We start from the raw sequence: 56,119 nt of genomic DNA, 5'->3' as shown, positions 1-56,119 counted from the left end.
CGCGGCGAGCGAACAGTCAGCCGTCGAGCACATGAATGCGGACCATCTCGACGCGATCGCCAACTACGCCCATCATTTTGCCAAGGCGCCAGGTGCTGGCTGGAGCATCGCCGGGCTGGACGCCGATGGCATGGATCTGGTGTCCGGGGACGATGTTTGCCGGGTATTCTTCCCACAACCACTGGCGACTGCGCAGGAATTGCGTCCCGTTCTGGTTGAAATGGCGAGGGCCGCCAAGGCGGCATCCTAGGCGCAAAGCGAGATTAAATTGCATTTGATCAAAAGCAACGCTTGAGATTTGAAAGAAATGTTCTAGGCTTTAGGTGTGGTGCTGACTCGTCGGCACCTTCACACGTGAATTTATGGATTCAGGCGCCATTGCCCCCATGGCGCCTCGATGAGCAAACAGCATGGGGCATCAATGGTCTCGACAAAGCTAATCGCCAACGCCGAATCAGCTGCCGAATTTCTGATGCTGATGGGCAACGAAAAACGGCTGTTGATCATGAGCTATCTGATCGACGGCGAAATGTCGGTCGGCGCCATCGCCGAAAAGGTGATGCTTAGCCAATCCGCCCTCTCGCAGCATTTGGCCAAGTTGCGGGCGCTGGACCTCGTGGACACCCGCCGCGATCGCCAGATGATCTACTATTCCTGCAAATCCGATGCCGTGCGCGAACTGCTCGCCATGCTGGAAGGCATTTTCGGCGGCGGCAAGGAGGATCTGTCCCAAATGGCGCAGAGGTTGCGCCGCGCCGGGACTTGACCGGACGCTGCCGCGGTCGTTTACCTCGCTGACGATTTCCGGAGCGTGGTTGGTGTGTCTTTCCCGGCGCACGGACCGCGCTTTCGATTGTTGAGCGGGACATGGACCCAATTCGCATCGACGATCCACGCGATCCGCGCGTCGCAGCCTATCTCGATATTCGCGAGCGCGATCTGGCGGGCCGGCAAGGCCGCTTCGTCGCCGAGGGCAAAGTGGTGCTCGACCTGCTTTTGTCGTCGAGGCGCTTCACCGCCGAATCCATCCTGATCCTGGAAAACCGGCTTGGCGGCCTGGAGGAGGTGCTGCGCAAGGCGCAAGCGGACCTGCCGGTCTACGTCGTCGCCGGCGGGGTGATGGACGCGATTGCCGGATTCCACATGCACCGCGGCATCCTGGCCATCGGCCGCAAGGAGACGCCGCATCCGGCCGGGTCATTGCTGGATGCCTTGCCCGCTCAAGCCCTGATCGTCGTGCCTGTCGGCATCGCCAACCACGACAATATGGGTTCGATCTTCCGCAACGCCGCCGCTTTCGGCGCCGATGCGGTGCTGATGGACGGGACATGCTGTGATCCGCTGTACCGCAAGGCGATCCGGGTTTCGGTCGGCGCCGCGCTCAAGCTCCCTTTTGCGTCCTTCACCGACACCGCGGGCTTCACCGCGGAGCTCGACCGCCGGGGCTATGACCAGTTCGCATTGTCACCGCGCGGCCGGATCGACATACGCGATGCACGGCGCGGCGAGCGGCTGGCACTCTATCTCGGCACCGAGGGCGAAGGCCTGCCCGAAAGCCTGCTTGCCCGCCTGCAAACCGTGCGGATCACCATGTCGAAGGGCTTCGACAGCTTGAACGTCGCTGCCGCCTCGGCCATTGCCCTGCATCATTTCTCGCGCTGACGATCATGTGAGCCAGGACACGGCGAAAGCGTCAGCCTGCACGGCGTCAGTTGGCTTCTGCTTTCTGCAAGGCGCGCACGCGATCGGCGAGGCTGCGGTCGTTGCCGGCAGAGCGATTGTCCTGCGGCGCGGCGAGCGCCTTGGCGATTGGTGAATCGGGGCCTTCGAGCTTGGCCGTCAGGTGGACCACCTCCGCCGCCAGCTCATTCATCTGCTCGCGCAGCGCGGCACCATTGCCGTTCGTCAAACCCGACGATGCCGCGGCGCCGAGATCCGCCTTGAGGCGCTTGTTCTCGCGCGCCAGCGCCGTCAGCCTGGCCTCCAGCCGTTCGCGGTCGCCGTCAAGCTTGGCAATCGCCCGGTCCAAATCGTCGCGCTTGCCGGCCTCCTCGTGCCGGGCCGGCTCATCTGGCTTGCCGACCAGCCGCAGGGCCGGTGCGCCGTCCTCGGTTTTCGATTTTTCCCGCAACCGCGCCAATTCCTTTTCCCGCCGATCAAGCTTGTCCTCACGGTCGGCGAGCGTTGCGAGCAGCCGCTGGACCTTCTTGTCGAGTTCAGCGGCCCTTTTCTTCTCGGCCTTCAGGGCATCGCGCGCGGCCTTGCTTTCGGCCATGATCTCCTGGCTGCGCCGATCCGCTTCCTTGCGCTGGCCGCGCAGCAGCAAGATATCGCTGGCAAGCTTCTGCAATTCGGATTCGCGGGCCACGAGTTCGATCTGGCGGCTGCTGGAGGCAAAACTGGCGTCGTCATACATGTGCTCCAGCTTCTCGAGATCGAGCGCCCGCCTTTCCAGCTTTCGTTCGGTTTCCTTGAGCCGCTCCGAAAGCTGATGTAGTTCCTCTTCGCGCTGTCGAAGCGCTTCGTTCTTGGCGCCGAGTTCGGCGAGCGCGTGGTCCTTGTCCGTGCGCTCGACCGCCAGCGCCTTCAGCGCCTCGTGGCCGCGATTGATCTCGACGAGTTGTTCGGCCGCCTTCTCGCGCAGCGTCTTGACGTTGATTTCGAGGCGCCGCGTCGTCATGGCGTATTCGGCCCGGATCCGGTCCTTGTCGGCCTGGATCTCGGCTTGCGTCAGCGGAATGGAGGCCTCGATGCGCCTGCGGGTCAGTGCGACGGCACGCCGCCAGACGGCGGGAGCCACCATCAGCGCCAGAAAGCCGGCACAGAGAAAGCCGAGGGCAAAGAACAGGACCGACTGAACCAAAGGACTACCCGTTATCGACGACAACTTGGAAGGCTGGACCGTGCCATCTTGGCATGGCGGAAATCCGGCACCGCGGCAAGGGCTTGCCGCGGCCCATTCGGGTCGTCAGTTGAGGAATCCGGTCGAACCGTCCGTGATTCGCTCATATCGGCCGGATCAGAACGGATTCCAGGTCGCCCGCTCGGTCAGTTTCAGGTAGCCCAGATTGACGCCGAGCCGGGCGCCGACGCCGGTACGGATCGGCACCAGCAGCACATTGTTGTTCTTCAGCACGTTGAAGCCGACACCCGCCACCACATAGGCCGAACCGGCGACGCCGCCATAGCGATTGTAGAGGTTGCCGACATCGTCGAGATTGTAGACCAGCATCATCACGCGTGACCCCTCGCCGCCGAAATCCCAGCCCAGCGACGGGCCTTGCCAGAACACTTTGTGATCGCCGGCATTCTTGGTGTAGAGCGTGCCTTCGCCATAGGTCAGGCCGCCGATCAGCGCACCGGATCCCTCCTCCCCAAGCAGGTAGCCATTGGGCAGGCCGTAGGAGGCGAAAATCTTCTCCACGACGGTGGCCAACCCGCCCGACGTCGCGCCGAAGAACTTGTGGCCGGAATCGACAATCTCCTGAGCGGTGTACTCCTGCGCCCGCAGGGGCGATGTCGAGAAGACGAGAACGCCCATGAGCGCGATCGCCATTGAGAGGACACGGAGAAAACTCCGGTCATAGATTCGGGAAAACATGCTTCCAATCTCCGTCATGAAGCACTTTCGCCGACGCCTCGCATCCGTACGGCTCTTTAGGCGGCCGTTAAGGATGACTGTTAGGGGCAAACTATGCCGTAATCCTTTTTCAACCATTAAACTCCCACATGAAGATGGCGGTTCGAAGGCTCTTGGCCGCTCGAGCGGACACGCAGCCTGCGTGAACGCGCCATATGCCATGACGGCAATTTTGGATTTGTTGCTGCACGCACGGGCGCTGTGTATTCAGAAAGCCTTGGGTTGAAGCGTGATTCGTGTGGGCAGGCGCGAAGATCGATCGCTCGGCCGTCAAATGGAAGATTTTGCAGGGATTTCGCCGATGGCCGATCTGTTCACCCTTACCGCTCCCGACCTGGCGGCACTTTTATGCAGCCGCGTCTGCCACGACATCATCTCGCCGGTCGGCGCGATCAACAACGGGCTTGAACTGCTCGACGAGGGCGGCGCCGACGAAGACGCCATGCGGCTCATCCGTCAGAGTGCAAAAAACGCTTCGGCGCGTTTGCAGTTCGCCCGCATCGCCTTTGGCGCGGCCGGCTCGGCGGGCATGATGATCGACACCGGAGATGCCGAGGCCGTCGCCATCGCCTTCCTCAAGAACGAAAAGCCGGAATTGGTCTGGAATGGAACCCGTGCGCTGCTGCCCAAGAACAAGGTCAAGCTGCTGCTCAACCTGCTGCTGGTCGCCAACGCCGCCATTCCGCGCGGCGGCAAGCTGGTCGTGACGCTCGAGAATCTCGAAACCGAGCCGCGTTTTTCGCTTTCGGCAAGCGGGCCGATGCTGCGTGTGCCGCCGAAATTCCTCGAACTGCACTCCGGCCACAAGCCGGAAGAGCCGATCGACGCGCATTCGGTGCAACCTTATTACACGCTGCTGTTGGCCCGCGAGGCCAACATGACGATTTCGATTCACGCGACGCCTGAAGAAATCGTCCTCTCAGTGGCCTGAAAGTCGGCGCCGGCAGCGCGACCAAACGAAGTATTTCAGTCTGAAATATTTCATTGACGCCACAATCGCGGCGCGATGATCTTTGCCCGCTCGTCGACACCGAAGCATCCGCAAGGAAAAACCCGCCGAACGGTTTCTTTGCAAAAATTTTACCTAACGGCTTTTCGGCTTCTTTACCAGATCGGTCTAGGCTGCGCCGTAGATGCCCCGCACGACCGGATCGCCCAAGGGCAAAGAGGACGCGGAAATGAAACGCTGCATGTTCGTCGACGATTCAAGCGTCATCAGGAAGGTTGCAAAACGCATCCTGGGCGGTTCCGACATGATGGTCATCGAGGCGGCCAGCGGGCTTGACGCACTGGAGATGTGCGCCGCCGACATGCCCGACATCATCGTCATCGACGGCGCCTTGCCGGATATGCAGGCGGTCGACCTCATCCGGCGCGTGCGCGCCATGGAAAGCCCGATCCGGCCGCAGATCCTGATCTCGCTGGTCGAACTCGATATCGCGTCGATCATGCGAGCCAAGCGCGCCGGCGCCCAGGGCTATCTGTTGAAGCCCTTCAATCGCCCGCAACTGCTCGAACGTTTTCGCGCCTTGAAAATCGCTGCCTGAACGGAAGCTGTTCCAGGCAAACCGCGCGGTGGTCTGTCGTGTCGCACAAAAACAAATAATTGCTCCACAATGCAAAAAAACCCGGCCAAGCCGGGTTTTTTAGAAGTGCGTTGCCGACTGCGCTCAGGCGCTGACGCGGATATCTTCCGGTTCGCGCAGCACATAGCCGCGGCCCCAGACAGTCTCGATGTAGTTCTGGCCCCCGGACGCGGCGTCGAGCTTCTTGCGCAGCTTGCAGATGAAGACGTCGATGATCTTCAATTCCGGCTCGTCCATGCCGCCATAGAGGTGGTTGAGGAACATTTCCTTGGTGAGCGTGGTGCCCTTGCGCAGCGAGAGCAGCTCCAGCATCTGGTATTCCTTGCCGGTGAGGTGCACGCGCTGGCCGCCGACTTCGACGGTCTTGGCGTCGAGGTTGACCACCAGGTCACCGGTGGTGATGACCGACTGGGCGTGTCCCTTCGAGCGGCGCACGATGGCGTGGATGCGCGCCACCAGCTCGTCCTTGTGGAACGGCTTGGTCATGTAGTCGTCGGCGCCGAAGCCGAGGCCGCGTACCTTGTCCTCGATGCCGGCCATGCCGGAGAGGATGAGGATGGGCGTCTTTACCTTGGAGAGGCGAAGCGTTCTCAAGACCTCGTAGCCGGACATGTCCGGCAGGTTGAGATCGAGAAGGATGATGTCGTAGTCGTAGAGCTTGCCCAGATCGACACCCTCTTCGCCGAGGTCTGTCGTATAGACGTTGAAACTTTCCGATTTCAGCATCAGCTCGATGCTTTGTGCGGTTGCACTGTCATCTTCTATCAGCAGAACACGCATTTCATTCCCCTTTTCTGCCGCCGGACCATTTCACGACCCGTCCTGTCCCGGAGCAGTGGTTGCCTTGTGCAGAGGCTGCCATCGAATGGTTAACAAAACCTAATTTCCCGTCCAATACGGTATCAGATTTTTTAACCCCTTTCTACACCCTCTTGAATCTAATAACGAATCACAGACCAAAATTCCTAATGCAGCACATTAATAACCCGGACTAAGTGACTCCAGGGACTCATCGACGCGGCTTCGCTTCGGCGGCCGGAATTTTTACCCGGCCTTAAGCCCTGACCCGTATGATTAACAATGCCCGTAAACGAATGGTTACCGTCAGCAAAAAACTTTAGGGTTTTGTTTCCCATAGTGCGGGGAAAGCCGGTGGATACGGGCAGCGCTTGGACCTTTCCAGGTGGTTTGGACGATATGTGCGGGTGTGCGTTTCCGGGAGTACCGAATCATGAAGTCACGTGAAAACCTCGTTCGGCTGAAGCAATTTCAGGTGAATGAGAAGCGGCGCCAGCTGCTGCAGCTCGACACGATGATCGCCGAGTTCGAGCGCATGGCCGTCGAATTGGAGCTTCAGATCACCGCCGAGGAAAAGAAAGCCGGCATCACAGATATCAATCATTTCGCCTATCCGACCTTCGCCAAGGCGGCGCGCCTGCGCCGCGACAATCTCAGGAACTCACAAGGCGACCTCGCCCAGCAGCGAAGCGCCGCCGAATCATTACTCGGCGAAGCTGAAGCGGAGCTTTCCAAGGCTGAGATGCTGGAATCGCGCGATACCAAGGTTCGCGAGACCGAAACTGGCGGCCGCAGCGCCATGATCGGCTGAGTCGGCCGACATCGGCGCTATTTGGTGCACAAGCGCGCGCCCTGTCAGGCGACAGCTCGAACCGGCAACAGCAAGCCGCCGCGGAAGCGCTGCTGGCACGCAAGACCTACGCCGCCCAATCCTCCTTTCTGGCGCTGGCCCTCGCCCGGGCATCCCTAATATCAGGCCAGGTCGTGGGCGAGTTCGGTCAGTTCATATTCGACGCGTGGCAAGCGCGCCATTGTGCAGCCGGCCTTTGCGCAGCGCGCAGACCACCAGACCGAGCCATTTGCTGGCCAATAGACCGTTACTCTCCAAGCAGGAGAGATTTAATGGGTGCCATTACCCAGAATTCAGTTGGCGGACCCGACGTTCTTGTCACCGCTGAATTGCCCGATCCCACGCCGCAGGCCGGCGGCGTGCTGGCGTCACTGCTGAACGTCAACGACGCCGCGCGCGCCGACGCCAGGTCGCGCGATATCAGGGTCGAGCGCATGTCGGTGGTGCCCGACCGCGAGGGCTTGCCGGGTTGATCGACGCGCAAAAGCCTGCCGTCCATGTCGCCAGGGCTTTTCCACTCGACCAGGCGGGAGCCGCCGACGCCTTTCTCGCAACCAAGCCGATCGGCAAGGTAGCGCTGACCGTCTGAGCGGCGACACTGAAAGCAAAGGGCGCGGCATGCCGCGCCCTTGCTTGTGGTGAGACCGGCCTAGTGCCGGTATTGCTGGATACGCGTGGTGCGCAGCCCGGCAAGGCCATATTCGTCGATCGACGCTTGCCAGGACAGGAATTCCTCCGTGGTCAGCTTGTAGCGCTGGCATGCCTCTTCAAGGCTCAAAAGCCCGCCGCGCACTGCTGCAACCACCTCCGCCTTGCGCCGGATAACCCAGCGACGCGTGTTCGTCGGCGGCAGATCGGCAATCGTGAGAGGGCTGCCGTCAGGCCCGATAACATATTTGACTCTAGGTCTAACCAGATCGGTCATCGTACTCTCTACAAAAAACTCAAAGACCCAATCCCCGCCACGTTACCGCCACAGCTTTAAAAATTGCCTAAGCAGACCCTAATGACTAGGTAAGGATCGTGAACGCCGCGTTAGTCTTTTAGCGGGCATTTGAAATATACGGCCGGAAGGCCCGTTTTAGCCGGGAGAAATGTGCCCGTTCGCAGTGTCCGCCACGCCGGGGTCGTCCTGCAAGCTGGCGCCGCATGAAAGCTTGACCTATATTCTCGACATTGGCATTGAGCTGCCGCGAAATGAAAGCACCATGAACAGTCTCGACCTCCCCAGACGCCCCGAAGAGACCCGCGTCGTCGTCGCCATGTCGGGCGGCGTCGATTCATCAGTGGTCGCCGGCTTGTTGAAGCGCGAGGGCTACGATGTCGTCGGCGTCACCTTGCAGCTCTATGATCATGGTGCGGCAACGCATCGGGCCGGCTCATGCTGCGCCGGCCAGGACATCGACGATGCCCGTCGCGTTTCCGAGACGCTGGGTATTCCCCATTATGTGCTCGATTACGAGGAGCGGTTCCGCAAGGCGGTCATCGATCCGTTCGCCGAGAGCTACGTCGCCGGCGAAACCCCCATTCCTTGCGTTTCCTGCAACCAGACGGTCAAGTTCGCCGATCTCCTGGCCACGGCCAAGGATCTCGGCGCCGACGCGCTGGCCACCGGCCACTACATCCGCTCCGGCGCCAATGGCGCCCACCGGGCGCTTTACCGGCCGGTCGATGCCGACCGCGACCAGAGCTATTTCCTGTTCGCCACCACGCAGGCGCAGATCGACTACCTGCGCTTTCCGCTCGGCGGCCTGTCGAAGCCCCAGGTTCGCGCCATCGCCGAGGAGATGGGGCTGACGGTGGCCGCCAAGCAGGACAGCCAGGACATCTGCTTCGTGCCGCAAGGCAAATATTCCGACATCATCGCCAAGCTGAAGCCGACTGCCGCCAACCCGGGCGACATCGTTCATATCGACGGCCGCGTGCTCGGTCGCCACGAGGGCATTCTGCGCTACACGATCGGCCAGCGCCGTGGCATCGGCATCGCGTCCGGCGAGCCGCTCTATGTCGTCCATCTCGACGCCGAGCGCGCCCGTGTCGTGGTCGGCCCGCGCGAGGCGTTGGAGACGCACAAGATCTATCTGCGCAACATGAACTGGCTGGGAGACGGAGGCCTCGCCGATGTGCCCGCCGGCGGCATCGAGCTGTTCGCCAAGGTGCGCTCGACTAGGCCGCCACGGCCGGCCGTGCTGCGTCACGAGGCAGGTGTAGCCTCGGTCGAACTGGCCGACGGTGAATCCGGCATCGCGCCTGGACAGGCCTGCGTGCTCTATTCCGACGACGGCAACGAGGCCCGTGTCTTCGGCGGCGGCTTCATCGTGCGCTCCGAGCGCGGCGCCGAAGCCGAAGCGATGCTGAGCCGGCTGGCCGCGAAGCCGGCGCAAGTTCCCGCCGAGTAGCTCTCCCCTGGCCATCGTACCAGCAGTGCGACGTACCAGTACGACGTAGCCTTCCTTCAGGCCGTGGATTTGGTGTGGGTGACGGTGCCGGCCGTCAGGATGCGCAGCACCCTGATCGCTTCCTCGCCGCTGGTGCGTGGTTCGGCGCGCGTTTCGATGCAGTGGATGAAGTGCTCCAGTTCGCGCGTCAGCGGCATGCCCTGGGCAACCGCGACATAGGACGGCTCATTGGTGGTGAATGCCCACTGGCCGCTGTCCTGCCACACGGCGTGGCGGTAGACCGCAAGCTTGCGCTCCCATGGCTCGACATCGTCGAACACCGCCATCGCCTTGGTTCCGACCACGGTCAGCCGCCGCTCGCGATAGGGGTTGAGCCGCGATGTGAAAAGATGGCTGCGCAGTCCGTTGGGAAAGCGCATGTGCAGATGCGCGAAATCGCTGAGATTGTCGAGGAGTGCCGCTCCCTCGCCGCGCACCTCGATCGGCTCGGTGCCGGTGATGGCCAGGATCATCGACAGATCGTGCGGCGCCAGGTCCCATAGCGCATCGTTCTCGGTATGGAACTTGCCGAGCCCCAGCCGGTGCGAATGGATGTAGCGGACCTCGCCGAGCTCGCCCTTGTCGATCAGCCCTTTCAACGTCTCGAAGGCGGGATGGAAACGCAGGACATGGCCGACCATGAACACGCGGCTATTGTCCTTGGCCGCCTGCACCGAGCGCTCGGCATCGGCCACCGTCAGCGCGATCGGCTTTTCCACCAGCACGTCCTTGCCGTTCTCGACGGCGCGCACGGCAAGATCGGCATGGAACTGCGGCGGCAAGGCCATGATGATGGCGTCGATGTCATCGCGGACGAACAGTTGGTCCGGCTCGATCGCCAGGCAGTCCTGTTCGCTGGCGAAACCTTCGGCGCGAGCCCGATTGGTGTCGGAAACCGCGTGCAATGCGCCGAGCGCCTTGAGGGTGCGGATGTGGTTGGAGCCCCAGTATCCGCAACCGAGGACTGCAATGCGCGGCTTCATCTGTTTCAAACTCTAAAAACTCGTGGCCGAGACATAGCGACGTGCCCCGTCGAACTCAACCCCGGCGGCACCAACCAGCTGTTCGTGCGGCAAAGCTTTTCCCCATCGAGAATAGCCCTGATATCGAATGCATCGAAGCTTGACAGGCTCGCCCTCCCAACCTTATATCCGCGCGACCTTGGCGAACGCCTCGAAATGCCTTTCGATTTAAGGTGGATTTCGGGCCTGTCGCCGCCCTGGCGGGGTAGCTCAGTTGGTTAGAGCACGGGAATCATAATCCTGGGGTCGGGGGTTCAAGTCCCTCTCCCGCTACCAATTTCTAGAATAATTTCAGATACCAATGGGCTCCGGCGCCCGAGAACCTTGGCTCGGTTTGCTATCCACGCAGCCATACCCGTTTGAGCGCGTAACGATCGAGTTCGCGGCCGATTTCCGCGCCGCCGCGTCAGCATCAGCGTGCTCAGGCTCTTGCCCTGCGGATCCTGCGCCAGCGACCGCATCACCTCGCCGCTCAGCGGCAGATATCCGAACAGTTCGGCATGTCGCCACGCGGCGTGCGCGCTAACAAAGGCTGCAGGCTGGCCAGCGACATAGCCGAAGGCGCGGCCGACACCGCCTATGGGATGGCCTTGCCGAACTCGAACTCGATCCTGACGGAGTGAGTGGCCCCTGGCGTGCTCCTACTTGGCCAGGCGCGCGGCGTGCCACTTCAAATGGTCGTCCATGAAGGTCGAGATGAAATTATAGGAATGATCGTAGCCTTCCTGCATGCGCAAGGTGAGCGCGATGCCGGACTTCTTGCAGGCATCTTCGAGAAGCCATGGCCGCAGGCCGTCCTTGAGGAAGCCATCGGCGGTGCCCTGATCGACCAGGAATTCGCCGAAGCGGTGCCCGTCTTCGATCAGCGCTGTTGCGTCGTAGGCGCGCCAGGATTTCTCGTCCTTGCCGAGATATTTTTCCAGAGCCGGCCGCGACCAGTCTGCCGTCATCGGCTGAACGATCGGTGCGAACGCCGAGCAACTTCTGAAGTGCTCGGAGTTCTTCAGCGCGATGGTCAGCGCGCCATGCCCGCCCATGGAGTGGCCAAAAATCGACTGGCGCTCCATATCGGCGGGGAACTGGCTGGCGATCAGGGCCGGCAGCTCGTCGACGATATAGGAGTGCATCCGGTAGTTCCTGGCGAAGGGCTGCTGCGTCGCGTCGAGATAGAAGCCGGCGCCCGAGCCGAACTGCCAATTATCCTTTTCGTCGGCCACACCCTCGCCGCGTGGGCTTGTGTCGGGGCAGACCACGATCAGGCCGAGCTCGGCCGCCAGACGCCGGTATTCGCCCTTGTCCATGACATTGGCATGAGTGCAGGTGAGGCCCGACAGATACCAGAGCACCGGCAGTGGCCCATCCTTGGCCTGCGGCGGCACGAAGACGGCAAAGGTCATGTCGCAGGCGCAGGCTTCGGAAGCGTGTGAATAAACACCTTGCACGCCGCCATGCGACTTGGACGTGGAAACGACTTTCATCAGCTCTGCCTTCTCGTCAAGAAATCCCGGCCCGGCATAGCGGCCGGCTGCATCGCTCGCAACCGCGAGCCGCTAATAAGTCCCGGCGGCGTTATCGAGGTGCACCCCGATAATGCCGCCGGTAGACGCCAGGCTTTGCGAACACGCTGACCTGGCCGGGAGGCTGGAGGCCAGCAAAAAGCCAGACGTTTCGATGGCCGGCGATCGGGCCGGCAGGGCGCCGGACTTGACGATTGCCCTTAGTGCCTGATCATTCCGGCGTCGACATTCAGCGTCTGGCCGGTGATCCAGCGGGCGTCGTCGCTGGCCAGGAACGACACGACATCGGCGATATGTTCGGGCTGGCCCTTGCCCTTCATCGCCTGCAGCATCTCGACGAAGCCGAACGCCTCGTTGTGCGGGCTCGCCTTGACGCCATCGCTCTCGATCAGGCCGGGCGTCACCGCATTGGCCGTGATGTTGTACTTGCCAAGCTCGGTGGCCAGCGCCCGGGTGAAGCCAATGACGCCGCCCTTGGCCGCGACATAGGCCGCCATGTTCGGCGTGCCGGCGAAGAAGGTGTTGGAGGCGATGCTGATCACGCGTCCGGCCTTGCCCGCCGCCCGCATCTGGTCGGTCGCCGCGCGGGTGACGATGAAGGTCCCCGTCAGGTTGACGTCGATGATCTTGCGCCAATGGTCGAGGTCGACGTCGTCCCAGGCGACGAACGGGACGATGCTGGCATTGTTGACCAGGATGTCGACGCCGCCGGTGAGTGCCTGTATCTCGCCAAACAGCGCTTTCACCGAAGCCGGATCGGCGATATCGGCTGCGATCGCCTTCGCCTTTCCGCCGATTTCGGCGGCCGTGGCCTTGGCGCCCTCGGCATTGATGTCGCTGACGATGACGGTCGCGCCGTCGGCCGCCAGCCGCGCCGCGATCGCCTTGCCGATGCCCTGTGCCGCTCCCGTCACCAGCGCCGTCTTTCCCGCAAGCCGTTCAGTCATGAAATTTCTCCCTCGATGCGCAGTCTGTTGATGTCTGTTCAGGCGTCGGCGTCGATCACCGCCAGCGCCGCGTCGATGCCCTTGCCGACCGCAAGCTTCTGGCCAGCCGCGTTCATGGCGCCGCCAAGCGCCGTCAGCGCCGCGATCGCATAGATCGGCTGTGCCGTCGGGCCCATATGGCCGATGCGTGTAAGCTTCCCCAAAGTTTCGCCGCGACCCGACGAAAACACCACGCCGTAGCGGGCGCGTGCTGCCTGGCGAAGTGCTTTCTCGTCGACACCGTCGGGTGTGCGAACGGCCGTGGTGCTCGGCGAGGCGATTGCATCGCTGGCGGCCCAGATCGACAGGCCCATGGCGACGACGCCGGCCCGCATGGCCTTGGCCGTCAGTGCATGGCGCGCCCAAACCGCTTCCGGTCCCTCGTTGAGATAGAGGTCGAGCGCCAAGTCGAGGCCGTTCACTTCGGCCACCGAGGGCGTGAAGGGGAATGGCTTGTCGCGCGACCAGGCGTTCTCCCAGTCGACGATGCTCAGCATCGAGGCCCGGGGCGCCGCCTTGTTGGCCTTCATCTTGGCCCAGGCGCGGTCGCTGACCCCCATGATCGTAAGCGCTGGCGGCGCGCCAAGACATTTGCCCGGGCCGGTCACATAGATGTCGGCCTTGCAGTCCTCCGGATGCGTCTTCATGCCACCGAAAGACGAGACGGCATCGACGATCAGGTAGCCGCCATGCGCCGACACCAGCGCGCCGATGGCATCGATCGGGTTGATCGTGCCCGACGGCGTGTCGTGATGGCAGACGGAGACGACAGTGATTTCCGGATGCGCCTTCAGCATGGCGGCAACCGCCTGCGGGTCGATCGCCTCATTGTAGGGCACTTCGATTTCGAGGAGATGCGGTGTATAGCGCTTCGCCCAATAGCCGAACCCCTTGCCGTAGACGCCCGAGGCAAGGTTGAGCACGACGTCGTCCGATGTGATCAACGACGCCGCTGCCGCCTCGAGACCCAGCACCGGCTCTCCGTGCAGGATGACTGGCTTGTTGGAAAGCCGCATCGCTTTTTGAGCCTTGTCGACGACCTTCTCGTAGAAGAGCTGGAAGGCCGGGTCATAGTCGTAGAGCACCGTGCGGCCGAGGCCTCGCAGCACCTCGGCATAGGCATTGACTGGCCCCGCCGTCAGCGTGAGGACCGGATCCGCGTGATCGGGATAGCGCATGGTCTTGGTCTCCGGATTGGCGGCGATCAGCCGTAGAACTGTGTGCCGGTTTTGTAGGTCTTGAAGTTGTCCATGTCGTGCGAGTACATCAGCTCGGCGCCGTGATCCTCGGCAAGTTTCTTCACCCTGCGCATCGAGTTGACGCCCGCGACCGGGTCGATATGGAAGGCGGCCTGGCAAAGCGTTTCCAGGCTCTTCTGCGTGTAGGCGGCGTCGATCGTGAACATGATCGGCTTGCGCTTGGGAAACTCGACCAGAAGGCTGTAATGGCCGATCGAGTGGCCGGGGGTGGAGATCAGTTTCACGCCTTTTGCCAGTTCGATGTCACCTTCGATGCCCTCGAAAGTCGAGTTGGCCCGTGTCGTGCCTGCCAGCAGTTGCGCGGTCGCGCCACGTGCCTCCGCCGCTTCCGCCGAGAAGCTCAGGTCCGAATAACCGAGATGTTCGAAGGGCTGCGGATTGCAGGCTTGCGGCACCTCCGAACGGTGGCAGATCTTCTTGGCATGCGGAAAATACTTGTTGCCGCCGCAATGGTCGAAATGGAAGTGCGAGTTGACGACGACGTCGATGTCCTTCGGCTCCAGCCCGAGCAGCGCCAGCGCGCCGGGAATGGTCTGGTGCTTTTCCTGGATCGGCTTCTCGAAGGGCAGCACCTTCATGACGTGGTCGTAGTCATAGCCGGTATCGATGAGGAAGCGGCCCTCGGCATGCTCGATCAGGATCGAATAGACGGGGAAGCGCACTTCGCCGCCTGGGCCACGGTTCCAGAACACATGATAGCCGTCGAGGACAAGTGAGCCGCCGTCGAGCAGGTAGACCTTGGTATCCGACATTGTTGCCTCCTTTTCCGGCGCGGGTTCCATCCGCGCGTCTGGTTTTTCTCAGCGCGCCCCGCGCTCGTATGGAATGCCCAGTGCCGCCGGCAGGCTGGCCCGCCGCCCGAACAGCACCAGCATGATCATCACCGCCAGGAACGGCAGCATCTGGATGACATCGGTCGGTATGTTGATGCCCGCCACCTGCATGGCCGTCGTCAGCGACAGGCACACGCCGAACAGAAGAGCGCCGAACAGCACCCAGATCGGCCGTCCCCGCGCCAGCATGGCCAGCACGATGCCGAGAAAGCCGGCGCCATTGGTGATGAACGGAATGAACAGGCCCGCTCCGACATTGGCGAGATAGGCACCCCCAAGCCCAGCCAGCGCGCCGGTCGTCAGCACCGCGATGGTACGGGTCCTGATGACGTCGATGCCGGCGACATCGAGCGCGGCCGGCTTGTCGCCCGCTGCCTGCAGGTTGAGGCCGAGCTGCGTGCGGCGGTAGAGGTGGCTCATGGCGAACACCAGGGCGACCGCCAGATAGACGATCAAGTGATGCCTGAAGAAGGCCGGGCCGATCACCGGAATGTCCGACAGCAGCGGAATGACGGTTGCGTCCGCCGCCGGCAGGCGGGGATAGCTGCGCGAGAACTGGAAATGATGGAGCAGCGCCGTCAGGCCTTCGAGACCAAGCGTCAGCGCGATGCCGATGACGATCTGGTTCAGCCCGATGCGCACGCAAAGCAGCGCCATGATCAGCGCTACCGCGACGCCGCCCGCAGCGCCGGTGAGGAAGCCTAGCCACAGCGATCCCGAATAGAATGCGCCGACGAAGCCGAGATAAGCGCCGGCCAGCATCATGCCCTCGATGCCGATGTTGAGCACGCCGGCCTTTTCCGACATCTGCTCGCCGAGCCCGGCAAGCAGCAGCGGAATGGCGGCGGTGACGGCGCCAAACAGCAATGCGCTGAGAAAGACTTCGCTGAAGAGCCCGGTCATGCCCTACGCCTTTCTCGACTGATGATAGCGGTGGTCGACATATTCGGCCAAGGCGAGCACGATCAGCACGATGGAGACCAGCACCAGCGTGAAGTGATTGGGCACGCCAAGCCGCCGCGCCGCGCTCTCGCCGCCGATCGACAATACGGAGAGCAGGAACACGAAGCCGATCGCGGCAAAGCCGTTCATGCGGGCGAGAAACACGGCCGGAATGACCGCCAGCCCATAGGCTGGATTCCAGTCGGCGCGAACATTGCCTTGCACGCCGATGATGTCGACAGCGCCGGCAAGGCCGGCGAGCCCGGCGGAAATGGCAAAGACGGCAATCGTCAGGCCGGGCACGCCCAGCCCCGCATGAACCGCGGCGCGCGGATTGGCGCCGACGATCCTCAGTTTCAGCCCGAATGCCGTACGCGTCATCACCAGATGCACGATGATGATTACCGCCAGGCCGAGCAGCAGGCCACTGGTGATGGTGGTTTCGAACAGGCGCGGCAGCCGGTCTTCCACCGGCAGCGTGCGGGTCTGCGGCACGGTCGTGCCGGGATCGCGAAACACCAGCTTGACCAGCACGTTGGCGAGCGACGTGCCGAGGAACGTCATCATCAGCGTGGTGATGATCTCGTTGACACCCTGATAGGCGCGCAGCAGCGCCGGCACCAGCGACCAGATCATGGCCACCAGCATGGCAATCAGGAACGCGCAGAACAACGCCAGCCAGGCTGGCATGACCTGCACCAGCACGGGAGCGCTGGCCGCCGCCGTGACGGCGCCGAGCAGGAACTGGCCGTCGCCGCCGAGATTCCACATGCCGGCGCGAAAGGCAACGATCAGGCCGGCGGCGAGAAACAGCAGTGGCGCCATGCGCGTCAGCGTCTGCTGGATGCCCAGCGGCGAGAAGAGGCCCTTCTCCAGCACGTAGCCATAGTAAGCGAGCGGGTCGACGCCGACGGCAAGCAGGATGCAGCCGGCGATGACGAGAGCAGCAAGGATCGGCCCAAGCGTCATCAGCAGCCGGTGCACTATGTCGCGCCGCGTGGCGGCGGCGCTCGTGGCATCGAGTGCGGTGGCGCCAGCGGCGGGTGCGGTGTCGATGCTCATGCGGCAAGTCCGATCATCAGGCGACCAACCCTGGTACGGGCGTCGTCGACATTGGCGACGGTGCCGACCAGCGCACCATTGGCAATGACGGCGATACGGTCGCACATGCTGAGCAGTTCCTCGAGGTCGGTGGAGATCAGGAGCACGGCGAGGCCGCGTGCCGCCGTGTCGCGGATGCGCTGGCGCGAGGCCAGCGTGTTGGCGAGATCGAGCCCATAGGTCGGCTTGTTGAAGATCACCACCTTGGCGCCTTCGGCCAATTCCCGCGCCAGCAGCACCTTCTGGATGTTGCCGCCGGAGAGCCGGGCAACGGGCGTCTTCAAGCTTGGCGTACGCACATCGTATTCGCGCACCAGCTCGGCGGCACGCCTGTCGATCTCGGCGCGCTGCTCGACGCCGCTGCGCCAGAAGGGCGCCGCCCCGACTTGCTTGAGGAAGAAGTTGATGGAGACCGGGAACGTGCCGACGGTGCCCTCGCCCAGCCGGTCGTCGGTCAGGTAGCGAAGACCGCGGTAGCGGCGTTCGCCGACGCTCAGCGCCTCGATGGCGGTGCCCTCCAGCCGAACCGAGCCGCTGGTCGCCACCCGTTGACCGGCCAAGGCCTCCGCCAGCTGTTTCTGGCCGTTGCCATCAATTCCCGCGATGCCGAGTATCTCGCCCGGACGGATGTCGAAGGAGACCGACGACAGGCCGGGTGCATTGTCGGTCGGCGCGACCGTGAGATCCGCGACCTGAAGCAGGGGCGCGGCTTGCGCATCGACCGCGCGGGCCGGGCGTTCGAACGCTTCGGGATCGTCCTTCTGCTTGCCGAACATCAACTCGACGATCTCGGAAATAATCTCCTGTTCGCCGAGCGTGCGAAACCGCTCGGGCGGGATCTCGCCCACCTTGCGGCCGAGCTTGAGAACAGAGATGCGGTCGCCGAAGGCGGCCGCCTCCTTGAGCTTGTGGGTGATGAAGACGATCGCCAATCCCTGTTCGACGAGGCGCCGCATCAGCGCGCCAAGTTCCTCGATGCCCTTCGGCGTGAGCATCGAGGTGGATTCGTCGAGGATCAGCAGCCGGCTGTTGCGCACCATGGCGCGTAGGATTTCGACTTGCTGCTGCTCACCGAGCGAGAGTTCCGAAACCTTGGCATGCAGTTTTACTGTGATGCCGAGGCTGCCAGTGATCTCGGCCACGCGGGCCGCAAGCTCTTCGGTCCTCGGACGCTGCCACCAGGGCCCGCCAAGAAGCAGGTTCTCGGCGACCGTCAGGGTGGGCACCAGCATCATGTGTTGGAACACCGTTCCGATGCCAAGCGCCAGCGCATGGCGCGGCGACGTGATCGGCGTCGGCTTGCCGTCGACAAGTATGCGCCCCTCGTCCGGCTGCTGCAGGCCCGACAGCATGCCGATCAAGGTGGATTTTCCCGCGCCGTTCTCGCCGAGCAGCACATGCACCTCGCCAGGGCGGATCGACAGGTCGACGCTGTCATTGGCGACGATGCCGGGAAAGCGTTTGGTCACGCCTTCGAGCGCGACGATGTCGCGGCTGTCGACGGGCGATGAAAAAAGACTGCTCATGAAAGCCCAGCACTGGAAAACGGGAAATATCCGGAGGGGCGAACCGATCGCCCCTCCGGCAGCCGACTTCTGATCGCCTTACTGGGCGACACTTGTCATCAGCGCCCTGACGGCGGCCGCGTCATAGACCGGCTCGACCTTGATCTTGCCGGAAATGACGTCCTCGCGCAGCGCTTGGATTTCGCTCCAGACCTTGTCGGGGATGGCGGCGGTCTTCAGCAACTGCACGGAATCGTCCTTGAGGCCGATCGAATAATGCTTGGTACCAAACGTGTCGGCCTTCAGGTCGGCGATCATCGCCGCGTAGACCGGTTCGATGTTCCACACCACCGATGACAGCAGGAAGCCCTTGTCGATTGGCGACTTGTCGCCGATGACGTCGATGAAATAGACCTTGCCGCCATCGGCGGCCTTTGTCGTCTCGACTGCCTGCAGCATGCCGAAGCTGGAGCCGTTGCCCTGGCCGAAAATGATGTCGGCGCCCGAGGCGATAACGCTTTCGGTGACGCGCTTGCCGCCGGCAGCGTCACTGTAAGCGGCCGGCCCGATCACCGCATAAGTGATCTTGACGTCCGGGTTCTCCGCCTTCACCCCTTGCGCGAACGCCGCCGACTGCGAGTTCCACGATGGCGGTTCGCCGGAGACGACGATGCCGACCGACTTCGAGCGCGACATCTTGGCGGCGAGACGGCCGGCCAGATAGGCGCCCTGGTGGCCGCTCAGCGTGTAGTCGGCGACGAGGCCTTTCTCCAGCCCGTTCGGCGTATCGACGATCGCTACCGGAACCTTCAGTTCCTTGGCGATCTCGGGTGCCGAGGTGTTGTAGCCGCTGGCATGCGCGATCAGCAGGCTGGCGCCGTCGGACGCGAGCTCGCGCAGCGTCGGACGGACATCGCCATAGCCGAGGCCCTGCGCCACGACCACCTCGACACCGGCTGCCTTGCCGGCTGCCTTGGCGGCGTCGATGCCTTGCTGGTTCCAGCCATAGTCCGTGCCTTCTTCAGGCGTGAGGATGGCGATCGACTTGACTTCGCCGGCAAGCGCGCCGCCCATCAAGATACCAGACAGTATTAATGCACTTACGCTACCCTTCAGGATCTTTAACATGTTACCCTCTCTGTTTGATTTCCACTCAATATTTTTATTGTTATTGCGCACAAGCGAGATAGACTGCCTGAGAAAGCTACCCATGGAGCTCAGGCAAAGTGAAAATCCGTTATGTCCTCCCCGTGATGTTGGCGTTCACATCGCTTGCCAACGCCGTTGAGTTGCACCACGTGATCGTCCGCAAAGGCACCGACGGGCTCGATATGGTGCCGTTGACGATTTCGAATGCCGGCAAGGAAGGCGTGTCCTGCAACGCCGACTTCGCCCACTGGTATTCAGAAGGGATCGCCACGATAGAGCCGGGCATGAGCGCTCGCGTCGAACTCTGGTTCGATCCCAAGACCGGCACCTTCACCATCCTCAACGACAAGCGCGAAAACCTGCCGGTCGAGCGCCTGTGGTGTGGCCTCGCGGGTCGCGCATATGCCACGCGCGGGCAGATCGCGCTCGACCGAACCGACGCCGCCAAAGGCGAGCGCGAAGTGTCCTGCGGCATGGAGCAGGACAGCCTGGCATGCCGGTAGGCGCTCATTGATCGGTCCGTCCGGGCCATCGTGCCCTATTCCTCCAGGAACTTGTCGGTGAAGACGTCGTCGGCCGACAGCGCAGCTTTGAGCACGCCCTGGTCGGTGAGCGTCTTCAGCGTTTCCTCCCACTGCGTCTTCGTCATCCAGCCGAGGCCGTGGTCCTTGGTGTCGGGGCTGGTGAAGGTTGAGGCGACGTCGGCGTTGATCTGGGCCAGCAGCACATCCTTCTTGTCCGCGTAACCGGGTGCGGCCTTCGCGGTGATCTCGGCGGCTTCTTCCGGATGGGCGACGACATAATCGAAGGCTTCCCTGTAGGCCTTGACGAAACGGGCGACGACGTCCGGCTTGTCCTTGATCATTGTCTCCGAGGTGAACAGGCCGGAGCCATAAGCCTTCCAGCCATGGTCGGCGCCCATCATGATGCTGAGCGAACCGGGACCGCCCGCCTTGGCTTCCAGTTCGGGAACCTCGGCGTCGACATAGCCGACCACCGTCTGAACCCGGCCGAGAAGCAGATAGCTTTCATAGGGCGGCGAGACGCTGTTCAGCGTCATGTCCTTTTCGGTCAGGCCGTTGGCCGCCAGGAAGCCCTTGAAGAAGATGTAGGTCGAGCCCGCTGGATGAATGCCGATGGTCAGGCCCTTGAGATCGGCCGGCTTGGTGAGCTTCACCGTCTTGGCGAGCGACATGATTGCCAGCGGCGAGTGCTGGTTGACGGCTGCCACCGCCACCACCGGAACGCTCTGCGAGCGGGCCACGGCGAGCGTGGGAAGATCGCCGAAACCGAAATCCGCGTTCCCGTTGCCCACCAGCCGCATGGCATCCGGCGAACCCGAACCCTTGCGGATTTCGGCAACGTCGATGTCGTTCCTGGCGAAGAAGCCTTTTTCCTTGCCGACGAAGAACATGGCATGATTGCCGCGCACCACCCAATCGAGTTGGACCGTGATCTTGTCAGCCGCCAGCGTCGCGTTCGAGAAGCCAAGCGCGCCGGCAAAGGCCGCAAGCGTGGCTACCTTGATAAGTGAGCGTCTCAGCATTTTTGTTCCCTTTTATTGACGGTGGTTGATCGAGAGGCCTAGGCCTGGCTGAATTTCGGTGCCCATGGCACCACGATGCGTTCGAGGATTTCGGCGGCGTAGTAGAAGGCGATGCCGAGCACGGAGACGAGCAGCAGCGCCGCGAAGACCAGCGCCGTGTCGAGCTGGGTCGAGGCGAACTGGATGACGTAGCCTAAGCCGTCCGAGGCACCGGCGAATTCGCCGACGATGGCGCCGATCACGCTCAGCGTGGCCGCGATCTTGGTTCCCGCCATCAGGTTCGGCAGCGAATGCGGAACGCGGATCCTGAACAGGATCTGCGTCGGGCTGGCGCCGACCGAGTTCATCAGCGACAGCAGCGAGCGATCGACCGACTGCATGCCGGCCAGCATCGACAATGTCACCGGGAAGAAGGCGATGACCAGGATCAGGCCGATCTTGGGCGCGAGCCCATAGCCGAACCAGAGAATGAAGATCGGCGCCAGCGCCACCTTCGGCACGTTCTGGAACAACACCACCAGCGGATAAAGCGCTCGCCCCAGCCAGTCGAAGCGCACGATGACCAGCGCAATGGCGACGCCGACCACGACGGAGACAAGGAACCCGAACAGGATCTCGCCTGCCGTCACCAGCGTCGCCTGCATCAGCGTTGCCCATTGCGCGACCAGCGATTGCGCGATTTCGGACGGAGCGGGAATGATGAAGGCGGAGATAGCGAAAATCCGCACCACGGCTTCCCATACGACGATCGTCGCCAGCAAAAGTATGACCGCCGGCAGCCAGCTGCCGGTCGCGGCCACCCAACTCGAGGCAAACCGCGAGTCGGAGGGATTGGTGATGGGTTGATCGCTCATGACACGCCTCCCGGTTGGTGGCTGGCGCGCAGCATGGTGCGCAGTTGAACCACCAGCCTGACGAACTCCGGATCTTCCGTCACCGACAGATCGCGCGGATAGGGCAGGCCAATATCGAGGCTTTCGGTGATCCGGCCCGGCTTGATCCCCAGCACATGAACATGGCGAGACAAATGAATGGCCTCGTCGATGGAGTGGGTGACAAGAACGATGGTCTTGCCGGTGCGCTGCCAGATCTCCAGCAGCGACTGACCCATCTGGTCGCGGGTAATGGCGTCGAGCGCGCCGAACGGCTCGTCCATCAGCAGCACCGCCGGATCGAGCGCCAGCGCCCGCGCGATAGCGACGCGCTGGCGCATGCCGCCTGACAATTCGTTCGGACGCTTGTGGGCGCTGTCGCCCAGGCCCACCAGCTCAAGCATCTCCTGTCCGCGCGTCCGTAGTTGCGCGCGCGAAAGCGACTTGTCGGCGATACCTAGCAGCATGGAAGCGTTGTCGACGGCGTTCTTCCACGGCAAAAGGTTGGCGTCCTGGAAGACGAGGCCGATCATGCGTTTGCGCGCCGCCTCGACCGGCGAAAGCCCGGCGATCGAAACGCTGCCGCTTGTCGGATTTACAAGTCCGGCCAGAACCTTCAGCAAGGTGCTCTTGCCGCAGCCGGAAGGACCAATGAGAGAAACAAACGATCCCTTCGGTACCGAAAGATCGATGTTCTGCAGAACCAATTGCTTGGCCATGACCACCGAAACGCCCTTGGCGGAGATCAGGTCGTCGTGACGTATATGGGCCGGCCGGCCACCGGCTGCCCGGATGGTTTCAACACGCATGGCTTGGCCCTCCATGCGGTACCCCAACCCGACCGGCCTTGTGAGCACGATGTGTCATGGCTACTCCCGGCCCTCCAGGATCCGCCGCACCGCGACGAGCTTGCGCGCCCGTTCGCCTTGCAGCGCCTTTGTCTGCTCGGGCGTGTAGGAGAACATGCCCTCCCCCGACTTGATGCCGAGCTTCGACGCGTTCGTCTTTTCCAGCACCATCGGCGCGACATCGTCGCGATTGGAGAGATCGGCGTTGAGGAAGGACGAGACGGACTTGTAGATATCGAGGCCCGCCATATCGAGCAGCGCCATCGGCCCGATGACCGCGATCTTGTAGCCGATGCCCCACGAGACGCAGGTGTCGAGATCTTCCGGCTCGATGACACCGCGCTCGACAAGGTCGACCGCCTCGCGCAGCAACGCATAGAGCACGCGGTTTTCGACGAAGCCCGGAACATCCTTCTTCACCACCACCGGCAAGAGGCCGATCGAGCGGATCAGGTCGCGAATCGTCGTCACGATATGCGGCGCGGTCTTTTCGCCTGCGATCACCTCGATCATCGGGATGATGTGCGGCGGGTTCGACCAGTGCATGCCCACCATCCGCTCGGGATGGGAGATGTGCGCCTGCAGCTTGGTGATCGGGATGCCCGACGTGTCGGACGCGACGATCGTGTCCGATGCGATCAGGCTGTCGATCGTGCGATAGACATCGGCCTTGATCGAAATGTTTTCAGGAACGTTCTCGATGACGAGGTCGGCGCCCGATACCGCGTCTGCGATGTCATCCGTGAAGCGGACCGTTCCGGCGCCGGCCGGTGGCGCCGCGATACCCAGGGCGTCGAGAACGCTCTCGGCCACGCCCAGCATGGACCCCGCGCGCTCGATCGCAGCCGGGGCAACGTCGTAGGCGACGACCTGCAGGCCGCCCCTGGCGAGCCGGGCGGCCATGCCAGGCCCCATCGTACCCAGACCGATGATGGCGATACGCTGGATCATTATGCTGCCCTGCTTTGCGTTGCCGCTTTTGATGCCGCGAGGAGATCGGCGGCTTTCTCGGCAATCATGATCACCGCCGCGTTGATGTTTCCGCAGACCAGGTCGGGCATGACGGAAGCGTCCACCACCCTCAGGCCGTCGACGCCACGAAGCCGCAATTGCGGGTCGACGACCGAGGCCGCGTCGGCGCCCATCCGGCAGGTTCCCGCCGGGTGATGCACGGTGATGGACGTCTTGCGGATATGTTCATCGATCTCGTCGTCGCTCTGGCACTTCGGGCCAGGGAAAAACTCCGCCTCGATGAAGGGCTGCATGGAGGGTTGCGACGCGAGGTCCCTCGCCACTCGGAAGCCGGCCCGAAGCGAGGCCCAGTCCTTCGGCGAGGCGAGGAAATTCTGGTGGATCAGTGGCGCCGCGAGAGGATCGGCCGAGGCCAATTTCACCGCGCCCCGGCTTTCAGGCTGCGTCGCCACGATCCGTGTGGCGAACCCGTCCGGAAACGGCGCCTTGAACGGCTCGAAATACGGCCACGCGGCGAGCGGGGCGGCCGTGAACAGCAGTTGCACATCCGGCAACGGACGCTCCGGGCCGCTTTTCAGGAACGCGACGACCCCACCGGGCACATCTCCCGAGAAACCTCGTCCCGTGAAGTAGGTCTTGGCGAAATCGAACCCGATCCGGTCGGCACGCATGTTGCGAAGGAAAGGGCCGCCCGGCCCCCGGCGCCGGTACATGAGAATGACCGAGACGTGATCCTGCAGGTTCTTGCCGACCGCCGGCAGGTTGACCCGCGTCTGGATACCGTGCGTCGCGAGTTCCTCTGGCGCCCCTATGCCGGACAGCATCAGAAGTTGCGGCGTGTTGATGACGCCGCCCGAGAGCAGGACTTCCCTGCGGGCGACGACCGACCGTTGGCCGCCGCCATGGTTCACAACCACCCCGGTGGCGCGTGTGCCCTCCAGCGTGATCTTCGTCGCCGTCGCTCCGGTCAGCACGGTCAAATTGGGCCGCTTCAGGGCTGGCCGCAGATAGGCGGACGCGGTCGAGCTGCGCCGACCTTTCGAGATTGTCATCTGGAGGCGGCCGAAACCTTCCTGCCGCTCACCATTGTAGTCGTCCGTCTGTGGATATCCTGCCTCCACGCTGGCCTGCGCAAACGCGTCGATCAGCGGGTCCTTGTAACGGCAGAACTGGGTGCTGACCGGACCATTGCCGCCGCGAAAGTGGCTCGCGCCTCCTTCCCAGCTCTCCTGCTTGCGGAAATAGGGCAGCACCTTGTCGTACGACCAGTCATGGAGCCCGCTGGCCGCCCAACGGTCGTAATCGCCGCGATTTCCCCGCACATAGGCCATGGCGTTGGTCGACGAAGATCCGCCGATCACCTTGCCGCGGGCGCACTCGACTCTGCGTCCGCCGACATTGTCTTCCGGTTCGCAGAAATACATCCAGTCGTGACGTCGCTCGGTCAGGATCTTGCCCCAGCCAAGCGGGATGTGGATCATGGGGTCGCGATCCCAGCCGCCGGCCTCGAGCAGCAGCACCGAACATCCGGGGTCGGCGCTCAGCCGGTTGGCGAGCACGCAACCGGCCGATCCGGCCCCAACGATGATGTAGTCGTAACTTTCCGCGTGCGGCATGGTGCGTTTCATTGCCTTGGTCCGGCGCTCCTGCGCCAGGGAACTATTGAAACCGAGCCTGGACCATCCCGGCCGGGGCCGGATGGACTAGGTATTCCTCAAGGCGGCCGGCACTAGGCCAGGCCGGCCTCTCTCAGACGCTGCGACCAGTGATTCCATCCTCGATCGATCTGGGCGCCGACGAGTTTTCCTGCCGTCTTTATCTCGCCCGGCGATAGATATTTGATGTTGCCGATCCGCAGGCCGGCCGTGAGCGCTGCCGCTTCCTGCTCGAGATAGAACGCCCGGAAGACGACCTCACGCACGGAGTTGCCGACATTGACGACGCCATGCCGCGCCATGAGCACCACTGTCTGGTTGCCGAGACTTTCGGCGATATCAGCGCAGATCCCGGGGCTGCCGCCGAAGAGATCCGTCTCGTCGCCATTCTTGTCGCGAATCTCGTAGACCGGGACTTTCTCGCCGATGAAAGCTCCCATGTGGGTGACCGGCCGAAGCGGCGTATCGACGAAGCAGTACGGCAGGACAGCGGGAGAATGGGTGTGGAGCACACACTGGACGTCGGGCCGCGCCTTGTAGATCTCGCTGTGGATGTAGCGCTCAAGATAGGACGGGCGATTGTCCGACGTCTCGCCGTCGAGATTGAAACGCTGGATGTCGTCGACGGTTATCAGGCTCGGAGCAAGCTTCTGCGCCAGGAAGAAGCTTTGGGGATCTTGGGGGTCACGGGCACTGATGTGCCCGAACGTATCCATGATGCCTTCGTTCAGAAGGATCTTCGTCGCCGTGACCAGCTCTTCGAAGACCGCCTGGTGCGCTGGGCTGTTGTCTTTCATTTCCAAATTCTCCCATTTCGCGGAGCTGGCGACCATTTCTATTCTTAGTTATCGGTCGCCGGCGTCGCGGATTTCACTTGTTTTCGTAGAGGCCAACGATCCGGTTTTGCTCGATGATGTTCCCGGCGTATTTCTGCAGGAACTCCTCCCTGGTAGGGGTCCCTTCGACCTTGGTGTCCAGGGCATAGACCCAGAAGTAATAGTGATGTTCTCCATGGCCTGCAGGCGGCTGGGGCCCGTAATACTGCTTGCCGCCGGCGCCGTTTGGCCCGACGCGAAACTTTTCCTGCGCGTCCGAAAGATCGGTGGTCGACGGATCGATGCCGTAGACGACCCAATGGGTGAAGCCGTTGGGCAAGGGCGCGTCGGGATCATGGCAGATGACCGCGAGTTCCTTCGTGCCCGCGGGGACGCCGCTGACCGTAAGCCTGGGCAACACATTGCCTTTGTCGCCGGCATGCTCGTCGCGCAACTTCCCGAGCGGCTTGAAATCCGCCGACGTAATCTTGAGGTCCTTGATGTTCAGGGGCATGGAATTCGTCCTTCGCCAATTTCGATCGAACTAGACACCGGCCTTGAGGTCGGCGACGGATTTGCCCCCGACGCGCTGATGAACGCGCGGACCCGATGCGACGGCCACGCAGATCAAAAGCTCATCGGGGCGCGGGCCATCCGGCACCGAAAATGTGACGGCATCATAGTGGGAACGGATGTAGAGCTCGTCCTTGTGGGCAAGCGGGATATCGATGGATGTGCCGGCTGCGGCGACCTTGCTGACCGACGAGATCCAGGCCTTGCCGCCGCCCACTTGCTGGCGCAGCGGATCTCCGAACACCGTGGTGATGCAGGCGACGACATGTTCCTGCTCGCCGGATGTGCCCGCGATACCGCCTTTGCCATAGCTTTCGACCGGCCTGTTGCCGAGCAGCGCCACCGCCCGCTCGCCGAGCGCATGACCGATGGCTGAACTGGGATTGGTCAGGTCGGACAGTTCGGCGACGAACTTTCCGGCGAACGGATTGCGGATGACCACGCCAGTCGCGACTTTGACGAGGGTCTCGCCAGGCTGGCCGCCATCATGCCGGCTTTCCTGGACCGAGGCGTACCACCCCCTGACATCGTAATCCCGTTCGACTTCACTGGAATAGTTCATCTTTATCTCCTGAAGGGAGCGCAGCTTGCGCGCGCGCCGATTAATGCGTTGAGCGGCTCGTCCGATGCTACTGCGGCCATGAGAAGACGCCGCGCAGCGGGTCGTAGCGGGCTGCTTCCAATGCCGCCGGCGTGAACATGTTTCCCTTCGAGAGCGAGCGGTTCGCCGCATAGTCGCCGGACAGCGCCTGGCAGCGATCGGTGATCGGGCGAATGCGCTTTTCCCACGCGACGAGCGCGTCCTCGACCGAAGAGCCAGTCTGCAAACCTTGCGACAGGCTGAAGGCATTGACCATCGCGCAACCGGCACCCTGGGCAAGAGCCGGACACATCGCATGCGCGGCATCTCCCACCAGGGCCACCTTGCCTCTTGTCCAGCTGTCGAGCTTGGTCGTTTCGTACTTGTCGTACCTGGCTGTTTTCAGCTTCGCCGCCTCGATCAGGCACGGCTCCAGGAAAGGGAACATCTCGACCCAGACCTCGAGGTCGATCGGCACCTGCGATCCCCGCGGATCGGCGGCTGGAGCCATGAGGCCGAGATAAAGCTCATTCTCGTTGCAGGGCGAGTAGAGGATCCGCTGAACGCGCGGCCAGAAGTTCCACATGTCTATGGTGTTGTCCCACTCGCCGTGACCGAGTTCCTTCTTCTTGCGAGGCACGATCAGCCGGATGAGACCGTCCTTGGAGACCCATCGGTCCTGCTTGAAGCCAATGGAGTCCCTGACCTTGGAGCCAACGCCGTCGGCGCCGACGATCAGGTCGGCTTCGAGAACCTCTCCCGTCTGAAGCGTCAGGCGGCCTTCCGGATCGGCGGCGACCGCTTCGGAGTTGACCGATACGTCGACACCCAGCGCGCGGGCGCGGTTGACCAGGGCGTCATGCAGGTGGCTCCGGGTCATGATGCGCCAAGGGAGACCGTTGAACGTCTCCTTGGAAACCGACTTGTTATGCATCCAGGTCTCGTAGGTCGGGGGCGTGTGCGAACCTTGGAGAACATCATCCAGGGCGCCCAGTCCTTCGAGCACGCGAAGGCCATTGTGCCAGAGATAGATGCCCGCGCCGAATGCCCGCAGCTCCGAGCTCTTTTCGTGCAGCCTGACATCCCAACCGTTCTGCCTCAGAGCGATGGCGGCGGTCAGACCGGCAAAGCCGCCGCCAGCGACCTCGGCACGGCGCGCCTTACCCTGGGTTTTGTTTACATTGGCCATTTTCTATCCTGATGCTGCGTACAAGAAGACGGCGTGCTGGGCCGTCAGGCGTCGATGAAATTCGTGATCGCTTTCAGCGTGATCTCGGGAGATACCTCGTTGACGTAGTGGTCGGCGCCCGGAACGACGACCACGGGCAGATCGGGCCGCAGCCGGCTTGTTTTCGCCAGCGCCGCCGCCGAAACCAATTTGCTCGCCTCGCCCCGAACGATGAGGACGGGCTTCGCCACATCCCGATAGGCGGGCACCAGGTCCGATCGCAGGCCCTTGGCCGTCTGGGCCATGGCCGCGGGCGACGCCAATGGTCGCAGCCCGCCGTCGACCCGCTGATAGCCGCTCTCGGCTCGGATCCTGATGGCGTCGGCGGGAATGTTCGGATAGCGGCCGGCAAGATAGGCTTCGACGGCCTTGATATCCTCGAAAAGCTGGCTTCCCGCGTTTACCCGGGCTTCCAGCGCATCCAACGCTTCGGTCTCGATATAGGGCGTGAAGTCGATTGCGATGACCGACCGCACCAGATCTGGATGTCGCACGGCTGCCGTGACGGAGTTTCTCGCGCCAAGCGAATGTCCGACGAGGATGGCAGGACCCCGGCCGAGGGTACGGATCAAGCCGGCAATGTCGTCCGCGTAGTCATGCGCCTCGTAACCGCCTTCCGGCTTGTCGCTGTGGCCGTGCCCTCTCTGGTCGACGGCCACGGTCGTGAAGCGATCCGAGAGCCGAGCCATCAACGGCGTGAAGACCGCGGAATTGGAGGTAATGCCATGGAAAAACAGCATCAACGGGCCGTTGCCCGCCTCGCGCGCATTCAAGGTGATGCGGCCGGTGTCGATGCGTCGCGAGCCAAATTGGTCGGAAGCTATCCCTGCCGCAATGTTCATGATCCTCACCGTCACTGCCCGTCTCGGTCAAAAGGATCATACAGCCAGAAGGACGTCAAGCAGATTGTCTGACATTCTTGCAATCTTCAGATTTGACAATCTGGCTATTTTCCACGGCGTGACGTATGCTGGTTAGGAGATTGCGACTCAAACCGATGAGACGTTAGAGATGCCTCCAGATTTGAATTTGCGAATTTCCCCACGAACAGTTCAACGCGAGACCGTCGACAAGTTACGGCTCGCCATCTTCTCCGGATTGTTCCAGCCGGGAAGCCGCCTCATCGAAAGTCAGCTGTGCACACAGCTCGGCATCAGTCGCCCTTCGCTAAGGGAGGCTTTGCGCAGTCTCGAGGCCGAGCGCCTGATCGAGATCGTCCCCAACCGCGGGCCGTCGATACCGTCGCTTACGTGGGAGGTGGCAACCGCCATCTACGAGGTTCGAGAGCTGCTGGAAGTCGAGGCCGCGGGACGCTGCGCGTCGAGAATTTCCCCGGAGCAGTTGCTTGAACTCGAGAAATCTCTTTCCGCGTTCGAAGCTGCGGCGTCCAGCAATGACAGCCTGGCACAGGTCATGACCGCCGCGGACTTCTATTCGATCATACTGGCCAATTGCGGCAACCCGATCCTTGAGGAGGTCCATCGTGGCCTTGTGGCCAGGATCAGCTTCTTTCGCGGACGATCGATGTCCTTGGATGGCAGGGCACAGAGCAGCCTGGCGGAGATGAAGGAGATATACGAATCCATCGCCGCCGGCGACGAGAAGGCCGCCCGCAAGGCCTCCAAAAATCACCTGTTGAAGGCCAAAGCGGCAGCGAAGATGTCCATGGACAGCGCGATTTGAGTTTTTCGAAAGACAGTTGCTCCGCCTGAAACCCGAAGCCTTTGACGATGTCGCGGATCGACTGTCCGCGAACGGTCGATGCGTAGGCCACCTCGTGCCGGCGCCAAACTTGCCGACCATCCAAATACGCAAGCGTCAGATGGAGTGATGATGAGCTGGGCGAATTTTGAGCGCGAACGGGATGCCGATATCGTCATCGTCGGCGGCGGGTCGGCTGGCGCATTGCTTGCGGCGCGACTGAGTGAAAAGCCGGACAGCCGCGTTCTGCTGATCGAGGCAGGCGAAGAAGCGGTGGATCCCGACATCTGGAACCCCGCCGCATGGCCGGCACTTCAGGGCCGTGGCTACGATTGGGACTATCGCACGGAGCCGCAAGCCGGGACCGCTGGCCGGGTGCATCGCTGGGCGCGCGGGCGGGTGGTCGGCGGCTCGAGTTGCCTGCACGCGATGGGTTACATGCGTGGTCATCCCCGGGACTTCCAGGCATGGGTCGACGCGACCGGCGATAACAGATGGAGCTGGGATGAATTGCTGCCCGCGTTTCGGGCTATCGAGGATCACCCGCTCGGCGGCAACGGCCTTTACGGCAAGGGCGGGCCGATGCCCGTCCATTTGCCGGCCGACGAGGTCAGTCCGGTCGCGCGCGCGTTTATCGAAGCCGGCGCTTCGCTCGGCCTGCCGCGTCTTGAAGGGCACAACAGCGGGGAGATGATCGGCGTCACCCCGAACTCCTTGAACATTCGCGATGGGCGGCGGGTTACGGTGGCGGACGCCTGGCTCACGCCGGCTGTTCGAGGCCGCGAGAACCTGACCATCCTCACGGGATCGCGAGTGCGGCGGCTTAACCTGGCGAGCAATCGGGTCCGCGGCCTCGAAATCGCAGGGCGACAGGGTCCGGTCGAAATCCTCGCGGATCAAATTGTCCTTTGCGCCGGCGCGCTGGAAAGTCCGGCTTTGCTGATGCGCTCGGGCATCGGTCCGCACGACATGCTCGATACCGCCGGCGTTGGCTGCCTGATCGATATGCCGGAAGTCGGTCGAAACCTTCAGGATCACCTGCTTGGCGCCGGCAACCTTTATGCGGCTCGCAGGCACGTTCCTCCATCGCGCCTCCAGCACTCGGAATCGATGGCGTATATGCGCGCCGACGGGTTCACCGGTACCGGTCAGCCCGAAATCGTCGTTGGTTGCGGCATCGCGCCGATCGTGTCGGAACGCTTTCAGGCGCCTGCCGCCGGCACGGCATATTCGCTGCTGTTCGGGATCACCCATCCAGCGAGCCGCGGCAGCGTGCGCATAAGCGGGCCGGAGCTCGACGATCGGTTGATCATCGACCCCGCATATTTGCAAAGCGGCCGGGACCGTGCGCTGTTTCGCCAGGCGCTCGAGGCAGCCCGGACGATCGGACATCGGGATGAACTCGCCGGCTGGCGCGAGCGCGAACTCCTGCCAGGCAGCCTGAACAGCGCGGCTGACATGGACGACTTCATCGCGCAGTCGGTCATCACGCATCATCATCCCTGTGGCACTTGCAGGATGGGCAAGGATCCGGACGCCGTCGTCGATGCGGATCTGCGGCTGAAGGCGCTCGACAATCTTTTTGTCGTCGACGCGTCGATCATGCCCAGTCTAACCGCGGGACCTATACACGCCGCGGTTCTCGCGATCGCCGAGACCTTCGCTCGATCTCGCGCCTGAGAAATAGCATATCGCCGGCAAAGCAAGCACGACCTGGCGACACGGCACCAACGGCGTTTCAGCGATAGCTAACGGAACCGAATGGCGATCGCCGAATTTTGCTTCAGGCGGATTACGGAAGGGACCCCGTATTTGGAGCACCTGCATGAGCAACATAAGCGCCGAAGTCTCTGAGAAACAGAGCAATCTTCGGGCAAAAGGGCCATTCCAGCGGCTGCTGCGCACAATCGGGCCTGGTTTCATCACAGGCGCTTCGGACGACGATCCTTCGGGCATCGGCACCTACAGCCAGGCGGGCGCCCAGTTGGGGTTCAATGTCGGCTGGACGATGGTCTTCACCTTTCCGCTCATGGTCGCGATCCAGGAGATAGCAGCGCGAATAGGCCGGACGACAGGTCGAGGTATTTCCGGCAACCTCGCACGGCACTACCCGTCTCCGCTGATGTATTTTGTAGCCTTGCTTTTGTTCGCCGCCAACGTGATCAACATCGGGGCGGACCTGAGCGCGATGGCTGATGCATTGTGGTTGCTGGTGGGCGGCCCAAGCTCGCTTTACGTCGTTGCGTTCGGCGTGGCATGCGTTTTGGCGATCGTCTTCCTCGACTACAGCCGCTACGTCACGGTCCTGAAATGGACAACGCTGAGCCTCTTTGCCTACGTGGTGGCCGCGTTTCTGGCTGATATCCCATGGGGCGAGGCACTCAAGGGAATCGTCGTTCCGCATGTCGAATGGAGCCGGGCGTTCTTCACGACGCTTCTGGCCATACTCGGCACCACGATTTCTCCCTACCTGTTCTTCTGGCAAGCATCGCAAGAGGTCGAAGAGGAGAAGATCGACCCGAAGGCCAAGCCTTTGAAATGGGCACCCTGGCAGGCGCCGCGAGCGTTCCAGCGCATTCGCGCCGACACCCTGGTGGGTATGGCTTTTTCGAACCTGATCGCCATTGCAATCATCGTCACGACGGCCGCCACCCTGCACAAGGCCGGGGTGACCGACATCAATTCCTCCACCGACGCAGCCGAGGCCCTGGAGCCGGTCGCGGGCAAATTCGCCTTTGTGATTTTTGCGATGGGGATTATCGGCACTGGCCTTCTCGCGGTGCCGGTTCTCGCCGGCTCGGCCGCTTTCGCCGTGGGCGAGGCGCGCCGCTGGCCAGTGGGGCTGGAGCGCAAGCCGAAGCAAGCGTTGGCATTCTATGCGACCTTGGCCGCCGCCGTGGTGCTGGGAATGGGGATCATGCTGACGCCGATCGATCCCATCAAGGCGCTTTACTGGAGCGCCGTCATCAACGGCATATGCGCGGTCCCCGTAATGGTCGTCATGATGCTGATGACCGGGCGTTTCGAGATCATGGGCGAATTCCCCGTCGAGGGCTGGCTGCGCTTTCTCGGCTGGCTCGCGACGACTGCGATGGGATTGTCGGTTATCGGCCTCGCGCTGCAATGGGCCTTTTGAAATGACCGACCGGGTCAGGCTCCGGTATGACGCTGAGCGCCCGCAGGGGACGAGGACCTTGGCATCCGCCGGCAGTCGCGTACGGCACCCTCGTCAACGTGCGCTCAGCGCGACCATGCGATCGAGGGCGGCGCCAAGGCCTTTCAGCGACACCGGAAAACTCAGCTTGGTGTCGGCCGCGGTGGTGACGTCGAGTTTCAGCTCGGTGCCCGCCTTGAGCTTCTGCATCAGCGCCCGGTCGATCGGAAACAGCGCCACGCAGCCGTTCGGCAGGCAGGTCCTGAACTTCAACGCCCCGACGGGCGGCTGGTCGTCGATCTGGGGCGTCACGCCGGGCTCGAACAGGATGCCGAAGGGCAGCAGCAAGGTTCCGATCAGCCCGCCCTTCTGCCCCACGCGCAGTTCCACGGCCAGAAGCCTCTGGCCGTTTTTCTGCGTCTGGTCCTGCGTGACCGTGCAGACCCGGGCATTGTCCTGCATGCCGCAGGCCAGCTGCCAGTCCTGATAGGTTTCCTGGAGCGACGATGCGCCATTGGGAAGCGAAGCCTGCTGCTGTTGCGCGAAAACGGCCGGCACCGAAGCGGCGAAGGCAGCCGCGCAGATGACGGCTGCCCTCGGGAAAAGCTGTCTACGAACCAATGAATGCTGCCTTCTCTTGGGTGCCGGGCAAATGCCCGAAGTAGCGGCTCGAGGACCCGTGTTTATCGTCACGTACAGACCCATTCACGGATCTTGCATTGGGTCCCCCCTGCCTCGCAGGCTTGCAGGGCGAGATCCTCCGCTTCCCGGCGGGTCTCGGCGGAGTTCACGCCCCACGGGGTGAACCGGTGCTCCACTTTGTCTGCCACGGCGAGCGCGCCGCAATGCTTGTAGGGAAATCCGGTCTTATCGTCGTCCGTCCAATGACGGTGATTGCGGAACACGGTAACGACGTTGCAGGCCTTTCCACCGGCATTCTCGCAATATTTCTGCGCTATGTCCTTCGCTTCCTGCCGCTTGTCGGCGCCCCAGAAGAAGCCGTATTTGGTATCGGTCTGGGAGTAGGCGATTGCCGCCCAGATGCCTTTCTCCTCCTGCGGTGGCTCGGACGGCTCCACCAGATCGGCCGAGACGACCTGCCCGCTCCACAGCAAGGCCATGCACAAGACTGTCAAACGTCGCGATTTCATGGTCCGCAATCCTTTCCAGGGCGCCTCGCCCATTCGCCTGACATTCTCACTTGGCCGCCGATGCGATGGAAATCACCACGCATGTGTTGCCCGTCGGCAGCAGAAGGGCTTCGCCCGTGTTGCCGCCAAGCTCGTACACTTCGACCTGTCCGAGATGATCCGTGATCTTGCTGCCTTGCGGAAGCGCGGACGTGACATCGGCGCAGGGGCTGGCGAACGGCGCCACCCGCACCATGGTGCCTTCGCAACCCGTGGCGGTGGGCGAAGCAAAAACGATGCCGGCGGCCGGCCCGCTGTAGCGCTCCGTCGCATAGTCCAGACCGACAAGCGCCTGCACGGCGTGCTTGTCGGCGGCCTGGTCGCTCCACAGCGACTTGACGCTGTATTTCGAGCCGGTCGTCAAAAGCTGTCCGAGCACCGGATAGACGGTTGAACAGGCCTGCACGCCGGATTGCTTGACGTGTTGGAGGAAGGGCGAGTCCGGCAGCGCGGGCGGCGCCGTGCCGGCCTGAGCGGCCGTCGGCGTGCCGACGAGACCGGCGATCGCGGCATAGTTCGCTGCGGCGAAGCCGATGCCCATCATGACCAGCCCCAGCGCACACAAACCGATGACGCGCGGCCAACGCCGCGGCGGCTCGACGGTCCTTTTGCGATCCGGCTCAACGGTCGGGTTGCTGCGCGTCGCGGAGATGAACGGGTCTTGCTGGCTCACGGTGCTGCCTCGGCTATTTGACTGGCGCAAGGGCCTCGGACAGCCCCTTGAGCGTTGCGGTGACGGTAACGGTCTGGCCATCGACGGTCGGGTAGGAAATCGCCGGCGTCGCCTTCTGCGCTATCTCCTGGCGCATCAGAGGTCCCACCGGCAGCATGCCGACACAGACCACTTCGTTGCAGCCGTTCAAATGCACGTCGATGGATTCGGCGCGCCCCTCGAACTTCAGCGATACCAGCCCATCGCTCCTGGCGTTCGGCGCGGTGCGCAGGATCATGTAGGGTTTGCCGTCCTGGGTGGCGGCGAGCGACCAGCTGAACGCCATCTTGCCCGCCCCGTCCTCGATCACCTGCGAGACGTTGCAGACCTTCTTGCGCGCCTTGAGGTTCTCGTCGCAGATCAGCGTCCAGTTCTCGAAGGGACGGATGGTGCGCTGGTATTGTCCGAGCTTCACGTCCGGCGGCACGACCACGTCGGAGGGCTTGACCCTATATGGCGAAGCCGTCTGCGCGGCAGCCGGCGCCAGCCCGCCGGCAAGCGCCAGGCAGGTCAGGAATGCCATGGCTAGTCCGGGAAAACCAAGCGGGTTTCCCGGATTCGAGCCTGGCCTGACATGGCCGGTTCGCCTGTTCATTCCCGCCCCAGGTCCCCGCCTCAGTTCAAGGTGAAGCTCAGCCCGGCGCCGACACCGACATTTCCACCCGCCGCCGTGCCGGACACATTGCCACGGATGCGGCCGTCCTCGCTGGTGTAGCCCGCGCCGAAGGCAAAGGCGCTCGAGTCCCGCCAGAAGCCACCGCCCGCCGCCACGCTCAGCTTGCCGGGACGGTCGTCGTAGCGGAGCGAGGCTGCCGCCAGACCGATTGCCGCCGCCTGCCGTGCTTCGTCCCGGATGCCGCTGATGTCGGAATTGAGCTGGCTGAACTTCTGGTCGGTATAAGTGTTGGCTTGTTGCAACGTCGTGACAGCAACCTGGTCGGTATAGGTCTTGCTCTGAGCCAGATTCAGGTTCAGCTGGTTGACGTTGACCGCGTCGGTGCCGGCAACGCCGGGGCCGACATTGGAGATGACGACAGGCGCATTCGGATCGCCGCCCTGCAGCGTGATCTTGTTGATTTTGGTCGTCGATCCGTCCGGATTGGTGACGGTGTCGTACTGCACGGTGTTTTGGACGGTGCCGCCGATGCCGCCGATCGTTTTGGTCAGGTCTTCGATCGCTGTGTTGGTGGCGTAGAGCTGCGAGCCGTTGATCGCATCGGTGCTGTCGGAAGAAACGCGTCCGGCGGCGACATTGGTGATCGTCCTCTCCGCGCCGGCATCGCCGACGCTGACGGTGCCGTCCGGGGTCGTGCCGGCAAAGGCGTAGGTCTTGCCGTTGATGACCGTGTTGGACGTGCCGACGGCGGTCTGCGACACCGAGCCGGAGCCGAGCGCCACATCGCTGGCATTGTTGGCCTGCGCGCCCTGGCCGAGCGCCACGGCGCCCTGCCCGGTGGCCGTCGAACCATGGCCCGCGGCCAGGCTGTCGGTGCCGCTCGCCACGCTCTCCGGCCCGATCGCCACCGCGTCGGTGCCGCCGGCAAGGCTGTCGGCCAGCGTCGAATTGGCGTGGAAATATTTGATGCCGCCGCCATTGTTGATGGTGGTGAGCGCATTGTTGACGGCGGTGAAGCCGTCATAGACCGTCGAGTAGTTGTTGCCCTGGATGTTGTAGGTCGGACCGGTGATCGAGCCGTCGGGATTGACCGTGGTGCCGCCGCCGAACAGGTTGGAAACATTTTGTGAGACACCGCGCAACTGCGAGACGTTGACGCCGTCCGTATCAGCCGAACCCGCCGCGACATTGGTGAGCTTGCGCTCCGCCCCGGCGGCACCGAAGGACACTTCGCCGGCCGATGTCTGCGCGGCGCCGAGGGCAAAGGCTGTGTAGCCGGCCTGCGCGCCGACCGTGGTGATGGACGACGCGCCCAGCGCCACGCTGTTGGCGAAGGTGCTTTGGGCGCCGGCGCCCAGTGCGATGGATTGCACGCCGGCGGCGGTGGAGTCGGTGCCGAGCGCGATGCCGTCGGCCAGCATGACATGGGCGTTCTGCCCGATGGCGGTGCCGCCGGGTGCCGTCTGGTCGACGACGGCTCCATTGCCGATGCCGACGCCATTGTCGCCATTGACGACCGTGGTCGGGCCAACCGCGACCGATTCCGCTCCGACCGCCAGCGAGTCGCCGGCTGTCGAATTGGCATGGAAATATTTCGTCGAGGTGGCGGAGACCGCCGCGATCGCTCCCGCCAGCTGGCGCACAGTCACGGCGTCCTGGTCCTGCGTGCCGTCGGCCACGTTGGTGATCTGCCGGTAGGCCGTGGCAGTACCGACCGACACGGCGCCGAGCAGCGTCTTGTCGGTCGTGTTGTACTGGATGAAGTTCGACGGACCGGCCGCGATCTGCCCGGAAGCCGGAGCGATCGCGCGGTCAGAGACCGAACCTTGACCGAGCGCCACGCTGCCGTCGATGCTTGCCGCGCTGTCGCGGCCGAGCGCAAGCGCGCTGACGCCGGTCGCGGTCGCCTGGTAGCCGACTGCGGTGGAACCGACGCCTTGCGCGAAGGAATCGGTCTGCGCCAGGCCGGTCTCGTTGGTGCGGGCATAGCGGATGCCCTCGCCATTGGCGTTGGTGTAGATGGTCGAGGTGTCGCCGGCGATGTTGTTGATCGTGTTGCCGAGATTGGTGATGTTGCCGCCGATATTGGCGATATCGGTGGTGTTCTGCGTCACCTGCTGGTTGGTGGCGAAGAGCTGCGAGCCGTTGACGGCATCGGTCGAACCGCCGTTCAACTGTCCGGCCGCGACGTTCTGGATCTGGCGCTCGGCGCCGGCCGAGCCGACCGAGAAAGCGCCCGCCGGCGTGCCGCCGGCGAAGGTGTAGTTGACGCCGCCGATCGTCGTGCCGCCGACATTGGTCGTTGCGCCCGACGTCGAATTCAGGCCGATAGCGACGTCGCCGGCGTTGTTGGCCACCGCGTTCGGGCCGACAGCGACGGAATCGGCTCCCAGCGCCTGCGAATCCGCCAGCGTCGAGTTGGCGTGAAAATATTTGATGCCGCCCCCGACATTGATGTTGTTGACGACGGCGCCGATGGCGTCGACCGCCTGGTTGGTGGCGGCGAGCTGCGAGCCGTTGATCGCGTCAGTCGAGAGCGCGCTGATCCGCCCCGCAGCCAGGTTGGTGATGGTGCGTTCCGCGCCCGGCGCGCCGATGCTGACCGTCGAGGTCGGGTTGGTGCCCTGGAAGGCATAGGTCGTGCCGTTGACCACCCCACTGGCGGTGCCGACCGCCACGGCGGTCACCGAGCCCGAGCCCAGCGCCACGTCGCCCGAGCTTGCCGCCGCCGAGGCGCCGTTGCCCAGCGCGACATTGCCGACGAAACCGGCGGCGCCCGCGGTGGAGCCGTTGCCCAGCGCGACGGAGCCTTGCCCGATCGCCTTGTTGTTGTTGCCGATGGCGACGGCGCCATTGGCCATATTGGCTCCGGTCGCGGTCGCCGTGCCGTCGCTGTTGGCGATGTTGTTGGCGCCGCCGGTGAAGGCGCCGGTGCCGCTGGCGAAGCTCGGATCGCCGATGGCGACCGCGCCGTCGCCAAAGGCGGTGTTGTTCGCACCGATCGAGACGGCTTGGCCGCCGGTCGCCACGGCGTTGGTACCCATGGCAACCGCGTTGGTGGAACTGGCCGCGGCATTGTTGCCGATGGCGATGGCGCTCGTAGCCGACGCCGCGGCGCCGATGCCAAGTGCGGTGCTGGCAACCCCGCTGGCGTTGGAGCTGACGCCGGCAGCGAGGGAATTGTCTCCCGTAGCCTTGGATCCTGTCCCGTACGAGGAGGCGTTTGTGCCACTCGCAACAGCCTGGCGTCCGGTGGCTGTGGAATTGTCGCCGCTGGCGTTGGTACCGGCGCCTACGGCAACCGATAAAATACCACCGGAACTTGCATTGTTGCCGAGCGCAAGGCCCGAGGTCGCGGTGCTGGCAACGATTGCGCCCGAGCCTATCGCAACAGCACCACCGGCTGCAAGCGCCTGCGCTTGGTTACCCATGGCGACCCCGAAGGCTCCCGATGCAACCGTGCTGGCGCCGACGGCGACCGAGTTAGTTGCCGATGCCGCGGCTGTGACGCCCATCGCTATGGCGGACGTGCCCGTTGCCTTGCTTTGGCGCCCGATCGCAGTGGAGTCAACCTGAGACGCCAGTACGTCCGTGCCAATGGCGATGGCGCTTTCCTGAAGGGCGCCCCCTCCCGCAACAGTTCGGTTGCCAAGATTGACGGCATTGATCGCGGTCGCGGTCGCCTGGAAGCCGATGGCGATGGCGTTCTGATTGCTTGCGACGGCGCTATTACCTTGGGCAAGCGAATCCAGCCCGGACGCTGTTGCCCCAAACCCGAGCGCGGTGGCGCGCAGCCCGGTCGCCCGGGTAACGTAGCCGATCGCCGTCGAGTTCAATCCGTCGGCACGCGCGTTCAGGCCAAAGGCGGCCGCGCCTGCGGCTGCAACCGAATTGACGCCAATCGAGCTTGCTCCGTCCCCGTTGGCATGGGCGTTCCCGCCCAAAGCGAGGGCGTTGACGCCGGTCGCGCCCGCGAACACGCCTATGCCTATGGAATTGAGGCCATTGACACTCATCGCATAGCCGATGGCGATCGTAGCGTCGCCCGTTGCACTGTTGGAGGTGCCCAACGCCGTGCTGTTATTGCCATTCGCCGTCGCGCCGTTACCGATGGCGACGGCGTTGCCGCCTGTCGCCGACCCGCCACCGGCCTGATATTGCGCCAGGGCCGGCGTTGCAGCCATGCCGATCGCGAAGGCGCCCAGCATCGCGGCCGGCGCCCCGCCGACGCCCAGCGTTCCCAGCCCCAGGCGCTTGCGTCCCATACCCAGCGCGCGATGAGCCATGCGCAGCACCGCCATCAAACGACGACGAATTGAGCGGGAACGGGGATCGGTGCCGGCGATCCAGTTGCCGGCGAAATGCGCCGCGCGACGCTGCACAACAGGCGAGCCGCTCGAAATCTGATTGTCGGTCATGGTGCCCTCTCCGCTGGCCGGCATGGAATCGTCTGACAATTCCAGTCCACGGCAGGAAGACATGATTCCTGCTTGCCGTATTTCACGAAATTGCTGTCTTGTGAGAAAAGACCCGAGCATATAGGCGGAGGTTAACAGCTCGTTACCTTAGCAACTGCTTTAAAACCAAGTAATCAAGCAACGGTGTGGCCGACGCCTCATCTAATCTTGGCGTTAAGCTTCCCCACCCGGGCCTGCAATGGGGTCACCTGCCGGTATTTTTTCATCACGGTGGTAAAATGGCTCTGGCTTGAAAATCCACTGGAATGAGCGATGTCGGCGATCGTCATGCGGCTGTCGGCAAGCAGCCTTTCGGCGAGGTCCAGCCGCAGGTCGAGAACATATTGATGCGGCGGCACGCCGAACGTCCTGGCAAACGCCCGCACGAAATGAGAAGGCGACAACCCGCACACCGCGGCCATCTCGGCAAGCGCCAGCTTGCGGGTGAAGTTCTCGTGCAGGAAGTCTTGCACCTTGCGTGCGGCGCGGGGAGAAAGCCCGCCTTTTGCAGTGAGCGCCGGCTGCCGCGCCGAATTGATTCGAGAAACTGACCCGGGGAAACCATCATCGCCCGGCATTCTTCGGCCTCCTGATAAGTTCCAGATAAAGTTCAACCCGAGGCCTCCCTGGCCGTTCCCGCGAAAAACAATTCGTGATTGTGCGACGCGGGCCGGCGTCGTCGTCAGGTCCGTTCATGTGAACGATCCGTCCGGGTGGCGAATGATGCGCAGGCTGCATGGGCGCAAGCACGATCCCTGCGGAGTACTCCTTGGCCGGGAATGTCTGCGAGCCGGGCCCGCGAACGGAATAAATCACGCTTCCTTGCGCTGTCGCCCCGTGCGGACCTGCACTTTCAGGAATGATGTCCAGGATGTATCGAGCTGTCCGGTCCCGATCGATGCCTCGGGAAACGCCGCTTTCCCGTGCCTCGTCCGCATTTTTCATTGGCACTGCCTCAGCCGTCTCGACGACGCCTCAAATCCCCTTTCCGGCCCCGAAGACAGCGTAACGCAGCCATCTTCGCTTGGGAAGAACTCCCACGTGCAAAGAAAAATCTTTATTCGAGAAAAGAAACAAGGAATGGCGGCGAATGGGAGTTGCCGAGCGTTTCATTTTCGCTCGGCGCGAGGTCTTCGCCATCCAGGAGTTCGCCAATCGGTGCTGACACGCCCGGTCGCGCGATTCTGTGTTCTCGTCAACCGCTGACGGCAGGTGCCTGGCGCAGCCTGCGCTGATTGATGGCTTGCCCGCGAGGTCGAGCAGGGAGCCGCCGTTCGGAGCCGGTGATTGGCAGTCCGCTGCTATAGATCACCGCGCCGGTTCTCGTACAGATCCCAGGCGAGTTCCACGAAAGCCAGAAGAACATCGTCCCGCTTCCAGCCGGCCGCCACCGCAGCCTGGACGATCTCATCGACGAGAGGCAGCAACTGGTCCTGGCAATCGGCCGGCGCATCGCCGTCGCCCACTGGTGGCCCCTCGAAGTTGAACGTCATCATTCGGCGCCCCCCTCGCCATCAACCGAAGTGTTACATCGCTAATTTCATTCCCTCTGATATACAATGGATGCGGTACCAAAGTACAGGAATCCTCGATGACCAAAGCAGCGCGGGACGACGCCGGATCGCACCGGCTCTATGCTTTCCCACGCGGTGAGGCTGGGCTCTCTCAGGTGGAATTTATCGCAGGTTGATCGAGCCAACTGCTCAATCCTCAAACGAACGTTCCCACCAGCAGGAGAGCCACGCTTGGCGGCCGAGGCTCTCGCGACCAGCGGCGGCCTGCCGTGCTCGCGACGGCGAGGCCGTCAAGGCCGCGGTCCGCGCCGATATCGACGCCGCTTTCAGCGTCCTGGTTGGCCTGCTCAAATAACCGTGCGCCGCTGTTCTCGCACATGCAGAGACGTGGATACGGCCGGCTGCATTGCCTTATGCGGGCGCTCGCTGGATAGTCCCGGCAATGTTCGAGACCCTGGCGATTCACTGGCCCCAAATACTGGCGATCATCTCGGTGGTGATGGCGACCATCGGCATTGCCCATGCTGTCATGACCAAGGAGGACGTCCGCGCCGCCACCGGCTGGGTCGGCATCATGGTGCTGTCGCCGATCCTCGGCGTGCTGATCTATGCCGTGGCCGGCATCAATCGCATCCGCCGCGCCACGATCAGCGCCCAGCGCCCGCTCGCCGATGGCCTGGTGTCGGCCAAGCATGAACGCGACGTCGCCCTCGAAGAGGCGTTGATCATCGAACGCTATGGACAGCGGTTCACCGGCCTCAGGACGCTGGGCGACAGGGTGGCGCGGCGAACGCTCAACCCGGGAAATGCAATCGAGGTGCTGGAAAGCGGCGACGAGGCCTACCCGGCCATGTGCGCGGCGATCGACGGGGCCGAGCGCAGCGTCCTGCTCGAGACCTATATTTTCGACAACGACGCCGTCGGCCTGCTTTTCGTCGAAGCGCTGGCCGGCGCCGTCCAGCGCGGCGTCACCGTCCGTGTGCTGATCGATGCCGTCGGCGCACGATACTCCGTCCCCAGCATCCTGGGGCATCTGCGCCGCGCCAACATCACGGCGGATGTCTTCAACGGCAACATCGTCATGGGCCTGCGCCTGCCCTATGCCAACCTGCGGACCCACCGCAAGATCCTGGTGGTCGACGGCACGGTTGCCTTTACCGGCGGCATGAACATCCGCAAGGGTTTTTCGGCGGAGTTCGCCGGGTCGAAAAGCGCCAGGGATACGCATTTCCAGGTCACCGGCCCCGTTGTCGCCGATCTCTTCTCCGTCGCCGCCGAGGACTGGCGCTTTGCCACCAAGGAGGCGCTGAAGGGCGATGCCTGGCGGATCACACCGGTTTCGCCACCCGCCGGCCAGCCGATGCTGGTGCGTGCGGTCGCATCCGGACCGGATGCAAGCAACGAAACCAACCACAAACTGCTGATCGGCGCCTTCTCGGTCGCGCGCAAGTCGATACGGCTGATGTCGCCCTATTTCCTGCCGGACCGGGAATTGATCAGTGCCTTGATCACCGCGGCCAGGCGCGGCGTCGAGATCGATGTCGTGGTGCCGGCGGTGAACAACCTCTTCCTTGTCGATCGCGCCATGACCGCGCAATTCGACCAGATCCTGAAGAATTATTGCCGCATATGGCGCACGGAAGGGCCCTTCGACCATTCCAAGCTGCTTTCGATCGACGGCGCGTGGGCCTATGTCGGGTCCTCCAACCTCGATGCCCGCTCGCTGCGGCTCAACTTCGAGATCGACCTTGAGGTCCTCGACGCGGGTTTTGCCACCGAGATCGAGACCCGGATCGGATCGGCGATCGAAACGGCCGTCCCAGTCACGCTGGCCTCCTTGCGGGCGCGTCCGTTCATCATCCGGCTGTTCGATCGCATGCTCTGGCTGGGATCGCCCTATCTCTAGGAGAAACTATCTCTGGGAAAAAACCTGTCTTTAAGAAAACGACGTGTTTACCGGATAGGGTGTCGCCAACCATGGAACATCGGCTGAAAGACTCTATTTCTAGGTGCATGGTGAGAACAGCAAGGACGATCGGCGCGCGATGCGAATGAACGGGCGCAGCCTGCCGGCCAATATGCTCCTGTCCATTCGCGACCGGCGGATGCGCAAGGCCAACGCCTTCTCGGCGAAGAAGGACGGCGTCACCGGGACGCTGGTCGCCTCCTACAACGTCCACAAATGCATCGGCGTCGACCGCAAGTTCGATCCCGACCGCACCAGCCGCGTCATCCGGGAGATCGCCCCCGACGTCATCGCCCTGCAGGAGGCCGACAATCGTTTCGGCGACCGTGACGGGCTTCTCGACCTGCACCGTCTAGAACTCGAAACCGGCCTCGTGCCGGTGCCCATTTCAGCAACGGGCAAAGGCCATGGCTGGCACGGCAATGTCCTGCTGTTCAAAAGGGGCGTCGTTCGTGACGTGCATCAGATCAGGCTCCCGGGTCTCGAACCGCGCGGCGCGGTGGTCGCGGAAATCGATCTCGACGGAAATCAGTCCTTGCGCATCATCGCGGCCCATCTGGGCCTGCTGCGCCGCTCCCGCTCGCAGCAGGCCCAGGTCGTGCTGGATATCATGAACAGTCCCGACGAGAAGCCGACGCTCCTGCTCGGCGACCTGAACGAATGGCGGCTCGGCAACCGCTCCGCGCTGAACACGCTGCACGCGAGCTTCGGCCCGCAGCCCCCTGCCGTTCCCACCTTCCCGTCCAATCTGCCGCTGCTGGCGCTCGACCGGATCATGGCCAACCGGCACGGCATGATCGGGACCATCGAAGCGCATGACACACCGTTGTCGCGCGTGGCCTCCGACCATCTGCCGCTGACCGCCTTCGTCCATTTGTAATATGCGGCCGATAACGGCTTGATGTCGCCAGCGTCGCAAAGCGTGTGGATTTGAGCGGAACACCCGGTTGTTCCGCGAGTTTATGTGTGTTGAACATGCAGGAGGACAGAATGAGAAAGTTGATTTTGGCTTCGGTGCTGGCGTTTGCCGCGACAGCTGCGGCGATTGCGCCCACGCAGGCTGCCAGCGTGACTATCCAGTCCGACGACGGCAACCAGTATTCCTCGGACGAAGATTCGGGAATCGTCGTGCGCCGTCATCATGAGCGCCGCTACGACAACGAGTATGATGGCGACCAGAGCGTCCAGTATGACAATGGCGGCTACCGCTGGCGTCACCACCGCCATCACCGCTGCCACATCGAGACGGTCGTGCATTGGCGCCACCACCACAGGGTGGTCGAAGACGTTCGCGTCTGCGGCTGATCAACGTCTCCTGCCAAGCAGAGACTTTTCGCCACCAGGCATTCCGGGCATAGCCGCCGACCTCCCAAGGTCGGCGGCTATGCTGCATTGCACAAATTTGCGGCCTTGCTCATAATGCGGGCATGGTCCGAACTTCCCTCGCCGTCCTGGTGATCGACGAAAACCGCATCCGCGCTTCGATAATCGAAGCCGGATTGCGCGAGGCGGGTCATCAGCAGGTCACCGTCATCCATGACGTCTCGGGCATTACGCGCCGCATTGCCGAGATCGAACCCGACGTCATCGTCATCGACCTTGGAAATCCCAACCGCGACATGCTGGAAAACATGTTCCAGCTGTCGCGGGCCGTAAAGCGCCCGATCGCCATGTTCGTCGACCGCTCGGATCAGGCCTCGATCGAGGCCGCGGTCGATGCCGGCGTTTCGGCCTATGTCGTCGACGGGTTGAGGCAGGAGCGCGTCAAGCCGATCCTCGACATGGCGGTGAGCCGCTTCAACGCTTTCTCGCGCATGGCACGTGAACTGGAAGAGGCGCGCAGCGAGCTCGAGAGCCGCAAGGTGATCGACCGCGCCAAGGGCATCTTGATGAAGTCGCGCGGCCTGACCGAAGAGGCCGCCTACACGCTGCTGCGCAAGACCGCGATGAACCAGAACCGCAAGATCGGCGACATCGCCCAAAGCCTGGTGACTGCCGCCGGGCTTCTCGGACCGGCGGAGGACGAATGAGCATGGGCGCCGAGCACCAGATCACCGCCGGCTTCATGCCGCTTTTCGATAGCGCCGTGCTGGTCGCGGCCGGCGAACTGGGCTTTGCCGCGCGCGAAGGCATCGATCTCACCCTGCACCGCGAGACCTCCTGGGCCAACATCCGCGACCGCATCGCCATCGGCCATTTCGACCTCGCGCACATGCTCGGACCGATGCCGCTCGCCTGCAATCTGGGCCTCACTCCGCTCGCCTCCGAGACCATCGTGCCCTTTTCGCTGGGGCTCGGCGGCAACTGCGTCACCATCTCCAACGCCGTCTGGGCCGGCATGGCGGCGCACGGTGCCGTACCCGATCTCGATCCGGCCCGTGCCGGCGCGGCACTTGGCGCCTTCATCCGCGAGCGGGCCGACGCCGGCCGCGACCCACTGCGTTTCGCCGTCGTGCATCCGCATTCCGGGCACAATTATGAACTGCGCTACTGGCTTGCCGCCTGCGGCGTCGATCCATCGCGCGAGATCGAGATCGTCATCGTGCCGCCGCCCTTCATGGCCGACGCGCTGGCCGCCGGCCGCATCGACGGCTATTGCGTCGGCGAGCCCTGGAACAGCGCCGCGGTGGCGGCCGGCACCGGCCATATCGTCACCGTCAAGGCACGGATATGGCGCAACAGCCCGGAGAAGGTGATTGGCGTGCGCAAGGCCTGGGCCGAACAGGTCCCAGAGGCGCTGGCGGCCCTCTTGCGCGCATTGCATCACTCGGCGCGCTGGTGCCAGGATCCGGCGAACCGTGACGAATTGGCCGCGGTGATGGCGCAACGTGGCTTCCTTGGCCTGCCGCCGGCGGTCCAGATGCCGATCCTGACCGGCCATCTCCGGCTGGGCGGCGGGGCCGAGCTGGACATCGACGACTTCTTCGTGCCGTTCAACAAGGCCGCCAACTTTCCCTGGAAAAGCCATTCGCTGTGGTTCTACACGCAGATGGTCCGCTGGGGCCACGTCGCGCACACGCCCGACAATCTCGCCATCGCCCGCGACTGCTACCGCCCAGATCTCTACCGCTCGGCACTGAAGCCACTCGGGGTGGCGCTGCCCGGCGCCAATGCCAAGGTCGAAGGCGCACTCAAGGCCGCGACCGCGGTAGGCGCGACGGGAGCCGGCCTCATGCTCGGACCGGACGGTTTCTTCGATGGCCAGATCTTCGATCCAGACGAGATCGACGCCTATATCGAGAGGCAAAAATCAGCCATCGGGGAAGCCTGATCATTTTAGCGCCATGCTTGTGCATTGCACAAAAATTATGCGCTCGAAAGGTGAGCTGACCAATGTTTGACCTCAGTCGCGACGGATCGGGTCCCCGCATAATGCTCCCATCATCCTGAATCCATTTGTATTTTTCGGCCAGAGGTAAACTGGCACGGTTCCTGCTTTGAAATAAACGAGCCCTTCACGGGCAATGGAACAGGCGTCCAATGGCGGGCGCCACAGGCAAAGCTGCCGCTCAGGTCACTGCGCAATCCCCAGGGATGCGCGAAGCCTGGCCGGCGGCTTTTTTGTTTTTGGCCGAACACGCAATCGACGGCGCTTCAACCGCGCCCAACCGGAGACGACGATGACGAAACGGATCGGAACTGGCACGTCCCTCAAGGATTTCACCCGCCGCGATTTTCTGGCCAGCAGCGCGCTGACGGCAGGACTGTTCCTCGCCGCAAAGACATTGTTTCCCGCCGGCGCTCATGCCGAAGGCAAAGGTCCCGAAGTAACCGGCGCCAAGCTCGGCTTCATTGCGCTGACCGATGCCGCGCCCCTGATCATCGCCAAGGAGAAGGGCCTGTTCGCGAAATTCGGCATGCCTGATGTCGAGGTGCTCAAGCAGGCCTCCTGGGGCGCGACGCGGGACAATCTGATGCTCGGCGGCGAAGCCAACGGCATCGACGGCGCCCACATCCTGACGCCGATGCCTTACCTCATGCACACCGGCAAGGTGACGCAGAACAACCAGCCGCTGCCGATGGCGATCGTCGCCCGCCTCAACTACGACTGCCAGGGCATTTCGGTCGCACAGGAATATGCCGCGACCGGCGTCGGCCTCGATGCCGCCAAGCTGAAGGACGCCTTCGCCGCCAAGAAGGCCGAGGGCAAGGAGGTCAAGGCCGCCATGACCTTCCCGGGCGGCACCCATGATCTGTGGCTGCGCTACTGGCTGGCGGCCGGCGGCATCAACCCGGACAAGGACGTCTCGACCATCGTCGTGCCACCGCCGCAGATGGTGGCCAACATGAAGGTCGGCAATATGGACGTGTTCTGCGTCGGCGAGCCGTGGAACGAACAGCTTGTCCATCAGGGCGTCGGCTTCACCGCCGCCACGACCGGCGAACTCTGGAAGGGCCATCCGGAAAAGGCGCTCGGCCTGCGCGCCGCCTTCATAGAAAAATATCCCAACGCCACCAAGGCGATCGTCATGGCGGTGATGGCGGCACAGCAATGGTGCGACGCCAAGGAAAACAAGGACGAGATGGCCGCCATCATCGGCAAGCGGCAATGGATGAATGTGCCCGTCGCCGACATTATCGGCCGCCTCAAGGGCGACATCAACTACGGCAATGGCCGGGTCGCCAGCGCCACCGACCTCTACATGAAATTCTGGAAGGGCGGCGTCTCCTACCCGTTCAAGAGCCACGACAGCTGGTTCCTCGCCGAAAACATCCGCTGGGGCAAGTTCGCGCCGACCACCGACATCAAGGCGCTGGTCGACCAGGTCAACCGCGAGGATATCTGGCGGGAGGCGGCCAAGGAACTCGGTGTCGCCGCGAGCGACGTCCCAGCCTCGTCCTCGCGCGGCGTCGAGACCTTCTTCGACGGCAAGACTTTCGATCCGGCCAACCCCTCGGCCTATCTCGACAGCCTGACCATCAAGGCATCGGCTTAGTCAGGCCGTTTGTGCCCCAACGCAAACGGCGCCAGCGCCGTTTGGCGCTCAGTACCGCACCAGCACACCACGGAGTATCCCCAGGACATGTCCATCCAAGCCGTCGAGGACACCAAGGTGAAAGCATTCCCGGCCAAGCCAGCCGAGGTGGTCGCCTTCACCGGCAAAGCGCGGCGCCGTATCGATCCGGTGGCGGTCGCCGCCAAGGTGGCCAGCGCTCTCGTCCCGCCCGCCATCGTCATCGCCCTTCTGCTTGTCGTCTGGCAGGTCGCCTGCTCGTCGCCGACGGCAAGCCTGCCGCCGCCGAGCCAGGTGTGGAACGAGGCCTATGACCTGATCGCGCATCCATTCTTCGACAACGGCCCGCAGGATATCGGTCTTGCCTGGCGGGTGCTGATCTCGCTCCAGCGCGTCGCCATCGGCTTCGGCATGGCGGCGGTCGTCGGTGTGGCGCTCGGCGCGCTGGTCGGCCAGTCGATCTGGGCGATGCGCGGCCTCGATCCAGTGTTCCAGATCCTGCGCACCGTGCCGCCGCTCGCCTGGCTGCCGCTGTCGCTCGCCGCCTTCCGCGACTCCAACCCGTCGGCTCTGTTCGTGATCTTCATCACTTCTATCTGGCCGGTCATCATCAACACCGCCGTCGGCGTGCGCAACATCCCGCAGGACTATCGCAATGTCGCCCGCATCCTGCGGCTGAACCAACTCGAATTCTTCATCAAGATCATGGTGCCGGCCGCTGCGCCTTACATCTTCACCGGCCTGCGCATCGGCATCGGCCTGTCCTGGCTCGCCATCGTCGCGGCCGAAATGCTGACCGGCGGCGTCGGCATCGGCTTCTTCATCTGGGACGCGTGGAATTCGTCACGGCTGCCCGACATCATCGTCGCGCTCGCCTATATCGGCGTCACCGGCTTCTGCCTCGACCGCCTGGTCGCGGCGGTCGGCGCCTTTGTCACCCGCGGCACGACGGCAAAGTGAGGAGAGCGCCATGACCGCCTATCTCAAGCTCGACCATATCGACAAATCCTTCGCTCGTGGCAGCCAGGTAAGCGATGTGCTGAGGGACATCCGGCTGACCATCGACAAGGGCGAATTCGTCTCCATCATCGGCCATTCCGGTTGCGGCAAGTCGACCTTGCTCAACCTGATCGCCGGCTTGACCAAGGTTTCCGCCGGCGCGGTGTTGCTGGAGGACAAGGAGGTCGACAGCCCCGGCCCCGAGCGCGCCGTTGTGTTCCAGAACCACTCGCTGCTGCCGTGGCTGACCGTCTACGAGAACATCAATCTGGCGGTGTCGAAAGTCTTCGGCCGCTCGAAGAGCAAGGCCGAGCGGCATGACTGGATCATGCGCAATCTCGACCTCGTGCAGATGGCGCATGCGAGCGACAAGCGGCCGGCCGAAATCTCCGGCGGCATGAAGCAGCGCGTCGGCATTGCCAGGGCGCTTGCCATGGAACCCAAGATCCTGCTGCTCGACGAGCCGTTTGGTGCGCTCGACGCCTTGACGCGGGCCCATCTGCAGGACGCGGTGATGGACATCCATTCCAGGCTGGGTTCGACGATGATCATGATCACCCATGACGTCGACGAGGCGGTGCTGCTGTCCGACCGCATCGTCATGATGACCAACGGCCCGGCGGCGACCATCGGCGAGGTGCTGCCCGTGCCGCTGGCGCGGCCGCGCCGACGCATCGAACTTGCCTCCGACCGGACATTCCTGCGTTGCCGCGAGGCGGTCCTGAAGTTCCTCTACGAACGCCACCGCTTCGTCGAAGCCGCGGAGTAACGCCATGACCGAAAAACTCGTCATCATCGGCAATGGCATGGCGCCCGGGCGCATGCTGGAGCATCTGCTGGAACAGGCGCCGGGCCGCTACGCCGTCACCATCTTCAACGCCGAACCCAGGGTCAATTACGACCGTATCATGCTGTCGCCGGTGCTCTCCGGCGAGAAGGCCTATGAGGAAATCATCATCCATGGCGACGGCTGGTACATCGCCAATGACATCACCCTCTACAAGGGCCACAAGATCATAGCCATCGACCGGCAAGCGAAGACCGTCACCTCCGACCACGGCGTCACCGAGCCTTACGACAAGCTTGTCATCGCCACCGGCTCGGTGCCGTTCATCATCCCGGTGCCTGGCCACAATCTGCCGGGCGTGCTGACCTATCGCGATCTCGACGACGTTCAGGCGATGATGCTCGCCGCCCAGTCGCGCGCCAAGGCCGTCGTCATCGGCGGCGGCCTGCTCGGATTGGAGGCGGCGGCCGGCCTCAACGCGCAAGGCATGGATGTCACCGTGCTGCACGTCATGCCGACGCTGATGGAGCGCCAGCTCGATCCGGCCGCCGGCTACCTCCTGCAGCGCGCGGTGGAGCAGCGCGGCATCAAGGTCATCACCAAGGCCAACACGCAGGCAATCACCGGCAATGGCAGGGTCGAGCAGGTGGAACTCGCCGACGGCACAATCATCCCGGCGACGCTGGTCGTCATGGCGGTGGGCATCAGGCCGAACGCGGCACTGGCCAAGGAAGCCGGCATAGCCGTCAACCGCGGCATCGTCGTCGATGCCGGCATGCGCAGTAACGACCCGAATATCTACGCACTCGGCGAATGCGCCGAGGTGGGCGGCATGGTCTACGGGCTGGTGGCGCCGCTCTATGAGATGGCGCGTGTCGCCGCTCATCAGCTTGCCGGCGACGAGACCGCCGCCTTCGTCCACATGGACACGCCGACCAAGCTCAAGGTCACCGGCATCGACCTCTTCTCGCTCGGCGACTTCGCCGATGGCGATGACCGCCACGAGATCGTGCTGCGCGACGCCTCGGCCGGCGTCTACAAGCGGCTGGTGCTCAGGGATGACCGCATCATCGGCACCGTGCTCTATGGCGAGACATCGGACGGCGCCTGGTTCAACGACCTGAAGAAGAAACAGACCGACATATCGCAAATGCGCGATACGTTGATCTTCGGCCAGTCCTACCAGGGGGGTGCCCCGCTGGACCCTATGGCGGCCGTTGCAGCCTTGCCGGATGATGCGGAAATCTGCGGCTGCAACGGCGTCTGCAAGGGCAAGATCACGGGCGCGATCACGGGCAAGGGCCTGACTTCGCTCGACGACGTGCGCGCCCACACCAAGGCGTCGGCGTCTTGCGGCTCCTGCACCGGGCTGGTCGAAAAGCTGATGGTGCTGACCCTCGGTGACACCTACAACCCGGCCGCGGTGCAGCCCATGTGCTCCTGCACCGTTTTCGGCCATGATGACGTGCGCAGGCTGATCAAGGCCAAGGGGCTGAAGACCATTCCGGCGGTCATGCAGGAGCTGGAGTGGAAGACCTCCTGCGGCTGCGCCAAATGCCGGCCGGCCCTTAACTACTACCTCGTCTGCGATTGGCCGGACGAGTATGCCGACGACTACCAGTCGCGCTTCATCAACGAGCGCGTCCACGCCAACATCCAGAAGGACGGCACCTATTCGGTGGTGCCGCGCATGTGGGGCGGCGTCACCAATGCGGCCGAACTGCGCGCCATCGCCGACGTCGTCGACAAATTCGAGATTCCGATGGTCAAGGTCACCGGCGGCCAGCGCATCGACATGCTGGGCATCCGCAAGGAGGACCTGCCGGCGGTGTGGGCCGATCTCGGCCAGGCCGGCTTCGTTTCGGGCCATGCCTATGCCAAGGGCCTGCGCACGGTGAAGACCTGCGTCGGCTCGGACTGGTGCCGCTTCGGCACGCAGGATTCGACAGGTCTCGGCATCCGCATCGAGAAGTTCATGTGGGGCTCGTGGACGCCGGCCAAGGTCAAGATGGCGGTGTCGGGCTGCCCGAGGAATTGCGCCGAGGCGACCTGCAAGGACGTCGGCGTCATCTGCGTCGATAGCGGTTACGAGATCCATTTCGCCGGCGCCGCCGGGCTCGACATCAAGGGCACGGAAGTGCTCGGCCTGGTCAGGACCGAGGACGAGGCGTTGGAGCATATCGTGGCGCTGACACAGATGTATCGCGAGCAGGGCCGCTATCTCGAACGCATCTACAAATGGGCCAAGCGCATCGGCATCGCCGAGATCAAGCGCCAGATCATGGACGATGGCGAGAAGCGCAAGGCCTATTACGACCGCTTCATCTTTTCGCAGAAGTTCGCCCAGGTCGATCCATGGTCCGAGCGCGTGTCCGGCAAGGACAAGCACGAATTCCGGCCGATGGCGTCGGTCGGGTTTGCGCAAGCGGCGGAGTGATGGCGATGTCAGCGCGAGGCACCCCCCTCTGGCCTGCCGGCCATCTCCCCCGCAAGGGGGGAGATCGGATGTCATATCTGCTTTCGCCAATCTCCAGCGCTGAAGAAAATGCGCCTGCGCTCAAGCTGCCAATCTCCCCCCTTGCGGGGGAGATGTCCGGCAGGACAGAGGGGGGTGCCTTGGCACATTCATATCAAGCAAAGGCACACCTATGACCTGGACATCGATCGGCACCCTCTCCGACATTCCCCGCCGTGGCGCGCGCTGTGTCGCCACCCCGCAAGGCAAGATCGCTGTCTTTCGCACCGCCGACGACCAGGTCTTCGCCATCGAGGACCATTGCCCCCACAGAGGCGGGCCGCTGAGCCAGGGCATCGTGCATGGCGCGGCGGTGACCTGCCCCTTGCACAATTGGGTGATCTCGCTGGAGACGGGTAAGGCGCTTGGCGCCGACGAAGGCGCCGTGCGCACGATTCCCGTGAAGCGGGAGGGCGAGCACCTGTTCGTCGCGCTGGAAGCGCTGGCCAGCCGCGCGGCCTGAACCATGGAGATTGACGCAGCGCGCGAGGTGAGGACCACCTGCCCCTATTGCGGGGTCGGCTGCGGCGTGCTGGCGAAGATCACCGCGGACGGGCAGGTATCTGTCCGCGGCGATCCCGATCATCCCGCGAATTTCGGCCGGCTCTGTTCCAAGGGCTCCGCACTGGCCGAGACGATCGACCTCGACGGCCGGCTGCTCCATCCGCAAATCCACGACCGCCCCGCCGGCTGGAACGAGGCGCTCGACGTCGTCGCCTCGACCTTCCAGCACACCATCGCCGAACATGGCCCCGACGCGGTCGCCTTCTACGTCTCCGGCCAGTTGCTGACCGAGGATTATTATCTCGCCAACAAGCTGATGAAGGGGTTCATTGGCTCGGCCAACATCGACACCAATTCGCGGCTCTGCATGGCTTCGTCGGTTGCCGGCCATCGCCGCGCGTTTGGTTCGGACACTGTGCCGGGAACCTACGAGGATCTGGAGCTGGCCGACCTGATCGTGCTGGTCGGCTCCAATCTCGCCTGGTGCCATCCCGTGCTCTATCAGCGCATCGCGGCTGCCCGGGAAAAGCGGCCCGAGATGAAGATCGTGCTGGTCGATCCGCGCCGTACCATGACATCAGACATCGCAGACATGCATCTGGCGATCGCGCCGGATGGCGACGTTGCCCTGTTCACCGGCCTGCTCGCCTGGCTCGGCCAGCACAATGCGCTCGACCGTGCCTATATCACGGCGCATACGGCCGGATTCGGACAAGCCCTGTTCGCCGCCTCGACGCTGGACCTTGCCGGCGTCGCTGCCGCCACGGGCCTCAGCGAGGACGAACTTAGCCGTTTCTACAGCCTGTTCGCCAGGACGGAAAAGACCGTCACCGTCTACAGCCAGGGCGTCAACCAGTCGTCCCAGGGCACCGACAAGGTCAACGCCATCATCAACTGCCATCTCGCCACCGGCCGCATCGGAAAAGCGGGCGCCGGCCCTTTCTCGGTCACCGGCCAGCCCAACGCCATGGGCGGCCGCGAGGTCGGCGGCATGGCCAACATGCTCGCCGCCCACATGGAGATCGAAAACCCCGGGCATCGCGAACGCGTGCAGCGCTTCTGGAAGGCGCCGGCGATTGCCGGGGAGCCCGGTCTCAAGGCGGTCGAGATGTTCAAGGCGGTGGCCGATGGGCGCATCAAGGCGTTGTGGATCATGGCCACCAACCCGGTCGATTCCATGCCGGATGCAGGGGCAGTCGAGGCGTCGATCAAGGCCTGCCCCTTCGTCGTGGTGTCGGACGTGCTGGCCGAGACCGACACGGTCCGCCACGCCCATGTCCGGCTGCCGGCCACGGCCTGGGGCGAGAAGGACGGCACCGTCACCAATTCCGAGCGCCGCATCTCGCGCCAGAGGCCGTTTTTGGCCGCCCCCGGCGAGGCGCGGCCCGACTGGTGGATCATTGCGGAAGTCGCAAGGCGGATGGGCTTTGGCGAGGCGTTTGCGCATAAGAGCCCGGCGGGGATCTTTGCCGAGCACGCCGCGCTGTCGGGGTTCGAAAATGATGGCGAGCGGGATTTCGACATCAGCGCTTATGCTGCGATCGATGTTGAGGACTACGAAGGATTGGCTCCGTTCCATTGGCCGGCGCCGAGCCCAGGCACCCCCCTCTGGCCTGCCGGCCATCTCCCCCGCAAGGGGGGAGATCGGATGTCATCACGGCCTCCGCAAATAGTCAGCGTTGCAGAAGATGCACCGTCAGCGAAACTGCCGATCTCCCCCCTTGCGGGGGGTGAGGCGTGGTCCGCGAAGCGGACGGAAAGCCAATTGCTTGGCTTTTCGAACGACGAACGCCAGGAGCGACAGCGAAGGGCCGGGTCCGGCAGGCCAGAGGGGGGTGCTCAAGCTCAGCTTCAATCAGAAGGGGGTGCTCAGGCTGGAACTCGCCCAGAGGGGGCCAGTTCGATTGAACGCCAACCAACCCGTTTCTTCGCCGACGGCAACTTCTACACGCCCGACCGCAAGGCCCGCTTCATCGCTCTGCGCCCAACCGTCGAGACCCGCATCACCGCCGCCTTCCCGCTCGTCCTCAACACCGGCCGGATCCGCGACCATTGGCACACCATGACGCGTACCGGCAAAAGCCCGCGCCTGTCCCAGCACATCGCCGAGCCCTTCGTCGAAATCCATCCCGAGGATGCACAACGCCACGGCATTGGCGACGCCGACATCGCGCGCGTTTCGACTCCGCGCGGCGAAGTGCTGGTCCGCGTGCTGGTGACAACGCGCCAGCGCCCGGGCAGCCTGTTCGCCCCGATGCACTGGACCGACCAGTTCGCCGCCAGGGGCCGGCTCGACACGCTGACAGCGTCGCTTGCCGATCCCGTGTCGGGGCA

General features: G+C 63.4%; 55 protein-coding genes and 1 tRNA gene (2 of these 56 only partly in view). 26 read left to right on the top strand and 30 right to left on the bottom strand.

The window, feature by feature from the left end; genetic code table 11:
* The 3 genes from LB555_RS26835 to LB555_RS26825 form a co-directional block, all read left to right on the top strand.
* A protein-coding gene (locus LB555_RS26835; RefSeq protein WP_140721584.1) for a HugZ family protein crosses the window boundary here: on the top strand, positions 1 to 250 show its final stretch. Its footprint begins 512 nt before the window's first position; only the last 250 of its 762 coding nucleotides appear in the window; the start codon falls outside the window, past its left edge; its stop codon occupies positions 248 to 250.
* Positions 251 to 421: 171 nt separating this feature from the next.
* On the top strand, positions 422 to 766 hold the full coding sequence (locus LB555_RS26830) for an ArsR/SmtB family transcription factor (protein WP_015316000.1): 345 nt from the start codon (positions 422 to 424) through the stop codon (positions 764 to 766).
* A gap of 101 nt (positions 767 to 867) precedes the next feature.
* Positions 868 to 1,662 (top strand): TrmH family RNA methyltransferase, encoded by a 795-nt coding sequence (locus LB555_RS26825; protein ID WP_140823180.1) that lies wholly within the window; start codon positions 868 to 870, stop codon positions 1,660 to 1,662.
* Between the two features lie 46 nt (positions 1,663 to 1,708).
* On the opposite strand, the gene LB555_RS26820 is transcribed toward LB555_RS26825, so the two are convergent.
* Both LB555_RS26820 and LB555_RS26815 read right to left on the bottom strand, forming a co-directional pair.
* Positions 1,709 to 2,863 carry a hypothetical protein gene (locus LB555_RS26820; RefSeq protein ID WP_224684159.1) on the bottom strand — a complete coding sequence of 385 codons (1,155 nt, stop codon included), beginning with the start codon at positions 2,861 to 2,863 and terminating at the stop codon, positions 1,709 to 1,711.
* Positions 2,864 to 3,019: 156 nt separating this feature from the next.
* A complete protein-coding gene (locus tag LB555_RS26815) occupies positions 3,020 to 3,556 on the bottom strand; it encodes a DUF1134 domain-containing protein (RefSeq protein ID WP_224530344.1) in 537 nt (178 codons plus the stop codon).
* Positions 3,557 to 3,941: 385 nt separating this feature from the next.
* Here LB555_RS26815 and chpT point away from each other — a divergent pair, with 385 nt between their 5' ends.
* Positions 3,942 to 4,571 carry a histidine phosphotransferase ChpT gene (chpT, locus tag LB555_RS26810; protein ID WP_015315996.1) on the top strand — a complete coding sequence of 210 codons (630 nt, stop codon included), beginning with the start codon at positions 3,942 to 3,944 and terminating at the stop codon, positions 4,569 to 4,571.
* 247 nt (positions 4,572 to 4,818) lie between these two features.
* Positions 4,819 to 5,187: a PleD family two-component system response regulator gene (locus LB555_RS26805; protein WP_015315995.1), complete on the top strand. Its 369-nt coding sequence runs from the start codon at positions 4,819 to 4,821 to the stop codon at positions 5,185 to 5,187.
* 123 nt (positions 5,188 to 5,310) lie between these two features.
* Here the strand turns inward: LB555_RS26805 and ctrA are convergent, their stop codons facing one another.
* Positions 5,311 to 6,006: a response regulator transcription factor CtrA gene (gene ctrA / locus LB555_RS26800; RefSeq protein ID WP_006203583.1), complete on the bottom strand. Its 696-nt coding sequence runs from the start codon at positions 6,004 to 6,006 to the stop codon at positions 5,311 to 5,313.
* Positions 6,007 to 6,457: 451 nt separating this feature from the next.
* Here ctrA and LB555_RS26795 point away from each other — a divergent pair, with 451 nt between their 5' ends.
* Complete coding sequence (locus LB555_RS26795) at positions 6,458 to 6,835, top strand: flagellar export protein FliJ (protein ID WP_015315994.1); 378 nt, start codon at positions 6,458 to 6,460, stop codon at positions 6,833 to 6,835.
* Positions 6,836 to 7,146: 311 nt separating this feature from the next.
* The gene (locus LB555_RS26790; RefSeq protein ID WP_224684158.1) at positions 7,147 to 7,347 is read left to right on the top strand and encodes a hypothetical protein; all 201 of its coding nucleotides are present in this window, start codon (positions 7,147 to 7,149) and stop codon (positions 7,345 to 7,347) included.
* Between the two features lie 176 nt (positions 7,348 to 7,523).
* Here the strand turns inward: LB555_RS26790 and LB555_RS26785 are convergent, their stop codons facing one another.
* Positions 7,524 to 7,799, bottom strand: coding sequence for a DUF1153 domain-containing protein (locus LB555_RS26785; RefSeq protein WP_006203587.1), 276 nt, complete (start codon positions 7,797 to 7,799; stop codon positions 7,524 to 7,526).
* A 283-nt stretch (positions 7,800 to 8,082) separates the two neighbouring features.
* On the opposite strand from LB555_RS26785, the gene mnmA reads away from it, so the two are divergent.
* A complete protein-coding gene (gene mnmA / locus LB555_RS26780; protein WP_140713547.1) occupies positions 8,083 to 9,273 on the top strand; it encodes a tRNA 2-thiouridine(34) synthase MnmA in 1,191 nt (396 codons plus the stop codon).
* A gap of 56 nt (positions 9,274 to 9,329) precedes the next feature.
* On the opposite strand, the gene LB555_RS26775 is transcribed toward mnmA, so the two are convergent.
* A complete protein-coding gene (locus LB555_RS26775; RefSeq protein ID WP_015315992.1) occupies positions 9,330 to 10,295 on the bottom strand; it encodes a Gfo/Idh/MocA family protein in 966 nt (321 codons plus the stop codon).
* A gap of 238 nt (positions 10,296 to 10,533) precedes the next feature.
* Here LB555_RS26775 and LB555_RS26770 point away from each other — a divergent pair.
* Together LB555_RS26770 and LB555_RS29355 are read left to right on the top strand one after the other, a co-directional pair.
* Positions 10,534 to 10,610, top strand: a tRNA-Met gene (locus tag LB555_RS26770).
* Between the two features lie 224 nt (positions 10,611 to 10,834).
* Positions 10,835 to 10,957, top strand: coding sequence for a hypothetical protein (locus tag LB555_RS29355; RefSeq protein WP_263489330.1), 123 nt, complete (start codon positions 10,835 to 10,837; stop codon positions 10,955 to 10,957).
* A gap of 18 nt (positions 10,958 to 10,975) precedes the next feature.
* On the opposite strand, the gene fghA is transcribed toward LB555_RS29355, so the two are convergent.
* The 8 genes from fghA to LB555_RS26730 all read right to left on the bottom strand — a co-directional run bounded on the left by fghA (position 10,976) and on the right by LB555_RS26730 (position 19,605).
* Complete coding sequence (gene fghA, locus LB555_RS26765) at positions 10,976 to 11,812, bottom strand: S-formylglutathione hydrolase (RefSeq protein ID WP_015315991.1); 837 nt, start codon at positions 11,810 to 11,812, stop codon at positions 10,976 to 10,978.
* A gap of 239 nt (positions 11,813 to 12,051) precedes the next feature.
* Positions 12,052 to 12,798, bottom strand: a complete 747-nt coding sequence (pldH, locus tag LB555_RS26760; protein WP_224684157.1) for a pyridoxal 4-dehydrogenase, SDR-type — start codon at positions 12,796 to 12,798, stop codon at positions 12,052 to 12,054.
* Between the two features lie 38 nt (positions 12,799 to 12,836).
* Entirely contained in the window at positions 12,837 to 14,015 is a 1,179-nt protein-coding gene (gene ppaT / locus LB555_RS26755) for a pyridoxamine--pyruvate transaminase (RefSeq protein WP_224684156.1), read from the bottom strand.
* Between the two features lie 26 nt (positions 14,016 to 14,041).
* Complete coding sequence (pldA, locus tag LB555_RS26750) at positions 14,042 to 14,848, bottom strand: 4-pyridoxolactonase (RefSeq protein WP_015315988.1); 807 nt, start codon at positions 14,846 to 14,848, stop codon at positions 14,042 to 14,044.
* Between the two features lie 48 nt (positions 14,849 to 14,896).
* A complete protein-coding gene (locus tag LB555_RS26745) occupies positions 14,897 to 15,832 on the bottom strand; it encodes a putative B6 ABC transporter permease subunit 1 (RefSeq protein WP_140617631.1) in 936 nt (311 codons plus the stop codon).
* A 3-nt stretch (positions 15,833 to 15,835) separates the two neighbouring features.
* Entirely contained in the window at positions 15,836 to 16,933 is a 1,098-nt protein-coding gene (locus tag LB555_RS26740; RefSeq protein ID WP_015315986.1) for a putative B6 ABC transporter permease subunit 2, read from the bottom strand.
* Entirely contained in the window at positions 16,930 to 18,498 is a 1,569-nt protein-coding gene (locus LB555_RS26735) for a putative B6 ABC transporter ATP-binding protein (protein ID WP_224684155.1), read from the bottom strand. The genes LB555_RS26740 and LB555_RS26735 overlap by 4 nt, the downstream gene beginning before the upstream one ends.
* A 78-nt stretch (positions 18,499 to 18,576) precedes the next feature.
* Positions 18,577 to 19,605, bottom strand: a complete 1,029-nt coding sequence (locus LB555_RS26730; protein WP_140617628.1) for a putative B6 ABC transporter substrate-binding protein — start codon at positions 19,603 to 19,605, stop codon at positions 18,577 to 18,579.
* Between the two features lie 98 nt (positions 19,606 to 19,703).
* Between LB555_RS26730 and LB555_RS26725 the strand changes: the two genes are divergently transcribed.
* The gene (locus LB555_RS26725) at positions 19,704 to 20,129 is read left to right on the top strand and encodes a hypothetical protein (protein ID WP_140617627.1); all 426 of its coding nucleotides are present in this window, start codon (positions 19,704 to 19,706) and stop codon (positions 20,127 to 20,129) included.
* A gap of 35 nt (positions 20,130 to 20,164) precedes the next feature.
* On the opposite strand, the gene LB555_RS26720 is transcribed toward LB555_RS26725, so the two are convergent.
* The 10 genes from LB555_RS26720 to LB555_RS26675 form a co-directional block, all read right to left on the bottom strand.
* On the bottom strand, positions 20,165 to 21,172 hold the full coding sequence (locus LB555_RS26720; RefSeq protein ID WP_224684154.1) for an ABC transporter substrate-binding protein: 1,008 nt from the start codon (positions 21,170 to 21,172) through the stop codon (positions 20,165 to 20,167).
* Between the two features lie 38 nt (positions 21,173 to 21,210).
* Positions 21,211 to 22,026 carry an ABC transporter permease gene (locus LB555_RS26715; RefSeq protein ID WP_015315981.1) on the bottom strand — a complete coding sequence of 272 codons (816 nt, stop codon included), beginning with the start codon at positions 22,024 to 22,026 and terminating at the stop codon, positions 21,211 to 21,213.
* Complete coding sequence (locus LB555_RS26710; protein ID WP_140665227.1) at positions 22,023 to 22,853, bottom strand: ABC transporter ATP-binding protein; 831 nt, start codon at positions 22,851 to 22,853, stop codon at positions 22,023 to 22,025. The genes LB555_RS26715 and LB555_RS26710 overlap by 4 nt, the downstream gene beginning before the upstream one ends.
* A 60-nt stretch (positions 22,854 to 22,913) precedes the next feature.
* Positions 22,914 to 23,843: a 5-formyl-3-hydroxy-2-methylpyridine 4-carboxylate 5-dehydrogenase gene (gene fhmpcd1 / locus LB555_RS26705; RefSeq protein WP_140721551.1), complete on the bottom strand. Its 930-nt coding sequence runs from the start codon at positions 23,841 to 23,843 to the stop codon at positions 22,914 to 22,916.
* The gene (locus LB555_RS26700; RefSeq protein WP_224684167.1) at positions 23,843 to 25,480 is read right to left on the bottom strand and encodes a GMC family oxidoreductase; all 1,638 of its coding nucleotides are present in this window, start codon (positions 25,478 to 25,480) and stop codon (positions 23,843 to 23,845) included. Before LB555_RS26700 ends, fhmpcd1 begins: the two co-directional genes overlap by 1 nt.
* Before the next feature lie 113 nt (positions 25,481 to 25,593).
* On the bottom strand, positions 25,594 to 26,316 hold the full coding sequence (locus tag LB555_RS26695) for a class II aldolase/adducin family protein (protein WP_224684153.1): 723 nt from the start codon (positions 26,314 to 26,316) through the stop codon (positions 25,594 to 25,596).
* A 73-nt stretch (positions 26,317 to 26,389) separates the two neighbouring features.
* On the bottom strand, positions 26,390 to 26,848 hold the full coding sequence (locus LB555_RS26690; protein WP_015315976.1) for a YbhB/YbcL family Raf kinase inhibitor-like protein: 459 nt from the start codon (positions 26,846 to 26,848) through the stop codon (positions 26,390 to 26,392).
* A 30-nt stretch (positions 26,849 to 26,878) separates the two neighbouring features.
* The gene (locus tag LB555_RS26685) at positions 26,879 to 27,469 is read right to left on the bottom strand and encodes an amino acid synthesis family protein (protein WP_041163678.1); all 591 of its coding nucleotides are present in this window, start codon (positions 27,467 to 27,469) and stop codon (positions 26,879 to 26,881) included.
* Positions 27,470 to 27,536: 67 nt separating this feature from the next.
* A complete protein-coding gene (locus tag LB555_RS26680; RefSeq protein WP_224684152.1) occupies positions 27,537 to 28,676 on the bottom strand; it encodes an FAD-dependent oxidoreductase in 1,140 nt (379 codons plus the stop codon).
* 44 nt (positions 28,677 to 28,720) lie between these two features.
* The gene (locus tag LB555_RS26675; protein WP_224684166.1) at positions 28,721 to 29,488 is read right to left on the bottom strand and encodes an alpha/beta fold hydrolase; all 768 of its coding nucleotides are present in this window, start codon (positions 29,486 to 29,488) and stop codon (positions 28,721 to 28,723) included.
* Here LB555_RS26675 and LB555_RS29400 point away from each other — a divergent pair.
* From LB555_RS29400 to LB555_RS26655, 4 genes are all read left to right on the top strand, one after another.
* Positions 29,379 to 29,693 (top strand): hypothetical protein, encoded by a 315-nt coding sequence (locus LB555_RS29400; RefSeq protein WP_224684168.1) that lies wholly within the window; start codon positions 29,379 to 29,381, stop codon positions 29,691 to 29,693. The genes LB555_RS26675 and LB555_RS29400 overlap by 110 nt on opposite strands.
* A 33-nt stretch (positions 29,694 to 29,726) precedes the next feature.
* Positions 29,727 to 30,398, top strand: a complete 672-nt coding sequence (locus LB555_RS26665; protein ID WP_140617621.1) for a GntR family transcriptional regulator — start codon at positions 29,727 to 29,729, stop codon at positions 30,396 to 30,398.
* A gap of 150 nt (positions 30,399 to 30,548) precedes the next feature.
* Positions 30,549 to 32,096, top strand: coding sequence for a GMC family oxidoreductase (locus tag LB555_RS26660; protein WP_015315971.1), 1,548 nt, complete (start codon positions 30,549 to 30,551; stop codon positions 32,094 to 32,096).
* A gap of 145 nt (positions 32,097 to 32,241) precedes the next feature.
* Positions 32,242 to 33,552: an NRAMP family divalent metal transporter gene (locus LB555_RS26655; protein WP_224684151.1), complete on the top strand. Its 1,311-nt coding sequence runs from the start codon at positions 32,242 to 32,244 to the stop codon at positions 33,550 to 33,552.
* Between the two features lie 93 nt (positions 33,553 to 33,645).
* Here LB555_RS26655 and LB555_RS26650 read toward each other — a convergent pair whose 3' ends face one another.
* From LB555_RS26650 to LB555_RS26620, 7 genes are all read right to left on the bottom strand, one after another.
* Positions 33,646 to 34,191 (bottom strand): invasion associated locus B family protein, encoded by a 546-nt coding sequence (locus LB555_RS26650; protein WP_224684150.1) that lies wholly within the window; start codon positions 34,189 to 34,191, stop codon positions 33,646 to 33,648.
* Positions 34,192 to 34,259: 68 nt separating this feature from the next.
* The gene (locus LB555_RS26645; RefSeq protein WP_015315968.1) at positions 34,260 to 34,721 is read right to left on the bottom strand and encodes a DUF4189 domain-containing protein; all 462 of its coding nucleotides are present in this window, start codon (positions 34,719 to 34,721) and stop codon (positions 34,260 to 34,262) included.
* 46 nt (positions 34,722 to 34,767) lie between these two features.
* Positions 34,768 to 35,433: a hypothetical protein gene (locus tag LB555_RS26640; protein ID WP_015315967.1), complete on the bottom strand. Its 666-nt coding sequence runs from the start codon at positions 35,431 to 35,433 to the stop codon at positions 34,768 to 34,770.
* Between the two features lie 13 nt (positions 35,434 to 35,446).
* Positions 35,447 to 35,995, bottom strand: coding sequence for an invasion associated locus B family protein (locus tag LB555_RS26635; protein WP_224684165.1), 549 nt, complete (start codon positions 35,993 to 35,995; stop codon positions 35,447 to 35,449).
* A 92-nt stretch (positions 35,996 to 36,087) separates the two neighbouring features.
* Positions 36,088 to 40,506 (bottom strand): YadA-like family protein, encoded by a 4,419-nt coding sequence (locus tag LB555_RS26630; RefSeq protein WP_224684149.1) that lies wholly within the window; start codon positions 40,504 to 40,506, stop codon positions 36,088 to 36,090.
* A gap of 197 nt (positions 40,507 to 40,703) precedes the next feature.
* Entirely contained in the window at positions 40,704 to 41,123 is a 420-nt protein-coding gene (locus LB555_RS26625; RefSeq protein WP_015315964.1) for an AraC family transcriptional regulator, read from the bottom strand.
* A gap of 723 nt (positions 41,124 to 41,846) precedes the next feature.
* On the bottom strand, positions 41,847 to 42,041 hold the full coding sequence (locus LB555_RS26620; RefSeq protein ID WP_224684148.1) for a hypothetical protein: 195 nt from the start codon (positions 42,039 to 42,041) through the stop codon (positions 41,847 to 41,849).
* Positions 42,042 to 42,501: 460 nt separating this feature from the next.
* On the opposite strand from LB555_RS26620, the gene LB555_RS26615 reads away from it, so the two are divergent.
* The 11 genes from LB555_RS26615 to LB555_RS26565 form a co-directional block, all read left to right on the top strand.
* Positions 42,502 to 43,965, top strand: coding sequence for a phospholipase D-like domain-containing protein (locus LB555_RS26615; RefSeq protein ID WP_015315962.1), 1,464 nt, complete (start codon positions 42,502 to 42,504; stop codon positions 43,963 to 43,965).
* A gap of 139 nt (positions 43,966 to 44,104) precedes the next feature.
* A complete protein-coding gene (locus tag LB555_RS26610) occupies positions 44,105 to 44,905 on the top strand; it encodes an endonuclease/exonuclease/phosphatase family protein (protein ID WP_140619516.1) in 801 nt (266 codons plus the stop codon).
* A gap of 110 nt (positions 44,906 to 45,015) precedes the next feature.
* The gene (locus LB555_RS26605; protein WP_224684147.1) at positions 45,016 to 45,330 is read left to right on the top strand and encodes a hypothetical protein; all 315 of its coding nucleotides are present in this window, start codon (positions 45,016 to 45,018) and stop codon (positions 45,328 to 45,330) included.
* A gap of 122 nt (positions 45,331 to 45,452) precedes the next feature.
* Positions 45,453 to 46,055 carry an ANTAR domain-containing response regulator gene (locus tag LB555_RS26600; protein WP_140875303.1) on the top strand — a complete coding sequence of 201 codons (603 nt, stop codon included), beginning with the start codon at positions 45,453 to 45,455 and terminating at the stop codon, positions 46,053 to 46,055.
* 2 nt (positions 46,056 to 46,057) lie between these two features.
* Positions 46,058 to 47,296 carry a CmpA/NrtA family ABC transporter substrate-binding protein gene (locus LB555_RS26595; RefSeq protein ID WP_181173978.1) on the top strand — a complete coding sequence of 413 codons (1,239 nt, stop codon included), beginning with the start codon at positions 46,058 to 46,060 and terminating at the stop codon, positions 47,294 to 47,296.
* 349 nt (positions 47,297 to 47,645) lie between these two features.
* The gene (locus LB555_RS26590) at positions 47,646 to 48,962 is read left to right on the top strand and encodes a CmpA/NrtA family ABC transporter substrate-binding protein (protein ID WP_140875299.1); all 1,317 of its coding nucleotides are present in this window, start codon (positions 47,646 to 47,648) and stop codon (positions 48,960 to 48,962) included.
* A gap of 87 nt (positions 48,963 to 49,049) precedes the next feature.
* Complete coding sequence (gene ntrB / locus LB555_RS26585; RefSeq protein WP_140875297.1) at positions 49,050 to 49,940, top strand: nitrate ABC transporter permease; 891 nt, start codon at positions 49,050 to 49,052, stop codon at positions 49,938 to 49,940.
* A gap of 10 nt (positions 49,941 to 49,950) precedes the next feature.
* Complete coding sequence (locus LB555_RS26580; protein WP_140875295.1) at positions 49,951 to 50,748, top strand: ABC transporter ATP-binding protein; 798 nt, start codon at positions 49,951 to 49,953, stop codon at positions 50,746 to 50,748.
* A 4-nt stretch (positions 50,749 to 50,752) separates the two neighbouring features.
* Positions 50,753 to 53,203, top strand: a complete 2,451-nt coding sequence (gene nirB / locus LB555_RS26575) for a nitrite reductase large subunit NirB (RefSeq protein WP_224684146.1) — start codon at positions 50,753 to 50,755, stop codon at positions 53,201 to 53,203.
* Between the two features lie 211 nt (positions 53,204 to 53,414).
* Positions 53,415 to 53,744: a nitrite reductase small subunit NirD gene (gene nirD, locus LB555_RS26570; protein WP_015315953.1), complete on the top strand. Its 330-nt coding sequence runs from the start codon at positions 53,415 to 53,417 to the stop codon at positions 53,742 to 53,744.
* Positions 53,745 to 53,747: 3 nt separating this feature from the next.
* Positions 53,748 to 56,119, top strand: partial view of a nitrate reductase gene (locus LB555_RS26565; protein WP_224684145.1) — the 5' portion only. 601 nt of this gene lie beyond the right edge of the window; the window shows 2,372 of its 2,973 coding nt (coding positions 1-2,372); it begins with the start codon at positions 53,748 to 53,750; its stop codon lies beyond the right edge, outside the window.

The sequence above is a fragment of the Mesorhizobium sp. BR-1-1-10 genome (assembly GCF_020165595.1).
Taxonomy (GTDB): Bacteria; Pseudomonadota; Alphaproteobacteria; order Rhizobiales; family Rhizobiaceae; genus Mesorhizobium; species Mesorhizobium australicum.
Note: the sequence above shows the minus strand (reverse complement) of the source record. Positions and strands in the feature narration are given on the sequence as shown.

What these genes read in the sequence shown, in the direction of transcription:
- LB555_RS26830 (WP_015316000.1), top strand. Translation starts at nt 422, where the DNA reads ATGGTCTCGACAAAGCTAATCGCCAACGCCGAATCAGCTGCCGAATTT.
- LB555_RS26825 (WP_140823180.1), top strand. Translation starts at nt 868, where the DNA reads ATGGACCCAATTCGCATCGACGATCCACGCGATCCGCGCGTCGCAGCC.
- LB555_RS26815 (WP_224530344.1), bottom strand. Translation starts at nt 3,556, where the DNA reads ATGGCGATCGCGCTCATGGGCGTTCTCGTCTTCTCGACATCGCCCCTG.
- chpT (WP_015315996.1), top strand. Translation starts at nt 3,942, where the DNA reads ATGGCCGATCTGTTCACCCTTACCGCTCCCGACCTGGCGGCACTTTTA.
- LB555_RS26805 (WP_015315995.1), top strand. Translation starts at nt 4,819, where the DNA reads ATGAAACGCTGCATGTTCGTCGACGATTCAAGCGTCATCAGGAAGGTT.
- ctrA (WP_006203583.1), bottom strand. Translation starts at nt 6,006, where the DNA reads ATGCGTGTTCTGCTGATAGAAGATGACAGTGCAACCGCACAAAGCATC.
- LB555_RS26795 (WP_015315994.1), top strand. Translation starts at nt 6,458, where the DNA reads ATGAAGTCACGTGAAAACCTCGTTCGGCTGAAGCAATTTCAGGTGAAT.
- LB555_RS26790 (WP_224684158.1), top strand. Translation starts at nt 7,147, where the DNA reads ATGGGTGCCATTACCCAGAATTCAGTTGGCGGACCCGACGTTCTTGTC.
- LB555_RS26785 (WP_006203587.1), bottom strand. Translation starts at nt 7,799, where the DNA reads ATGACCGATCTGGTTAGACCTAGAGTCAAATATGTTATCGGGCCTGAC.
- mnmA (WP_140713547.1), top strand. Translation starts at nt 8,083, where the DNA reads ATGAACAGTCTCGACCTCCCCAGACGCCCCGAAGAGACCCGCGTCGTC.
- LB555_RS26775 (WP_015315992.1), bottom strand. Translation starts at nt 10,295, where the DNA reads ATGAAGCCGCGCATTGCAGTCCTCGGTTGCGGATACTGGGGCTCCAAC.
- LB555_RS29355 (WP_263489330.1), top strand. Translation starts at nt 10,835, where the DNA reads ATGTCGCCACGCGGCGTGCGCGCTAACAAAGGCTGCAGGCTGGCCAGC.
- fghA (WP_015315991.1), bottom strand. Translation starts at nt 11,812, where the DNA reads ATGAAAGTCGTTTCCACGTCCAAGTCGCATGGCGGCGTGCAAGGTGTT.
- pldH (WP_224684157.1), bottom strand. Translation starts at nt 12,798, where the DNA reads ATGACTGAACGGCTTGCGGGAAAGACGGCGCTGGTGACGGGAGCGGCA.
- ppaT (WP_224684156.1), bottom strand. Translation starts at nt 14,015, where the DNA reads ATGCGCTATCCCGATCACGCGGATCCGGTCCTCACGCTGACGGCGGGG.
- pldA (WP_015315988.1), bottom strand. Translation starts at nt 14,848, where the DNA reads ATGTCGGATACCAAGGTCTACCTGCTCGACGGCGGCTCACTTGTCCTC.
- LB555_RS26745 (WP_140617631.1), bottom strand. Translation starts at nt 15,832, where the DNA reads ATGACCGGGCTCTTCAGCGAAGTCTTTCTCAGCGCATTGCTGTTTGGC.
- LB555_RS26740 (WP_015315986.1), bottom strand. Translation starts at nt 16,933, where the DNA reads ATGAGCATCGACACCGCACCCGCCGCTGGCGCCACCGCACTCGATGCC.
- LB555_RS26735 (WP_224684155.1), bottom strand. Translation starts at nt 18,498, where the DNA reads ATGAGCAGTCTTTTTTCATCGCCCGTCGACAGCCGCGACATCGTCGCG.
- LB555_RS26730 (WP_140617628.1), bottom strand. Translation starts at nt 19,605, where the DNA reads ATGTTAAAGATCCTGAAGGGTAGCGTAAGTGCATTAATACTGTCTGGT.
- LB555_RS26720 (WP_224684154.1), bottom strand. Translation starts at nt 21,172, where the DNA reads ATGCTGAGACGCTCACTTATCAAGGTAGCCACGCTTGCGGCCTTTGCC.
- LB555_RS26715 (WP_015315981.1), bottom strand. Translation starts at nt 22,026, where the DNA reads ATGAGCGATCAACCCATCACCAATCCCTCCGACTCGCGGTTTGCCTCG.
- LB555_RS26710 (WP_140665227.1), bottom strand. Translation starts at nt 22,853, where the DNA reads ATGCGTGTTGAAACCATCCGGGCAGCCGGTGGCCGGCCGGCCCATATA.
- fhmpcd1 (WP_140721551.1), bottom strand. Translation starts at nt 23,843, where the DNA reads ATGATCCAGCGTATCGCCATCATCGGTCTGGGTACGATGGGGCCTGGC.
- LB555_RS26700 (WP_224684167.1), bottom strand. Translation starts at nt 25,480, where the DNA reads ATGCCGCACGCGGAAAGTTACGACTACATCATCGTTGGGGCCGGATCG.
- LB555_RS26695 (WP_224684153.1), bottom strand. Translation starts at nt 26,316, where the DNA reads ATGAAAGACAACAGCCCAGCGCACCAGGCGGTCTTCGAAGAGCTGGTC.
- LB555_RS26690 (WP_015315976.1), bottom strand. Translation starts at nt 26,848, where the DNA reads ATGCCCCTGAACATCAAGGACCTCAAGATTACGTCGGCGGATTTCAAG.
- LB555_RS26685 (WP_041163678.1), bottom strand. Translation starts at nt 27,469, where the DNA reads ATGAACTATTCCAGTGAAGTCGAACGGGATTACGATGTCAGGGGGTGG.
- LB555_RS26680 (WP_224684152.1), bottom strand. Translation starts at nt 28,676, where the DNA reads ATGGCCAATGTAAACAAAACCCAGGGTAAGGCGCGCCGTGCCGAGGTC.
- LB555_RS26665 (WP_140617621.1), top strand. Translation starts at nt 29,727, where the DNA reads ATGCCTCCAGATTTGAATTTGCGAATTTCCCCACGAACAGTTCAACGC.
- LB555_RS26660 (WP_015315971.1), top strand. Translation starts at nt 30,549, where the DNA reads ATGAGCTGGGCGAATTTTGAGCGCGAACGGGATGCCGATATCGTCATC.
- LB555_RS26655 (WP_224684151.1), top strand. Translation starts at nt 32,242, where the DNA reads ATGAGCAACATAAGCGCCGAAGTCTCTGAGAAACAGAGCAATCTTCGG.
- LB555_RS26645 (WP_015315968.1), bottom strand. Translation starts at nt 34,721, where the DNA reads ATGAAATCGCGACGTTTGACAGTCTTGTGCATGGCCTTGCTGTGGAGC.
- LB555_RS26635 (WP_224684165.1), bottom strand. Translation starts at nt 35,995, where the DNA reads ATGGCATTCCTGACCTGCCTGGCGCTTGCCGGCGGGCTGGCGCCGGCT.
- LB555_RS26630 (WP_224684149.1), bottom strand. Translation starts at nt 40,506, where the DNA reads ATGACCGACAATCAGATTTCGAGCGGCTCGCCTGTTGTGCAGCGTCGC.
- LB555_RS26625 (WP_015315964.1), bottom strand. Translation starts at nt 41,123, where the DNA reads ATGCCGGGCGATGATGGTTTCCCCGGGTCAGTTTCTCGAATCAATTCG.
- LB555_RS26620 (WP_224684148.1), bottom strand. Translation starts at nt 42,041, where the DNA reads ATGATGACGTTCAACTTCGAGGGGCCACCAGTGGGCGACGGCGATGCG.
- LB555_RS26615 (WP_015315962.1), top strand. Translation starts at nt 42,502, where the DNA reads ATGTTCGAGACCCTGGCGATTCACTGGCCCCAAATACTGGCGATCATC.
- LB555_RS26610 (WP_140619516.1), top strand. Translation starts at nt 44,105, where the DNA reads ATGCGAATGAACGGGCGCAGCCTGCCGGCCAATATGCTCCTGTCCATT.
- LB555_RS26605 (WP_224684147.1), top strand. Translation starts at nt 45,016, where the DNA reads ATGAGAAAGTTGATTTTGGCTTCGGTGCTGGCGTTTGCCGCGACAGCT.
- LB555_RS26600 (WP_140875303.1), top strand. Translation starts at nt 45,453, where the DNA reads ATGGTCCGAACTTCCCTCGCCGTCCTGGTGATCGACGAAAACCGCATC.
- LB555_RS26595 (WP_181173978.1), top strand. Translation starts at nt 46,058, where the DNA reads ATGGGCGCCGAGCACCAGATCACCGCCGGCTTCATGCCGCTTTTCGAT.
- LB555_RS26590 (WP_140875299.1), top strand. Translation starts at nt 47,646, where the DNA reads ATGACGAAACGGATCGGAACTGGCACGTCCCTCAAGGATTTCACCCGC.
- ntrB (WP_140875297.1), top strand. Translation starts at nt 49,050, where the DNA reads ATGTCCATCCAAGCCGTCGAGGACACCAAGGTGAAAGCATTCCCGGCC.
- LB555_RS26580 (WP_140875295.1), top strand. Translation starts at nt 49,951, where the DNA reads ATGACCGCCTATCTCAAGCTCGACCATATCGACAAATCCTTCGCTCGT.
- nirB (WP_224684146.1), top strand. Translation starts at nt 50,753, where the DNA reads ATGACCGAAAAACTCGTCATCATCGGCAATGGCATGGCGCCCGGGCGC.
- nirD (WP_015315953.1), top strand. Translation starts at nt 53,415, where the DNA reads ATGACCTGGACATCGATCGGCACCCTCTCCGACATTCCCCGCCGTGGC.